We start from the raw sequence: 57340 nt of genomic DNA on the forward strand, positions 1-57340 counted from the left end.
GCGTGCCAGGAACTCGACGTAATCGGCGCTATGTACCCGTTTCACGGGCTCGAGGCCAAACTCGTCCGGTTCCAGAACCTCGCCGAGCCCCTGGGCCTTGACCCTTGCCAGGATGGTGTTGGCGCGGGATGGCTTTTCGTGGGGCTCGATGAGCAGGCCACCGTCCAGCTCGGTTTTGACCGAGCGGCGGCTATGGAGAGGAGAGAAAACAGTTTTCATGGGCCTCGCGTTCCACAGTGAATGATGCCCTGACTGTGGCACATGGGCGATGGCGGCTCAAATCAAGGTTTTTCAATCCGTTATTGGTGACTCCTGAGGTTGCTCGGCATCCTATGGCGTTTTTGCCTTCGCCACTGGCGCGAAATGGCGCCTTTGCTTTTTGGGCCAGGCTGGAGGCCTCCGGGAACCGAAGCTGCGGGTTTGCCGTGGAACAATGACAACAATAATCGTCGTTATCCGGAAACTAGCTGTCGGTAATGACGCTCAGGAGAACAAAAAATGCGTGGTTACCCGTTTCTGTTGTCGTTGCTGTTTCTCTTCACGTTGAGCGGTTGCATAGGTGGTGGTTCCGGCGGTTCGGACGACGCCACTGTTGAGCAGGAAAACCAGAACGACGATTCCGATCCTATTCTGGGGGATTGTGAGATCCCGTTGCCACCAGAGGTGCGTCAGTACACCTTGGACAGCCCGCTGCCCAACAGTTTTGATCGGGATCGCACAGATGATGCCACCGAGGCCGATGTAACCCGGTTCCATGTGGCGGTGATGCTGCCCGAGCGCTGTGCCGAGGATCGCTTCCCGGTGGTGATAGAGAGTCACGGTTACAGTGGCAGTCTGGATTCCGAGATTGACGAAGATGGCTCAGTGGCTTCCGACACGCCCCATTTCCCGGCCATTGATGAACTCTTCGCCACGCTGCCACGCCACGGCTATGTCGGGGTCTCGTTTGATGAGCGCGGCCACGGCAATTCGACGCCGCAAAACGGTGGCGGCTATGCCCGTATCATCGCTCCCCGGGCCGAGACCCAGGATGCCCGTTACTTGCTGGACTGGCTCTACGAACAGGCCCCGAGTCTGCATATCGAGCGGCAAGACGATACCGGAGTAGTCCGTGATATCAACGCGGGTCTGATCGGTTACAGCTACGGTGGCGGCTACCAGTTTGGCTTGTCGCAGCTGGATGACCGGATCGACACCATCGTACCGAACGGCACCTGGCACAGCCTGCTCTACAGTTTGCTGCCTGGCGATGCCGTGAAACGTTCGTTTACGGGCCTGCTCTGTCTACTGGCCGAAACCGGGAACACCGTTAACACACCAGCGGTGGCTCGGATGTGCGAGCTGATGGGCCCGGCCAGTCTTCAAGCCAACCTGATTCGGACCCGGGCTGATCTGATCGGCGCCATGGAAGCGGACGGTTACACCGAAGCTGAGGTGGTCGAACTGTTTGATCGTCATACCCGCCATCTGCAGCGCTCGGCCGAGCAAGGTCAGCCTTGGTGTCAGCCGGGAGAACTTGGTTGCTCGTCCAACGGTGACGCTTTTGTGCCGCGCTCGGTGCCCACCCTGTTACTGCAGGGCAACCGGGACGTGCTGTTCAACCTGACCGATGCCTACTGGAACTGGGCTTACTTTAAGCGGGCTGCGGGCGAGGGTGTGCCGGTGTCGATTCTGTCCACCGAAGGCGGACACATGAACCCGTTGGCCAATCAGATCGAGGGCAGTGCCAACTGTGGTGGTCTGATAGGCACCGACCTGATCCTGAGCTGGTTCGATTTTCACCTCAAGGGCGAGGAGTCCAATGCCTATCGGAGCATTCCATCGGTGTGTATTTCTGTGGCTGACACCCAGAACGCGGATAGCGCTGAACCGGCTGGACTGGTGCTCGAGGACTTTCCGGTCGGCTCGCAGCGGAACAAGGTCGGTGGCGTCGCGGCTCGAGTGGACTCGAGCGAGGTGAGCCGACCGGTAGCCGATTCACCCCCAACCTTTGTGCCTGTGCATACGGTGACTGGTGATAGCGAGATTCTGGCGGGCATACCGCGGATCGATGAGGTGACGGTGGCCAATACCGCACTGCCCGGTACCGTCACGCCGGTGGCTTATCTCGGTATCGGAATTCAGCGGGGCAGTGACCTGATCCTGGTGGACGATCAGGTCACGTCGCTGCTGGAAGGTACGCACAGGTCCAATCCCAATATAGGTGAATCGGGTGTGCTGCTGGCCGGTGTTGGTGAGCAGCTTCAGCCCGGCGATGAGGTTGGCCTGCTGGTCTATTCCAGCCATGTCCAATACACCGCGGTCAGCAATCCATTGGCAGTCGACGGCAACAACCGGTTCGATCTGACGATCAAGGGTCTGGAGTTGCCCATACTGGATCTGTCCCGGCACCCCACCGCGCGTCTGCAATAACGGCGTTCGGGGTTTGTTCCTCTGGCGAGCGATGGGCTATGGTTGATAGTCCATCACTTCCTGAAGAGGATCCAACCATGGCCAAATACCCGCGGGACGTCCTGTTCAACGACGGCCGCCACGGCTGAGCACCCCCCCCAGTGCTGTATCCGCTGTCCACGCTCACCCTTGGCCCGCTGCTGATTGGTCAGGGCCGGTATGTGCGTAGGGTAACGCCCCGGCTGCCAGAGCCTGAGGGGGAGCGGCGCGGGCTCAGTGGCACCGGGCCGGATCTTCGATTACTGATTCTGGGCGATTCCGCGGCCGCCGGTGTGGGTGTGGAGCACCAGGGCGAAGCATTGTCCGGGCGCCTGGCCTCAAGGCTGGGCCAGCAGTTCCGGCTGCACTGGACGCTGGAAGCTGAAACCGGACGTACTTCCGCTGATGTGCTGGCGGCGTTGGCTCAGGTGCCGGACGACAGCTTTGATATGGTATTGGTGTCGGTCGGGGTCAACGACGTTACCGGGCGCACCGGCGATCGCCAGTGGCTCAAACATCTGGGTGAGTTGTCGGCACAACTTGCCCAGCGATTCGGCGCACGTCACATCCTGTTCACCGCAATTCCCCCCATGCATTGGTTTCCCGCCTTGCCGCAGCCCCTGCGCTGGTATCTGGGGCTGCGGGCCCGGCAGTTGAATGCTTTGCTGGAGGCCTTCTGTGGCGATACCGCCGGTGCCCATTTCCTGTCCGTGACCTATCCGCTGGAGCCGGCGGCGATGGCTGCCGATGGCTTTCATCCGGGCCGGGACGCCTACGGAGTCTGGGCTGAGCATGCCGCCGGCGTTATTTGTGAACTGGCGCCCACAACGGCCCGGTAAGACCAGCTTCGCGCATTCCCCAGGCTGACCGCGTGGGTTATCTTGGTTCCATACCTGTCATCACAAGAACAAAATGGAATCGAGAGACCGGTCATGAGTGCACACCATTTCGATGTTCTGATCGTTGGCGCCGGGGTATCCGGCATTGGCATGGCCTGTCACCTCGGCCAACAATGTCCGGGCAAATCCTTTGCCATTCTGGAGCGGCGCCAGTCGCTGGGCGGCACCTGGGACCTGTTCCGTTACCCGGGTATCCGGTCTGATTCCGACATGTTCACCTTTGGCTACCGCTTCCGGCCCTGGGTTGGCGGCAAGGTGCTGGCCGATGGTGCATCGATCAAGAACTACCTGCGCGAGACCGCACAGGCATTCGATGTTGAACGTCACATCCGCTATGGCCAGGCGGTCAAAACCGCAGACTGGTCAAGCTCGAACAAGTGCTGGACTCTGACCGTCGACAACGAGGCGACGGGCGAAACGGACACCTACACCGCCGGGTTCCTGGTCGGCTGCACTGGTTATTACAACTATGACCACGGTTACCAGCCGGATTTTCCGGGCGAGAGCGACTTTCAGGGCCAGATCGTGCATCCGCAACAGTGGCCTGAGGAGCTGGACTACGCCGACAAGAACATTGTGGTGATCGGCAGTGGCGCCACTGCCATCACCCTGGTGCCCACACTGGCGGAACAGGCGGCTCACGTCACCATGCTGCAGCGTTCGCCAAGCTACCTGATGCCGCTGCCGTCGACCGACAAACTCGCCCTGCTCGTGCAACGATTACTGCCTGAAAAACTGGCCTACAAGCTGATACGTGCCCGCAACATAGCCATTTCCCGTTTTCTGTATCTGCGCTCGCGAAAGAGTCCCAAGTTGATGCGCCGGTTGTTCCTGCGCATCATCCGGCGTCGGCTCGGTGACAACGCCGACATGCGTCATTTCACGCCGGACTACAATCCATGGGATCAGCGCCTGTGTGTCGTCAAGGATGGCGATCTGTTCACCGCCCTGAAAGCGGGCAGGGCCTCCATGGCCACCGATCACATTGACCGGTTCACCGCCAATGGCATTCGCCTGAAGTCCGGAAAGACGCTGGCGGCCGATATCATCATTCCGGCGACCGGACTGGATATCCAGATGCTCGGAGGCATTCGGCCCCGTGTCGATGGTCAGGATGTGGTGTTAAAGGACAAGGTCATCTACAAAAACGTGATGGTGGAAGGCCTGCCCAACGCCGGCATGATTTTCGGGTACACCAATAGCTCCTGGACCCTGAAAGTGGATATTGCCGCTGAGTACCTGTGCCGGCTGATGAATCTGATGGACCAGCGCGGGTATCAGACGGTGTTGGCCCGGGATACCGAGGGTAGCCGGAGCGACACCACGGTGCTGGGTTCGCTCGACGCCGGCTACGTCAGACGGGCCGCGGACCGGTTGCCTCGCCAGGGTACCCATGGCCCCTGGAAGGCCTCCCAGAATTACCTCGAAGACGTGAAAATCCTGCGTTTCGATCCGATTGAGGACGGCTACCTGGAATTCGACGGGGTTCGTACCCCCGCCAGGACGGGAGGGGGCCGAGGTTTCTTGCGGCCCTTGCGCTCCGGCTTGTTCGGATCCTGATGCCAGCCCTTTGTTGATCGCCGTCATCCCGGATTCTGGTCTAGTATGGGAGCTGCACTCGACGGATAAGGATACTGGTTATGACTAAGTTAAGAATGCTCGCCGTGGCCCTGCTGACGCTCTGCCTCGCCGGTCTGGCGCAGGCTGCAGACGGACTCATTGTAGTCAAGAGCAACCACAGCGTGGCCGCGACCGCGGATAAACTGGAGTCGGTGCTGGGCGAGAAGGGGATGACGGTATTCAACCGCATCGATCATGCCGCGGGAGCCGAATCAGTAGGTGAGCAACTGCGTCCCACCGAACTGGTGATCTTCGGCAACCCGAAAGTTGGCACCCCGTTGATGCGCTGCAGCCAGAGTGTGGCGGTCGATCTGCCGCAGAAAGCATTGGTCTGGGAGGATGAAGGTGGACAGGTCTGGCTTGGCTACAATGACCCGGCCTACCTGAAGGCCCGTCATGGCCTGGATGATTGCGACAAGGTGCTGGATAAGGTCAGCAAAGCCTTGGCCAATTTCGCTCAGGCGGCGACTCGCTGACCCCGGTAGTCCGCTTGTCCCTATTATAAAAAAAACAGTTACCTAAAACATATACTAAAGGCGCTGCCGGTGTGTCAGGCTGCCTTTCTTATATCTGGGTAACGGTAACTGTTGTATGGCTTCTCGCGGCAAGAAAGCAAATCGCCCTCTCTGGCACCCGTCGTTTTGGGGCTCATGGTTTCTGGTGTTTGTGCTCTGGTTGCTGTCGTTTTTGCCGATGGCAGCCAAGCAGCGCTTTGGTAGCTGGCTGGGGCGGTTACTGGCCCGAAAACTGAAATCTCGGGCCAGGGTTGTCGATGCCAACCTGGCGGCCTGTATGCCGGGGCTGAGCGAAGATGCCCGAGCTGAGCTATTGGAAGACACCTTCGTGGCGTCGGCGCGTGGCTTTCTGGAAAGCACCCATGCCTGGTGGCGCAATATGGAACCTTACTGCGCGTCAGCGTCGGTGTCCGGCACCGAGCATCTGGAAGAAGCCAAGGCGCGCGGCCAGGGCGTGTTGCTGATCGGTGGCCACTACAGCATTTTCGACTTCGCCTTGCCCCTGATTGCCTGTCATCTGAACAAGCCCGGCTACATGTATCGTCCCAATAACAACCCGGTCATCGATCGGATGATAGAACGGGGTCGTCGCCGCCATTTCAATATCCGGCCGTTCACCAAGCGCAAGCTGAGGCCTATGCTTTCGTACCTGAAAGAGGGCGGTCAGATCTGGTTCGCCTGCGACCAGGATTTTGGCAAGAAATCCGAATTGTTTGCGCCGTTTTTCGGGGTCAACGCCGGTTGCATTACCTCGCCCAGCTACATCGCCCGGGAATCTGGCGCGGCGGTTATCTGCGTCAGCCACCTACGGATGCCTGACGGCCGTTATCGGGTAGTGTTTTCGCCCATCCAGCAAGGCTTTGGGGAAGATCCACAACAGGATGCCGAAACCTGGAATCGCTTTATCGAAAACACCATTCGTGAGCAGCCGGACCAATACCTGTGGCTGCACAAGCGTTTCAAAACCCGCCCAGAGGGCGCAGCCAGCATCTACTGAATCCGCCAGAACCAACATGTGTAAAGGGACCCGCCATGGCGCGGGCCCTGCTGCAAACACCTATGGCTAATTGTCCGGGGCTCTGTTACTGTGCCCGCATCCTGCCTCTAGGGATTCCGCAATTTCCGGCGTAACGCCGTCATGCGAACCATCCATACGACCTGTCAGAGGACGTCACCCCGTTAACGGCGCGTGACTGTAGTCGTCTTTTTCTCCATGCCTGTGCATGGTACCTGCCCGCATTCGCCGACAACGGTGTTCGTGGAGGCAGAACAATCAAGAGTTGATCCAATATGAGTTTTTCTTCACTCGGTCTGTCCGAGCAGCTGGTCCGTGCCACCTCCGATCAGGGCTACGATACCCCTTCCCCGATTCAGGCCCAGGCCATTCCAGCAGTACTGTCCGGCAAGGACGTGATGGCCGCCGCCCAGACCGGCACCGGCAAGACCGCCGGCTTCACCCTGCCATTGCTGCAGCGGTTGGCTGAAAAGCCTCGCACCGGCAAGGGCCCGCGCGCACTGATCCTGGCCCCGACCCGGGAGCTGGCGGCGCAGGTGCACGACAGCGTAAATCTTTACAGCAAGTACATTCCGACCAAGGCCGCAGTGGTTTTCGGTGGCGTGAAAATCAATCCCCAGATGATGAAGCTGCGTAAGGGTCTGGACGTTCTGGTGGCCACCCCTGGTCGCCTGATGGACCTGTACCAGCAGAACGCCGTGCGTTTCGACGAAGTCGAGATTCTGGTTCTGGACGAAGCCGACCGCATGCTCGACATGGGCTTCATCCGTGACATTCGCAAGATCCTGGCATTGCTGCCAGCCAAGCGTCAGAACCTGTTGTTCTCCGCGACTTTCTCAAACGAGATCCGCACCCTGGCCCAGGGCCTGCTGAACAACCCGGTACAGGTGGAAGTGGCGGCTCGCAACACCACCGCCGAGAAGGTCAAGCAGTCGGTATACCCGGTTGATCAGAGCCAGAAAACGGCGCTACTGAGCAAGCTGGTTCGGGACAACAGTTGGGAACAGGTGTTGGTCTTTACCCGCACCAAGCACGGCGCCAACCGCCTGACCCAGAAGCTGGAGCGTGACGGCATTACCGCCGCGGCGATCCATGGCAACAAATCCCAGGGTGCCCGTACCCGCGCTCTGAGTGAGTTCAAGCAGGGTGACATCCGGGTGCTGGTGGCAACCGATATCGCAGCCCGCGGCCTGGACATCAAACAGCTGCCGCAGGTGGTGAACTTCGAGCTGCCGAACGTGCCGGAAGATTACGTGCACCGGATTGGCCGTACCGGCCGTGCCGGCGAGAGCGGTCATGCGTTGTCGCTGGTCAGTGCCGACGAAGGCAAGTTGCTGGCGGGCATTGAGAAGCTGATCAAGAAGCAGCTGCCACGGAAGCAGGTGGATGGCTTCGAGCCGACCAACAACCTGCCGCTGAAGCCGAAGGCCAAGGCCGACCCGAGCAAGGCGCGTGGCCGTAATGGCAATGGTGGCGGTAACGGCAAACCAGGCGGCAAGCCACGCAGTTTCGGCGCCAAGCCGGGTGGTCGTAGTGGCGGCCGCAGCCAGAATGGCGGTGGCGGTCAGCGCAGCCGCGGAGCACGTCAGGACGCCTGATAGCTCTCTGGCAAGCTGATTTGCAGTCTGATCAATAAGCAGGCACCAGGACGGTGCCTGCGGTCAGGCGGAGTTTTTCTTGTGCCCTGGCCGTGAGGCTTCCGGTACAAACACATCCCTTACCGACAGTGGCTTACCGTCGGCATTCTGCACCTCCACCGGAGGAATCGGTTGGCCGGTCGCCCGGTCCCGAAGATCCAAAGGCACTTCGTCAGGTGCGGGGTTCCACTTATCCCCCCATTGGCGCAAGGCCACCACCACCGGGAACAAGTCCCGACCTTTCTCCGTCAGGCGGTACTCGAACCGCGATCCGTGCTCACCCACATCAACCTTGCTCAACACCTGGTTATCCACTAGCCGGGCCAGACGATCACAGAGAATGTTCTTGGCAATGCCAAGCTCCTGCTGAAAATCGACAAAGCGCCGGGTGCCGTACATGGCGTGCAGCACAATCAGCAGCGACCACCAGTCCCCCACCTCATTAAGGGCGCGGGCGACGGAGCAATTGGAATCATCAAAACGTTTTCTAGCCATGTAAGGGAGTGTACCGAATAGGGTTGCATGTTAAAACCAAATTGAATAGGGTTGCTTTACGAAACCAAATTAATGAGGTCGCGACCGATGTTGTCGAGGCCTCGTTCACGTACGCCAAAGTGCGAGGAGTGTTACCCGATGTCCATGAATCTTGGTCCTCTGTTTCAGCCGTTTGAGCTCCATAACCTGAAGCTGCGCAACCGTGTGGCGATGGCGCCCATGACCCGCAATTTCTCGCCGGGTAATGTCCCGAACGAGGACGTGGTCAGCTATTACCGTCGCCGTGCAGAAAACGGCGTGGGTCTGCTGATTACCGAAGGCACCACCGTTAATCACCCGGGTGCCAATGGCTATCCGAACGTGCCGGCGTTCCACGGCGATGCGGCCCTGCAAGGCTGGAAAGATGTCGTTGATGCCGTGCACGAGGCTGGCGGTGCGATCTTCCCACAGCTGTGGCACGTGGGTGCCGTGCGCAAGGAAGGCATCGAGCCGGATCCGTCGGTGCCGGGTTATAGCCCGTCCGGTCTGTTTGCCCCGGGCAAGCCCAACGGCAAGGCCATGACCAAAGAAGATATTGACGACGTCATTACCGCCTTTGCCGATGCCGCCCAGGATGCCAAGGCGCTGGGTTTTGACGGCGTTGAGATCCATGGTGCCCACGGCTACCTGCTGGACCAGTTCCTGTGGGAAGGCACCAACCAGCGTGACGACGAATACGGCGGCAGCATGGAAAACCGCCTGCGCTTTGTGGTCGAGATTGTTGAAGCGGTGCGTCACCGCGTTGGGCCGGAATACCCGATCATGCTGCGCTTCTCCCAGTGGAAGCAGCAGGATTATGAGGCCCGCCTGGTGAACAGCCCGGAAGAACTGGATGCCTTCCTGCAGCCGCTGGTAGAAGCCGGTGTGGATATCTTCCACGCTTCAACCCGCCGGTTCTGGGAACCCGAATTCGAGGGTTCTGACCTGAACCTGGCCGGCTGGACCCAGAAGCTGACTGGCAAGCCGACCATGTCTGTGGGCAGCGTTGGCCTGACCGAAGACTTCATCAGCGGCACCTTTGCCAGCAAGAAGGAAGCGGTAGAGCAGTCCGGTATCGACGAACTGGTTGAGCGCATGAACAACAACGAGTTCGAACTGATCGCCGTTGGTCGTGCCCTGCTGCAGGATCCGGAATGGCTGGTGAAAGTGCGGGAAGGTCGGATTGGTGAGGTCGAAGCTTTTGCCAAGAAGTCCCTGACCAAGCTGTACTAAGCGTTCAGGTCCGAAGAGCCTCGGTCGTCCGGGGCTTTTTTGTGTCGGATTGATGGAAACCTGTCCGATTCGTAATCGCGCTCGGTGATAGATCTTCTATGATGGGTGCGTACAAGTACTTCGGAGAAATATTTCGAAGCATTCAATAGAGGGGAGTTAAGGATGTTCAGTTCAGCAGTATTGAAGATCACTGCCCTGGTGGCGGTGCTTACCCTGGCCGGTTGTGCCACGGTAGGCCGGGATTTCGCGACCCACAATGTGGAAGACATCACCGTTGGTGAGACCACCCGGTCCGACATCCAGGCATTGTTTGGTGAGCCCTGGCGCACCGGCGTTGAAGATGGCAAGCGCACCTGGACTTACGGAAAATATCGTTGGTCGGCCTTTGGCGACGCAGAAACCACCGATCTGGTGGTGCGTTTCAACGCCGATGGCACCGTGTCTTCGTACGTGTATAACACCACCGAGTAATCCCGCGGTGAAAGGGTGCCTGGCCAGTCCAGGCACCCGGATTCCTGCCCGCTAGCCGCGCAAACTACTGACCAGCTTGTCGATACTGTCCTTGGCGTCGCCGAACAGCATGTTGGTGTTATCCTTGAAGAACAGCGGGTTTTCCACGCCTGAGTAACCGGTGGCCATGCCCCGTTTCAGCACCACCACCCGGTGCGCTTTCCACACCTCCAGTACCGGCATACCGGCAATCGGGCTGCCCGGGTCTTCCGCCGCCGCCGGGTTCACCGTGTCGTTGGCGCCGATCACCAGCACTACGTCGGTGTCCGGGAAATCGTCGTTGATCTCGTCCATTTCCAAGACGATGTCGTAGGGGACGTGGGCCTCGGCTAGCAGAACGTTCATGTGACCGGGCAGGCGACCGGCTACCGGATGAATGCCAAACCGCACATTCACGCCTCGCTCGCGTAGTAGTTTGGTCATGTCACTGACGCCACTCTGAGCCTGAGCCACCGCCATGCCATAGCCGGGCACGATGATTACTGAGTCGGCGTTGCGCAGCTCCTCACAGACCTCATCGATCGTTGTTTCATGCACCACCTGGTCCGGGTCGGCGGCGGCCGAGCTGCTGCTGGTCTGGCCAAAACCGCCGAGAATCACGCTGATGAACGAGCGGTTCATGGCCTTGCACATGATGTAGCTGAGGATGGCACCGCTGCTGCCGACCAGGGCCCCGGTCACAATCAGCAGGTCGTTACCGAGCATGAAGCCGATGGAGGCTGCGGCCCAGCCGGAGTAGCTGTTGAGCATGGACACCACGACCGGCATATCGGCGCCGCCAATGGCCATGATCAGGTGAATACCCAGTACCGAGGCGATCAGGGTCATCAGCACCAGGGCGATCAGCCCCAGGGCCAGGCTGTCGGTGCCCAGGAACCAGGCACCCAGAGCCACAGAGACGATCACGGCTACCAGGTTCATGGCGTGGCGGCCGGGCAGGGTCAGGGCCTTGCTGTCGATGCGGCCATCGAGCTTGCCGCAGGCCACCAGGGAGCCGGTGAAGGTAATGGCCCCGATGAAGACGCCGACGAACACCTCCACCAGTTTGATGGTGTGCTCGGTGCCTACGGTCACCTTGAGCGGTTCGATATAGCCGGCAAAGCCGACAAACACCGCCGCCAGGCCCACGAAGCTGTGCAGCAGCGCCACCAGCTGTGGCATCTGGGTCATTTCCACCTTGTTGGCGATGGCAATGCCAACGCTAGCGCCGAGCAGCACCGCGATCACGATGGTGATCAGACTGCCCTCACTGACACTGGCCATGGTAGCGATCAGTGCAATGATGATACCGGCGACCCCGTAGAGGTTGCCGCGCCGGGCCGATTCCTGATGGCTCAGGCCACCGAGGCTGAGGATAAACAACACGCTGGCGACCACGTAGGCCACGCTGACGAGTCCTGTGCCCATGGGTTGCGTCTCCTATTTGCGGAACATTTTGAGCATGCGATGGGTAACCCGGAAGCCACCACCCACGTTGATACTGGCAATCAGCACTGCGACGAACGCCATGATGCCCACGGCGATATTCTCAGCCTGGGCCAGGTGCAGGATGGCCCCGATCACAATGATGCCGCTGATCGCGTTAGTGACACTCATCAAGGGCGTGTGCAGTGAGGGCGTGACATTCCAGATCACCTGCCAGCCGATGAAACAGGCCAGCACGAACACCGTGAAGTGGCTTAGGAAACTTTCCGGGGCATGGGCGCCGACGCCGTATAGCGCTGCCACGGTCACCAGCAGCAGCGCACTCTTGCCAATCAGGCTGCGCCGTGCCGAGTCTTTGCGGGCTGCCTCCTTCTGTGCCGCCGAAGGCTCCTCGGTGCCGGGTGGCGGTTGCGGGCTGACGGGCGCCTGAGGCTGTGGCGGCGGCCAGGTAACATCGTTGCCGTGGACCACCGTAAGGCCACGGATGACGTCGTCGTCCATGTCCACCTGCGGCTTGCCGTCTTTTTCCGGGGTCAGTTCGGTCAGCAGGTGGAACAGGTTGGTGGCATACAGGTCACTGGCGACTTTGGCCATGCGGCTGGGCAGATCGGTGTAACCAATCAGGGTGACACCGTGTTTTTCCACAATCTGGCCCGGCTCGGTCAGCTCACAGTTGCCGCCGCGCTCGGAAGCCAGATCGACAATGACACTGCCCGGTTTCATGGATTTGACCATGTCGGCGGTAATCAACCGGGGCGCCGGCTTGCCGGGAATCAGGGCGGTGGTGATGATGATGTCCACCTCCTTGGCCTGTTCCGCGAACAGCGCCATCTCGGCCTTGATGAACTCGTCGCTCATCTGCTTGGCGTAACCGCCGGTGCCGCTGCCTTCTTCCTCGCCAAAGTCCAGCTGTAGAAACTCGGCGCCCATGCTTTCGATCTGTTCCTTCACCTCCAGCCGGGTATCGAAGGCCCGCACGATGGCACCCATGCTGTTAGCGGCACCTACGGCGGCGAGGCCGGCGACACCGGCACCAATCACCATGACCTTGGCGGGCGGCACCTTACCAGCAGCTGTCACCTGTCCGGTAAAGAACCGACCGAAATTGTTGGCCGCCTCGATGACTGCCCGATAGCCGGCAATGTTGGCCATGGCGCTGAGTGCGTCCATCTTCTGGGCCCGGCTGATCCGGGGCAGGCTGTCGATGGCGAAGGCGGTGATGTTTCGGGCTGCCAGTTTCTCCAGCAGCTCAGGATTCTGGGCCGGCCAGAGGTAGCTGACCAGAAAACTGCCTTCCCGCATCAGGTCCACCTCGTGAGCCCCCAGGGTTGGGTTCTCCATCGGTGCCCGTACTTTCAGGATGAAGCCAGATTCCTGCCACAGGGATTTGGTATCGACGGCAATGCTGGCGCCCACCGCCTCGTAGGCTTCATCCCGGTAGTGGGCCGCCTCACCGGCTCCCGCTTCCACGATGACCTCATAGCCCAGCTCGATCAGCTTGTGCGCCGAGGGCGGGGTGACCGCCACTCGCCGTTCGTCGGTAAATATCTCTTTGGGAATGCCCAGTTTCATAGCGCGTGCGTCCTCCGGTTGAACCGATGAAGCAAGTGTCTGATATACAGACTAGTTCAAGCTGGAGAACCTGCTTAATTAGACGAGGGCAGAGTACAGGGATTTATTGTTTATTATCGGCGAGGGTGTCCAGCTCGGCTCGGGTCAGGTGCTCGACCATGGCACCCCGGAACTGACGGTTGATGAACCGTTCCGTTTCCAGCTGGATACGCTCCCGCTGCGCCGGCTGGTCGATGTAATCCATGGCCCGAAACAAGATATAGCGAATGGTCATGGTGGAGATTTCGTGAATGGTGCGCGGTTCTACACCGCTTACCAGTTGCCGGTCGATGATGTCTTCGCCCATCTCCCGAGCGCTAGCATCCAATTGGTTTTCCAATGCTCGGCGCAACAGCGGTGACGGACCATGCAGCTCGCGCACTGCAACGGTTGTGGCCGCCGGGTTGGCAAGAAAGTAGTGGTACACAAACGTCACGGTATCGTGGGCGGCTTGCTCCGAGGTCTCAGCGGTGCGCCGTAACTCCCTTACTCCCGATTTCATGTCTTCGGCGATATAGCTGAGTACCTGTAACCCGAACTCATCCAGGTTCTGGAAATGCCGATAGAACGTATTCGGGTTCAGGCCTGCTTCCCGGGCCAGCTCCCGCAAGCCCAGTGACGTCAGGCTGCGGCTCTGGGTGATCAGTCGCAGGGCGGCTTGGATTAGCTTTAGTTTTCCACCGGTTAGTACGCTCATTTTGTCCTCGATTTAGGCGAAAGGGCAGGGTGGGCCGAGCTTCCGAAAACCGCTGCGAGTACGTCCATGTACGCTTGCTTTCCGCCATCCATGGCTCCAAGCATTTTCAGAAGCTCGGCCCACCCTGCCCACCAAGTCTGGCGGGGTAATTGGGAGATCGTTTCCGATTGCCCCTACTCTCAGGTTGGTTGAGAGGGACAAAATTCAGTCGTTCCAGGCCAATAGTGCCAAAACGGAGCCTGCAAAGTATACAACTGTCTACGCCTCTAGGTATACATGTGTCTACCCGTTGAATTTCGACGCTACCGACAATAAAAGCCACGGCCACGAAGGCCGCAAAGAGACGAGGTTGCCATGAGCCACAACACCAAGATTGCCATCATCGGTACCGGCTTTTCCGGTTTGGGTATGGGCATCAAACTCAAAGAAGCCGGCTACCACGATTTCGTGATTCTGGAGCAGAGCGACGACATTGGTGGCACCTGGCACGAGAACCATTACCCGGGCTGCGCCTGCGACGTGCAGTCGGCGCTGTATTCGTTTTCGTTCGAGCAGAACCCGAACTGGAGCCGGCGATTTGCCCAGCAGCCGGAAATTCAGGCCTACCTGAAACACTGCGCAGAAAAATACGGCCTGATGAAGCACATTCGTCTGAAAACCCATGTGACTGGCGCCCGATACGATGAGGCGCGGGCCAACTGGACGGTGGATACCTGTGACAGCTCCAAACTCTGGGCGTTCATGCAGGAGCGGGGGGTGAAACCGGGTGACGCGCTGGATCGAAGCGACGAGGCGTTGCCCGAGTTCCAAAGCTTCAGGGCGGACATCGTGGTGTCCGGCATGGGTGGTCTTAGCACACCGGCATATCCCGACATCAAGGGGCTCGAATCCTTCACCGGCAAAAGCTTTCACTCCCAGGATTGGGACCATGATTACGATCTCCGTGGCAAGCGGGTAGCCGTGGTTGGCACCGGTGCCTCCGCGATCCAGTTTGTACCGGAAGTGGCCAAGCGCGCGGCCCGCCTGGACCTTTACCAGCGCACGCCGCCGTGGATTATGCCCAAACCGGACCGGGCCATCAGGTGGTGGGAAAGCGCCTTGTTTCGCCGCCTACCTCAAACACTGAACGCCTACCGTCAGAGCATCTACTGGCTGTTGGAGGGCCGAGTGCTGGGGTTTGTGGGTAACCCGCAGATTTTGAAACTGGGCGAGCTTCAGGCCCGCCGGCACATCCGCAACCAGATTAGCGACCCGGCGCTGCGCAAGAAGGTGACACCAGAGTTTCATTTCGGCTGCAAACGAGTCCTGATTTCCAACAACTACTATCCGGCGCTGACTCGGGACAACGTGAATGTGGTGACCGACGGCATCCGCCGGGTGCAGGGCAACGTTATTGTGGATAACACCGGCCGCGAGCGGGAAGTGGATTGCCTCATTTACGGTACCGGCTTCAAGGCTCAGGACCCGATTCCGGCGGGGATGATCTTCGGGCGTGATGGTCAGGACTTGCTGGATGCCTGGCAAGAGGGCGCGGAAGCCTACAAAGGCAGTGTGATTGCTGGCTTTCCCAATTTCTTCATGCTGATGGGACCCAACACCGGACTTGGGCATAGCTCCATGGTGTATATGATCGAGAGCCAGATCCAGTACGTGTTGGATGCGATCCGTCAAATGGATCACAACGGCTGGAAGAGTGTAGAGGTTAAGGAGCAGGCCCAGAGCCGCTACAACGCCCGTATCCATTCCAAGCTGAGTGGCTCGGTGTGGCACACCGGCTGCCAGAGCTGGTACGTAAACGAAAATGGCAAGAACACCACGCTCTGGCCCGGATTTACCTGGCAGTTCCGACAGCAAACCCGCCGGTTCGATGCCCGGCGGTACCACTGTGAGGCCGTTACCGCGGCAGTCGGCGACGCCGCTGCCGCAACCTGAGCCCGGGCCGGGCGAGGGAGAGGTAAAAGTTCAGGCCGCGGGTTTAAGCTACGAGCGTTCCGCCGTCCACCGCCAGACATTGCCCGGTGATGTGGCGACCGGCCTCAGAGGCCATCAGCACCGCCGCACCCTTGAGGTCTTCCTCGCCGCCAAAGCGGTTCAGCGGAATGCGTTGCAGCATGCTATCGCCTTGGGCCTCGAGCAGGCCCTGGGACATCTTCGAAGGGAAGAAACCGGGGCACAGGGCGTTAACGTTGATGTTGTAGCGGCCCCATTCCGATGCCAGTGCCCGGGTGAAGTTCACCATGGCGCCCTTGCTGGTGTTGTAGGCGATGGTCTGCATGCCTTCCGGGTTGCCGGACAGGCCAGCGATGGAGGCAATGTTGATCACCTTGCCGGTCTTGCGCGGAATCATGCAGCGCTTGCCCACGGTCTGGGTCAGGAAGAAGCTGGCATTCACGTTCAGGTTCATTACTTTCATCCAGCCTTCGGCCGGGTAGTCTTCGGCGGGCGCGCCCCAGGTGGCGCCGGCGTTGTTGACCAGGATATCGATGTCACCCAGTTGTTCGACCACCTGATCGACCACCGCGGGGATGCCCTCGAGGTTACCCAGGTCGGCGGCGATGGTAACCACCTTCACGCCCAGGCCCTCCAGGTGCTCCTTGGCGGCATCCAGTTCGTGCTGCTTGCGGGCACTGATGGCCACGCTGGCGCCCAATTCACCCAGGGCTTCGGCCATCTGCAGGCCCAGGCCACGGGAGCCACCGGTAATAAAGGCGACCTTGCCGGTCAGGTCCAGTAACTGTTTCACACTCATTTTCAGTTCCTTTTCGTTATCCGTTAATCGATGCTGCCGAAATCAGGCGCTGGGGGCCAGCAGGCCGTCGCTGACCTGAGCCAGGTGGTGGTCGGCGTCGCCGAACAGCAAGTTGATCAGGGTCAGGCGCTTGAACAGGTGCGCGGCAAACATCTCGTCGGTGACACCCATGCCGCCGTGCAGCTGCACGCCTTCCTGGCCTACATAGCGAGCGGCCTGGCCGACCAGGGTTTTGGCCATGGACAGGGCTTCGCGGCGCTGCGTGCGCTGGTCCGAGTCGGCTTCGGTGGTGGCCAGGATGGCCATGGATCTGGCCTGTTCGGTCTGGATAAACATATCCGCCGTGCGGTGCTGCAGCACCTGGAATTTGCCGATGGCCACGCCAAACTGCTTGCGGGTCTTGATGTAGTCCAGGGTGGCGGCATTCATGGCTTCCATGGCGCCAACGGCTTCGGCGCACAGGGCGGCAATGCCCAGGTCCACGGCTTTTTCGATGGCCGGGAAGGCGTTATCGAGACGGCCAACCAGCTGGCTGGCATCCACCGCGACGTTGTTGAACTGAATCTCCGCCGTGCGGTGGCCGTCGTGGGTGGCAAAGTCGTTGATGGTTACGCCTTCGGCCGCGGTATCGACGAGAAACAGGGACAGACCCTGTTCATCGCTTCGGGCGCCACTGGTGCGAGCGGAGACAATCAGCTGCTGCGCCTGGCCACCATTGAGGACCGCGGTCTTGGCGCCGCTGATCCGGTATTGGTTGCCGTCCGCCTCGGCCTGGGTGTTGACCTGGCTCAGGTTATAGCGAGCACCGGGTTCGCTGTGGGCGAACGCCAGCAGCCGTTCACCGTTGGCAATGGCCGGTAGAATCTCGGCTTTCTGGGCCTCGCTGCCCTGATCGCGGATCAGGCCGCCGGCCAACACCACGGTGGCCAGATAGGGCTCGACTACCAGGCCGCGGCCGAAGTTTTCCATCACCACCATGGTGTCGACGGCGTTGCCGCCGAGCCCGTCGTAGGCCTCCGGGAAGGTAAAGCTAAGTAGGCCCATTTCGGCCAGCGCTGACCAGGTGGCGGGATCGCTCCCTTTGCCCGACGCGATGACTTCGCTGCGCTTTTCGAATCCGAGTTCGTTGGTCACAAAGCGGCGTAGAGAATCGTTCAGCATTTGCTGTTCTTCGGTCAGATCGAAATTCATAACGCCTCCTTTACAGGCCAAGCACGAGCTGGGCGATAATGTTGCGCTGGATCTCGTTGGAACCGCCGAAGATCGTGAGTTTGCGCATGTTGAAATAGTCGCCGGCGGCGGGTGTGGCATCCGGGGAACCGGCCCGTGGGCCTTGGTAACCCAACTCCAGGGCGTCCGGAATATGGGCAATGGCGTCCTGGCCGGTGGCTTCCATCAGCATCTCGAACAGTCGCTGACCGATCTCGGAGCCGCGGATTTTCAGGATCGAGGCCTGTGGTCCCGGGCCGCGCTTGTCGGTCAGCACCCGTAGCACGGTCAGTTCCAAAGCCCTAAGTTCCGCATCCAGCTGGGCTAGGCGATCACGGAAACGGGTGTTTTCGATCAGTGGCCGCTGGCCGTCCTGTTCTTCCCGGGCCACTTGCTTCAGGCGCTTCATCAGCGCTTTCCACTGGCCGACGTTGGCCAGACCGGTGCGCTCGTGCCCGAGCAGGAATTTGGCGTAGGTCCAGCCCTGATTTTCCTCGCCGATCAGGTTTTCGGCCGGCACTTTGACGTTGTCGAAATAGACTTCGTTAATCTCGTGCTCGCCATCGAGCATGATGATCGGGCGCACTTCGATGCCGGGGTTGTTCATGTCGATCAGCAGGAACGAGATGCCCTGTTGCGGCTTGCCTTCGGTGCTGGTGCGTACCAGGCAGAAGATCCAGTCGGCGTGCTGGCCCAGAGTGGTCCAGGTTTTCTGGCCGTTGACCACGTAGTGATCGCCTTCAAGCTTGGCGCTGGTGCGTAGCGAGGCCAGGTCTGAGCCGGAACCCGGCTCGGAATAGCCCTGGCACCACCAGTCTTCACCACTGAGAATGCCGGGCAGGAAGCGTTCTTTTTGCTCGTCGTTGCCGAAGGTCATGATCACCGGAGCGACCATACGCAGGCCAAAGTCGAGCTGGCGCGGGGCGCCGGCCAGAGCACACTCTTCTTCGAAGATCAGCTGTTCGATCGGGCTCCAGCCCGGGCCGCCGAATTCTTCTGGCCAGGTGGACGCACCCCAGCCTTTGTCGAACAGGATTTTCTGCCAGCGCTGGGTCATGGCCTTGTCGGGGCGCAGGCTTTTCTGGACCCGCTCGCGGATGTCGGCGGGCAGGTTGTCTTGCAGGAACTGGCGGACTTCGCTGCGGAAGGCCTCTTGTTCGAGGGTGTAATTCAGATCCATGTTGCACCTTTCGTCTGGTGTTCAACCTTTTGGGAGGCGTCGGACGATCACTGCCTTTCAAAACACGCTATAAACACGTCCGTGTGTGCTTGGGCTCCGCCATCCATGGCTCCGCACAGTTTTGAAAGGCAGTGACCGTCTGACGTTTCGACTGTTTTCGTGCCTGCCATTGCACACAACTTTGGGCGGCTGGCAGGTAGGGGTGTCCAAAACCGTGCGGAGCCATGGATGGCGGAGCTCGAGCGTCACATGGACGTGCCGAAGGAGCGAGTTTTGGACACCCCTACCTGACAGGCGCTCGCACCGAACGATTCAGGCTAACAATCAGGCCACCTCAAACAGACCAGCAGCACCCATACCAGTGCCCACGCACATGGTGACGACCACGTATTTCACACCGCGACGCTTGCCTTCGATCAGGGCGTGGCCAACCAGGCGCGAGCCGGTGGTGCCGTAAGGGTGGCCGACTGCAATGGCACCGCCGTTGACGTTCAGGCGATCCATCGGGATGCCGAGCTTGCGCTGGCAGTAGAGCACCTGCACCGCGAAGGCTTCGTTCAGTTCCCACAGACCGATGTCATCGACGGTCAGGCCGGCGCGCTTGAGCAGTTTGGGCACTGCGAACACCGGGCCGATGCCCATTTCGTCCGGCTCACAGCCGGCCACGGCGAAGCCGCGGAAGATGCCCAGTGGGGTGGCGCCGCGCTGTTCGGCCACTTTGCTGTCCATCAGTACGCAGGCAGAGGCGCCGTCGGAGAACTGGCTGGCATTGCCGGCGGTGACTACGCCGCCTTCCATGGCCGAGCGAATCTTGCTCACGCCTTCGAGGTTGGTGCCCGGGCGGATGCCTTCGTCCTGGCTGATAGTGACTTCCTGGCTGCTGAGCTGACCGGTGGCCTTGTCAGCCACGCCCATGGTGGTGGTGATGGGTACGATTTCGTCGTCGAACTTACCGTCTTCGCGGGCCTGGGTGGCCAGCTGCTGGCTGCGCACGCCGTACTCGTCCATGTCTTCTTTCTTGATGCCATAGCGCTTGGCCACAGTCTCAGCGGTGTCCAGCATGGACCAGTACAGCTCTGGTTTGTTCTTCGCCAGCCAGGGTTCCATGAAGTAGTTCTGGTTCACGTTGGCCTGTACGGTGGAGATGGACTCCACGCCGCCGGCGACCATGACCGGGACTTTATCCACAGCAATGTGGTGCGCGGCCATGGCGATGGCCTGCAGGCCAGATGAGCAGAAGCGGTTGATGGTGGCGCCGCCAACGGTAACCGGCAGGCCGGCACGGATGGCGCCCATGCGGGCCACGTCGTTGCCGGTGGACCCTTCGGGCAGGGCACAGCCCATCAGTACGTCTTCGATTTCGTTTGGGTCGACCTTGGAGCGCTCAACCGCGTGCTGGATAGCATGACCGGCCAGGGTTGCGCCGTGGGTCATGTTCAGGCCGCCGCGCCAGGATTTGGCCAGGGGCGTACGGGCGGTGGATACGATGACAACATCATTGGACATAACAATTCTCCTAAGCTCGGAGCGGCGGTCTTTCGATTTAGGGATGCGCCGCCCCGGATCAATTCGTGGACCGGTTACTTGGCGTCAAAACCCTTGCCTTCCTCGGCGCGCTTGGCCAGCAGGGCCGCCGGCTCCCAGAAGCCAGGCTGGGTGTGCCGGTCTTCGGTGAAGGCCTGCATGGCGCGAACCACGTTCGGCAGCCCGATTTCCTCGGCGTAATGCATGGGGCCACCGCGGAATACCGGGAAGCCGTAACCGGTCAGATAGACCATGTCGATGTCGGACGCGCGCTGGGCGATGCCTTCGTCCAGAATCTGGGCACCCTCGTTCACCAGGGCATAGACGCAGCGCTCAACGATTTCCTGGTTGCTGATCTTGCGTGGGGTAATGCCGAGCTCGGCGCGAACGTCGTCCACCACCTTGTCCACGTCCGGATCGTGCAGGGCGTTGCGGTTGCCCGGCTCATAACGGTAGAAGCCAGCACCGGTCTTCTGGCCGTAGCGGCCCATTTCACACAGGCGGTCGGCTACGACCATCTTCACCATGTCCGGGTTTTCGGCGTACTGGCGCTTGCGGATGGCCCAGCCGATGTCGCCGCCGGCCAGGTCGGCCATGCGCAGCGGGCCCATGGCAAAGCCGAATTTTTCGATGGCCTTGTCGATCTGTTGCACGCTGGCGCCTTCTTCCAGCATCAGCAGGGCTTCGCGCTGGTATTGGTTGATCATGCGGTTGCCGATAAAGCCGTCGCAGACGCCAGAAACCACCGCGGTCTTCTTGATCGCCTTGGCCAGTTTCATGGCGGTGGCCAGTACGTCCTTGGCGGTTTTTTCACCACGCACCACTTCCAGCAGCTTCATGATGTTGGCCGGGCTGAAGAAGTGCAGGCCAATGACGTCTTCCGGACGCTTGGTGAAGCTGGCGATCTTGTCGAGATCCAGGGTGGAGGTGTTGGAGGCCAGAATGGCACCTTGCTTACAGACCTCGTCCAGCTTCTCAAACACGGACTGTTTCACGCCCATTTCCTCGAACACCGCCTCGATCACCAGGTCCACGTTGCTCAGGTCGTCGTAGGTCAGCGACGGTGTCAGCAGTGCCATCTTCGCCTTGGCGTCGTCCTCGCTCATGCGGCCTTTCTTGACCCGACCTTCGTAGACTTTCTGGATCGCGGCTACGCCCCGATCCAGGCCTTCCTGCTTCATCTCCACCAGGGTGACCGGAATGCCGGCGTTCAGGAAGTTGATGCTGATGCCAGTGCCCATGGTGCCGCCACCGATGACACCCACGGATTTGATGTCACGGATCGGGGTGTCTGATGGCACGTCGGCGATCTTGCTGGTCAGGCGCTCGGAGAAAAACGCGTGACGCAGGGCACGGGATTCCGGCGTTTGCATCAGGTTCAGGAAGGCTTCGCGCTCAACTTGCATGCCCTTGTCGAAGGGCATTGTCACTGCGGCTTTCACCGCATCCACGCACTTCAGCGGGGCCGGGTAGTTCTTGGCCATGGCACCCACGGTGTTGCGGGTGAACATGAAGAAGCCTTCCGGGTTGGGATGCTTGGCTTTCAGGTCGCGTACTTTTTTCAGCGGCAGGTTTTCGCTCACCACCTTGGTGGCGTAAGCAACAGCGGCGTCGAACAGTTCGCTGTCGACGATTTCGTCAAACAGTGGGCTGCCCTTGAACTGCTTGGCCGGCACAACGCTGCCGGAGACGATCATATTCACGGCATGCTCGGCGCCGATCAGGCGCGGCAGACGTTGGGTGCCACCGGCGCCCGGCAGCAGGCCGAGTTTCACTTCCGGCAGGGCAATCTGGGCGTCCGGCTTGGCAATGCGGTAGTGGCAACCCAGCGCCAATTCCAGGCCACCGCCCATGCAGGCACCGCTGATGGCGGCGATCACCGGCTTGCGGCTGCTTTCCACATAGTTGATGACGGTGTTGAGGTTCGGCTCGGCCGTGGCCTTGTCGGAGCCAAACTCACTGATGTCGGCACCGCCGGAGAAGGCGCGGTCGGAGCCGATCAACACTACGGCTTTCACGGCGTCGTCGGATTCCGCCTTACGTATGCCATTCACAATGCCCTGGCGCAGTGCCAGGCCCAGGCCGTTTACCGGCGGATTATCGAGTCGGATGACGGCGACATTGCCGTGCACATCAAAATGGGCGGTACTCATGTGGCAGCTCCCTGGTACAGACATCGTTGTGATTAAAGGCGATCGAACGTAACTGACGGTGATCGGTGGTGTAGGAAGTGATGTCTTGAAAACTCCATACACTGGTGTATTGTTTTTCCGTACACTAATGTATGTTTTGACATTGGTCAACGGTTTCAGAGCTGACGCTTCCGTTGATGTAGAATGCTGATGCAGCCCCAATCCGACCAACAGAGCAGGACCCGATTCCGCAATGAGTGAAGCCAGTACCCCCAAACGCCGCAGCCAAGGCGCGTCGGAGAAAAAACAGCTGACCCGCGACAATTGGCTCGACGCCGCGGCTGGAGAAATCGCCGCCGGTGGTTTTGGTCAGCTGCGGGTACTGACTCTTGCCAAGAAGCTCGGGGTTACCCGGGGCAGCTTCTACTGGCATTTCCGTGACCATGAAGATCTGGTGGTCAGTTTTCTGGACCGTTGGCGCGACCGTCGGTTGCATGAGCTGCAATACTGGGAGCCCAAGGGCGGCGATGTCGAAACCGAGCTCCGGCAGATTCTGGAGCTGTTGCTTACCGATGCCTCTCGCAACATTCGTCGCCTGCAGGTAGAGCTGGCGGTACGGGACTTTGCCCGCCGCAACGAGTACGCCGCGGAGTTGGTAACCCAGGTGGATGCTGCGCGGATCAACCAGAACTGCACTTTGTTCCAACGTCTGAGCAGCGATCCCCAGCACGTTAAGGATCTGTCGCTGCTCATGTACGTGGCCACCATCGGCTCCCAGGTGGTACTGACCGGCAAGAAAGGGGATGAAGCGACCATTCAGCGCATTGAGGACCTGATGGCGCGGGTGGTGCTGGGGCAGCGTGATGAACCTTAACCGCTCGCTGCTGGCGGCACTGGTGCTTGCGACGGCCAGTGGCGTCGCCGTGGCGGAAGAGGCGTGCTCGGCGTCGGCCACCACTGATCTGGAGCGTCTGTATTGCGACGTGGTGGCCGAGGGCGGTGGACAGGGGCTGCCCTCCCAGGCTGACTTTAGGCGCAATGACCCGAAGGTGCAGGCCCTCTTGTTGCAGCGGCCGGCGAAACGGCTGGGCCTGTCGGTGCCGGCGGTGACCGCTGAGCCAGCCCAGTCAAAGCCTGCGCCTGCGTCACTGGCTTCGTCCAAGCCAGTAAAACCTGACTACGAGCAGGTGCCATCCGAAGCTCCACCCACGCGGTTCGGCCAATTGGCGGACTGTGCCCTAAAGGGCGAACGCATTGTCTGCCCGGACCGTCAGTTTAAGTTGGCGTTGAACCAGCCCAACCGTGCTCTGGCACCGAGTGTGCTGGAGGATGAGAACCGCCTGCGCCTGCGCCCGTTCGAGGGCGATCGGAGCGATGAACAACAGGTTCTGGCTTATCTTTCCAGCGCCTACGACCGCTATATCCCGAAAATGCTGGCCATTGGCCTCGGGGCCAACACCATGAGCTTTACCGCTTTTCACAACGCCTTCCACACCCTGGAGGATGGCGGCGTCGATTTTGCCGAGCGCATGGAGCGAACTTATCAGTTGCTGAAACAGGACAAGCTGAACCTGGCGGTGCAGGCTCGTTACCATGACCGGCTGCCGGAGAATCTGGCGTTGTGCGAGGTGATCAATCCCGAGATCATCGTGTGTGACAACGTGGCGACCAACTGGGTCTTTGTCAGTCGCACCCAATGAGGGTGGTCTAAACTCCTGGCAGTCTGGCAGTCTGGCGACAGGGCTGGATACGTTCACTTCCTTACGGCAAAAAACACTGAGAGTCTCTAGACTTAGCGTCCTTCATCAACCGTCGGAATGCTCGGAATGCTCGAAACCTTTTTCTCCACCTTCATCAGCAGCACGATTCGCTTTTTGTTCCTGCTGGCGCCGTTTTTCGTGGTCACCATGTTTCTTGCGCTTACCCGGGGCCTGCCGGCGGCGGAAAAGGTGTCGATCATCCGGCGCGCCTGCATTTCGGCGTTTGTGCTGGGCCTGGTGCTGTTCTTTGCCGGCCCGCTGTTGTTCAGCGCCGTGGGCATCACACTGAACTCGTTCCGGATCGGTGCCGGCAGCCTGCTGTTCCTGACGGCCATCAGCCTGGTCACCAGTGGTACCCGTAATCACGCCACCGGCCTCCCGGAAGAAGACCGCGACGATATCGCGGTGGTGCCGCTGGCCATTCCGGTAATGATCGGCCCGGCTACTATTGGTGCGATCCTGGTTTATGGTGCCGAACTCAAGACCGCGCCGGAAGTGATCGGCGGGCTGTTGGGGCTGGTGTCGAGTCTGTTTATCCTGGGCGTGCTGTTGCGCCTGTCCGGGTATCTGGAGAAGGGGCTTGGGAAAACCGGCCTGAATATCCTGTCCAAGATCAGCGGTCTGATCCTGTCGGCCATGGCGGCCGAGATTGTGTTGACCGGTATTGCTGGTTTCATGGCCTCCACTTAGGATAACCGGGCATCCTCTGTCTCAGGCCCGAGTGAGTCGTATGTCGTTTAACACCATTGAACACAACCGGACACGCCAGAACTTCGACGGCGTATCCTCCGTCTGGCTCTTCGGCTATGGGTCGTTGATCTACAAGGTGGATTTTCCGTTCCTGGAGAGGCGTCCCGCCAGCATCCGGGGCTGGGAGCGCCGGTTCTGGCAGGGTTCCCACGATCATCGGGGGACGCCGGAAGCGCCCGGGCGGGTGGTTACTCTGATCGAGAGCCCGGGTGCCCGCTGCAAGGGCATGGCTTACCGGGTATCACCCAAGGTGTTTGAGCATCTGGATGTGCGGGAAAAGAACGGCTATCTCCGGTTCGCCACCACCATGACCTTTGACGACGGCAGCCACGGTGAAGGCCTGGTGTACATTGCCACCGAAGACAATGATGCTTTTCTCGGACATGCCCCGGATGCCGACATCGCCCGGCAGATTGCCGGTGCTACCGGCCCCAGCGGCGCTAACTCCGAGTACCTGCTGCGCCTGGCCGACTCCCTGCGCAAACTGGGCGCGGATTGCCCGCATACCTTTGCCATCGAACAGCATCTCCGCTCTGCCACCGAGCATCATTCCCGATAAGCACCACACTCGAAAAACACGGCACCCGATAAGCCCCTGGCGCGGCATTGCCCGCGCCAGGGGTTGTCATGATTATTGGTTGCCCTCAGCTGCCCACTGAACCTTGCCACCGTTGAAGCCCCGCGGTGGCTCCCGGCGACGGTGCTGCAAGCCAATCAGGATCAGCGGCACCACGATCATCAGGCTACCGGCCAGGAACCACAGGTCCGGCACTTCGCCAAACCCGATCCAGCCAATGCCCACCGCCCAGATCAGGCCAGTGTATTCGGCGCTGGTGACCTGGTTGGCATCCACCTGGCGGTACGCCAGCAGTACTGTGATGTTGTAACCCAGTATGAACAGGGCTGAACCCAGGGCGCTAATCAGGATGCTTGGGTCCCAGCTGGCACCTTCCCACCAGGCCAGGGCGCCAGCGGCCGGCAGGATCAGCAGGTAGTTGAGAAACAGTTTGTGTACGGTGGACTGGGCTTTGGGCAGCTGGCGCACCATGACGGCGTTGATCGCCAGCGCAAAGGCGGAGGCCAGGGCGGCAATGACGGCCCAGTTAAAGTCCATCGGGCGCAGGATCACGATTATGCCAATGAAGCCACTGAATACCGCAGTCACGCTCAGTGGTGTCAGCCGTTCCCGGAACAGAATCACCGACAGCACCATCACCAGGATGGGCGCGGCGTAGAACACGGCGTTGGCAGTGGCCAGCGGCAGATTGCCCAGGGCAATCACCATGCACAGGATGCCGGCCAGGTGAATGTGAGCCCGAAACGCATGGATCTTGAAGCCGGCAAACAGGTGCTTGCGATTGAGCTGACCGGCCAGGGGTAGCAGCAATACCAGCGTGATCAGGCAGCGCAGGAAGGCAAACTGGAAGACCGGGGCGCCGGGTTCCAGTAACTTGATGAAGACATCGGAGATCAACGCCATGGCGTTGCCGATCACCAGCAAAAGAATGGCACTGTTGACGGTTTTGCCTGACATTTTGTTCCTCCCTTGTCTTCTGGTTGGTTGCTAAAGCCCGGAGAGGATAGGGCTCCCGAAAACCGCTGCGAGTACATCCATGTACGCTTGCTCTACGCCATCCATGGCTACGAGCATTTTCGGCAGCCCTATCCTCTCCGCGCTTCCTGAACTGGTGATGGGAGTCTATTTAAGTTTAAATATCCGATAAAATGATGTTTATTCACCACTCATTAGAAAATTAGATAATGAAGCTGCCACCGCTGAAATCATTGCCGGTCTTTGAGGCTGTCGCCCGACTCAATAGCTTTTCGCTGGCTGCCCATGAGCTGGCGGTCAGTCAGAGTGCGGTCAGTCACCAGATAAAACAGCTGGAGACCTATTTGGGAGAGAAGCTGTTCTGGCGCAGCGGCCGAACCCTGACGCTGACCGATGAGGGTCGGCAGTATCTGGAGAGCATCAGTTCGGCACTGCTGCAGATTGAGCGTGCCAGTGAACAGTTACTGGGGCATGAAGAGTCACGGTTGCGACTGTCGGTGTTCAGTTCCTTTGCGGTGCGCTGGTTGGCGCCGCGGCTGCCGGAGCTGCAGCGCACGCACCCGCAGGTGGAGCTGTCGTTGGAAATGAGCAGCGAGAACCCGGTATTGTCGGACCGGGTGGCGGACTGTTTTATCACCATCAAACCGGATTCGCCGGCTTTCAGTTATGAGCTGCTTTACAAGGAGCGGCTGTTCCCGGTGTGCAGTCAGGATTTCTGGCAGCGGATCCGTCGGGAATTGGTGCTGGATGATGTGTCGGGTGATGTGGATTCGGTGTCGTTAACGCCGCAGCAGGTGGCGTTGTTTCCATTGCTGTCTACCCACAGTATCTATGACAAGCAGGGGGGTGACTGGGAAGCCTGGTATCAAGAGGCGGGGCTGACGTTGCCCGCGTCCAGTCGTTTGCTGCATTCAAGTCATATGCTGCTGTCGCTGGAGGCGGCGCGATTTCACCAGGGCATTGCCCTCACCAACGATTACATGCTCAGTACGCGGAAGGATTCGGAAGATTTTGTCCGTCTTCCGTGCCACACGGTGATGACCGGCGATGAATTTTTCTTCGCCTGGAAGACCAGCCGGCGCAGCGAGCGCGGCATACAGTTGTTGCGGCGTTGGTTGGTAAGCGCGGCGATCAGTGGAGGTTTGCGCTCCGACTGATCGCGTATCGGTTAATCAGAGATACTGGTAGCGCAGTAACCGGTGCTTGATGCGTTCGAGGATGACCTGGTCTATCACGGCCGCCAACACAGCAATGACCAGTATGTTGGTCATCACCCCGGTCATGTCGGCAATCTCGCCGGAGTAGGCGAGGGATTTGCCCAGGCCGGCGCTGAACCCCACGATCATTTCTGCTGAGATCAGTGCGCGCCAGGCGTTACCGAAGGCCAACTGGGCGCCGGTGATCAGCTCCGGTGTCACCGCCGGGAAATATACCCGTTTGAGCATTTGAAGCCGGGACGCGCCCATGACCCGTGCCGCAGAGATGTGCACCTTCTCGACGCTCTCGGTAGCGTTCATCACGCTCAGGGCCGTCGGGAAGAAGGCGCCAATGGCCACTACCACGATGATGGGCAGGTTGCCGAAGCCCATCAGGATCAGGAACAGGGGCACCCAGGCAATCGAGGGGATCGATTGCAGGATGATGATGGCGGCTTTAAGAGTGCTGCGCACCGCATCCAGGGTGCCACCCACCAGTCCGACTACGGTCCCGAGCAGGATGGCCGAGCCGTAGCCAGCGCCAAGGCGGGTCATGCTATTGCCCAGCCCTTCCCAGAAGGTCGGGCTGTTGAACTCCTCCCACAGGCGCACGAATGCGGCGGGCACGTCCGGCATCAGGAAATCGGGCAGAAACCAGGCTGCCACCTGCCAGAAGAACAGGATGACAGCAATGGCAACGAGGTAGGCGCGCTTGCTGGCCACCCCGGTGGACTGGTTAGTGCTCATGGTTACAGCTCTCGCGCGTTCTGCCAGGACAGATCCAGCAGGGCGTCAACGTTAAACTCCTCGCCCGCTGGCAAGATACCCTGAGCCTGCATGATGCCGGCCAGCTCCTTCATCCGGGCAATGTCCGCCTCGGTCAGCTTGGCACTGAAATCGTTGGTCTGAATGGCCTGGGTGATCACCTCGGTGGCTGGCACCTTGCCCTGGTTGCGTGAAGCCACGAACTCGTCCTTGATGAAGTAGTTGGTGATCATCGGTGCGGCCTCGGCGGGCTGGTTTTCAAGCATGTCGATGGCCTCGCGTTGGGCATCCAATGCAGCCCAGAGCACGTCCTTACGTTTCTCCAGGGTTTCTGCCGAGGTAATCACCACCATGCACGGGAACGGCCAGACTTCGCCAATCTCGTAGATCTGCTTCACCGGCGCGACCAGCTGAGCGATGCGATCGTACGGCTCGAACAGGAACGCCGCGTCAACTCGACCACCGACCAGGGACTGAACGGCAACCGCCGGCGCCACGCCCATGATGTTCAGATCGTTTGGCTGCAGGCCGGCGTTGTCCAGCATGACACCCTTGAGCACGATATCGGCGGTGCTGCCCTGTTTCTGGGAGGCGAGGTTCTTGCCTTTCAGGTCGGCGACCGACTCAATGCCGGAATCCTCACGAACCAGCAAGGAGTGATAGCCGCGCTGGGCACCACCGACGATTTTCAAATCGGCACCGCGGGACGCCCAGGTAAAGGCGTTGGAGAAACCCAGTACACCAATATCGAGTTGGCCGCCTACAATGCCCTTGATCAGGTCGGTGCCTGAACTGAATTCGATCAGCTTAGCGTCCAGACCGTACTTCTCATAGAGCCCTGCCTCGTAGGCAAGCATGGCCTGGGCGTCGTCCATGACCCGGACATAGCCGACCCGGAATTCTTCGGCGGAATGGGCTGGGCTGGCAATGGCCAGGGCCAGGGCCAGAATGGCTGAAATGAACCAGCGGATCATACGGTTTCTCCTTTCTCTACACTGGGTGAAGTGGTTTCGGTGTCGATACCGAGCAAGTTCAGGACGTCGCGACGAATGTCGGCAAACGCGGATAGGTCATGGGTCTTCGGAATGTGGCCCAGGGTGATTTCTTTCAATACGGTGGCCGGGCGGTTGCTGAAGACCAGCACCCGGTCGGCCAGGTACAGCGCCTCGTCGACATCGTGAGTCACCAGCACCACGGTGGGCCGCTCCGCTTCAATCAGATCTTTGAGCACACTTTGCAGGGTCATCCGGGTCAGGGCATCGAGGGCACCGAAAGGTTCGTCCAGCAGCAACACCTGAGGCCGGGCGATAAACGCACGGGCGAGGGCGCAGCGCTGGCGCATGCCGCCAGACACCTGATGTGGGTAATACTCTTCAAACCCGGACAGCTTGACCCGCGCCAGCCACTTGCGGGCTTCCTCCTGGGCGGTCTGCTTGGGCTGATCCTGAAACTCCAGGGCCAGCGCAACGTTTTCAATCAGGGTCATCCACGGGTAAAGGGCATGCTCCTGAAACACCAGAGTCCGTTCCGGTGACGGCTTACTGACGGGTTTGCCATCGGCGGTCAGTGTGCCGGTGGAGGCACTCTGCAGGCCCGCTACCATATGCAGCAGCGTGGATTTGCCGCAGCCAGAGGGGCCAACCAGAGCGACGATTTCACCGGTCTCGATGAGTGTGTCAAATTGTTTAATAACGCTCAGATCACCGAAGGATTTGGTAACCTGTCTGAACTGGAGTTCCATATAACCTGCCGGAATATATTTATATTCTTAAATGGAATAACAAGTGGTCATTTTATAAGTACGTTGAGGACGAAAAAAGTGATTACTGCATCTTTGTCCCATGCTTCTGATTAAGTAGAGGTATTTATGAAGTTTTACGTCACCGCACTGTTACTGGCCGGTGCTTTGGGGGCCTCGTCGGCCTTGGCCGAGTCGTCCCATGGCGGTCAGCTGCCTCCGGGCTTGCAGAAAAAAGTTGAGCGTGGGCAGCCGTTGCCTCCGGGGTGGCAGAAAAAGCTGAATTACCGGGAAGGTGATTACTTTGATCGGGAGTTGTTGCGCTACGGACAAGTGCGGGATATTGGCAACAATCGACAGCGGATTGAAATTGAGGACCGGATTTACACGGTGATCAAGGAGACTCGCGAGATTATCGACGTCTTGGATCGATGACGAGCCATTGCTGACCGGGCCATCCACTGACGGGCCCGGTCGGGTTTGTCGTTTATTCCTTGGCAGGCCTTTCCACGACTTTGCGTTTGCCTTTGGCACAGCGGGACAGGGCTTTCAGACCGTCGCCGTCAAAGGCATCCACTCGAATAACGTCGTAGAGCGCGGTTAATGCTTTCTCTAACTGATCGCACTCATCCGCTTTCACCACGCCCTGGGCACAGGCCCAATCGACCAGTTCCTTGCGCTGATGTCCCATCAGCAGGGCAATGCCATCGATTTCGTCTTCGTTCCGATTGCGTACCGCGTCGTGCAACCGCGCACGCATGTCGGCGGTGTCGTGGGCCAACTTGTAGGCGTTCAGTACCCGGCCCAGTGGATCCTCGGGATCCATGGTCACGAAGGCACCCCGGCTGATGCGCTGACGCACCGGAGTATCCTTGACGATGCTTTCGGCAACCTGGGCGCCCAGACGATCATCGGGGCCGTTCAGGCCGGTCGCACCAAGGGGGAACACCAGTAATCGCAGGGGCCAGCGCAGCAGGCGCACCGGGAAGTTGATGATGGCATCGCGCATGGCGGCCTGAAGATCGCGCAGGCAGGTCTGCAGAGACCATTCCACCAGCGGCCGCTGGTCCTCGGGGTAGCCTTCTTCATGCCACTGTTTGATCACGGCGGTGGCGTAGTACAGGTGGGTCAGGCAGTCCGCCATCCGACCGGACAGCCGCTGCCGGGCCTTGAGGCCGCCGCCAACGCTGAGCAGAGTGACGTCGGTCATCAGGGAGAATGCGGCCGAGAACCGGGCCAGTTGCCGATAGCTCGACTGGATTTCGCCTTGCCGCGGCACCGATTCCAGCCAGCCGCGGGACAGTCCGAGCACCAGAGCCCGGAGGGCGTTGCGGGTGGTGTGGGCCAGGTGGCGGTAGAAGATGCCGTCGAACTTCCGGACCGCCTCGTCCTCGTTGTCCATGCCCGCCGCTTCGATTTCCTCAACGATGTAGGGATGGCAGCGAATCGCGCCCTGGCCAAAGATCATCAGGCTACGGGTGAGAATGTTCGCGCCCTCTACCGTGATACCGATGGGCACGGCCTGATAGGCCCGGGCCAGGAAGTTACGGGGCCCGGTGATCACGCCTCGGCCCGCCACCACGTCCATGGCGTGGTTGATGACTTCGCGCATCAGGTCGGTGTTGCGGTATTTCAGCACGGCCGAGGGCACCGAGGGTCGCACTCCGCGGTCGAGCATGCCGGCAGTCAACAGGCGGGCCGCGTCCATCATGTAGGTGTAGCCGGCGATGGGTTCGAGCGCCTCCTGTACACCCTCGAACTGGCTGATGGAACGGCCAAACTGCTCCCGGGTGTAGGCGTAGGAGCCGGTCGCCAGGCTGGCGACCTTGCCGGCGCCGGTGCCGAGGGCCGGCAGGGAGATGGAGCGGCCAATGGACAGGCACTCCAGCAGCATGGTCCAGCCCTTGCCCAGCATGTCCTGGCCACCGATCACCTGGTCCATGGGGATGAAGACTTCAGTGCCCCAGGTTGGCCCGTTCATGAACACGGTGTTCATCGGCAGGTGCCGGGCGCCGGCATTGACGCCCTCGGTGTCACGGGGCACCAGCACACAGGTCACGCCGATATCGTCACTGCCGCCGAGCAGCTTGTCCGGGTCATAGACCTTGATGGCCAGACCAATCAGGGTCGCTACCGGTGCCAGGGTAATGTAACGCTTGTTCCAGGTGACCTTCAGGCCCAGGACTTCTTCGCCGTTCCACTGGCCCTTGCAGACGATGCCTTTGTCGGGGATGGCGCCAGCGTCGGAGCCGGCGACCGGAGAGGTCAGGGCAAAGCAGGGAATTTCCTCGCCCTTGGCCAGTCGCGGCAGGTAATGCTGTTTCTGGTCATCCGTACCGTATTGCATGAGGAGTTCGCCCGGGCCCAACGAGTTGGGCACCATCACGGTGACGGCCGCCGAGACGCTGCGGGTCGAGATTTTCATGACGATCTCGGAGTGGGCCGTGTGGGAGAAGCCCAGGCCGCCATCCTCCTTGGGAATTATCAGGCCGAAAAAGCCCTTTTCCTGAATGAATTTCCACACCTTGTCGGGCAGGTCGTACTGCTCGTGAGTGATCTTCCAGTCGTCCAGCATGGCGCAGAGTTTCTCGACCGGGCCGTCGAGGAACGCCTGTTCTTCACTGGTGAGGTGAGCCGGTCGGGCTTCCAGAAGCTTCTTCCAATCCGGATTGCCGGAGAACAGCTCGCCATCCCAGTCCACCGAGCCGGATTTCAGCGCCTGTGCTTCGGTGTCGGACAGGCTGGGTAGGCGGCTGCGGACCCAGGCCAGAAGCGGACGACTCAGTTTATCGAGACGCAGGTCACCGGGCAGGATCAGAACGAGGGCCAATGCCAGCAACGCGCCCCCGACAATGATGCTCAGCGGATGCCAATGATCTTGAAACAAGCCGATGACGGTCGCGATCGACAGTACGGTCGCGGCAGTGGTGCCACCGATACCCAGATAAATCAGGACCAGCGCGCTGAGAAGCAGGAGCAGAACACTCATGGGTGGATCTCCCTATCATGAATAAATTCAACCGGATCAGTGCCTAACAATCGACCAATCTTGGGAGAGTTGCAAGCGGGTGACTCCGCGCCCTGTAAATATTCATGTCAGCAATGCTAAGAAATGTAAAACCTACACATTGTTTTGAGGTTTGATTGATCTGATTTCTCGGTTTTCGGGAATGAATAGCCTCTCTCAATAAAAACCTGCCCGGAGATCCTATGTTTGGCCCGCTCACTGTCGCAAAACGACTTGCCCTCGGTTTTGGTCTGATTCTGTTCCTGATGATCGCTGTCAGTCTGATCGGTAACCAGCGCGTAGGATTTATCGACCGGACCCTGACCTCCGTCGAGGATGGTGCCGCGGTGAAACAGCGCCACGCCATTAACTTCCGGGGTAGTGTGCACGATCGCGCCATCGCCATCCGGGATGCGGTGCTGGTGGACTCGGACCGGGCGCTGCAGCGCCATCTGGACGACATTGGTCAGCTCAAGGCCTTTTACCGTGACAATGCCCAGGCCATGGACCGGTTGTTCAGCGACGGTGAGCCGTCCAAGACCGAACGCCAGCTGCTGGTGGCCATCAAGGACATTGAGCGCCGCACACTGGCGCTGACTGACGATCTTCTGGAGCAACGGCAAGCCGGAAATATTGAGGGTGCCCAGCGGTTCCTGCTCGACCAGGTCGCGGGCGGCTACACCGAATGGCTGGCCCGGGTGAATGACTTTATCGATTATCAGGAAGACGTCATTGCCGAGGACGTCGAGGCGGTTCGGGCCACGGCAAGTAACTTCAATACGCTGAATTTGATGGTGACCGGCGCTTCGGTTCTGCTCGGCGCGTTTATCGCCTGGGTCATCATTCGACGTCTCCGGCGCACCTTGGGTGCAGAGCCGGAAGAGGTATCCGAGGCCATTCGCCAGCTGTCGGCCGGCGTACTCGATCAGAACATTCAGACCCGTTACCCGAACAGCGTCATGGGAGCGTTGCAAGACACGGTGAAGCAGTTGGCCGGGATCATTCGGGAAGTCCGTTCGGCGGCTGAGGAGTTGTCTACCGCATCCTCGGAGCTGGAATCTACCTCTGACAGCAACAGTCAACAGATCCGGATGCAGGCCAGTGAGGCCGAGCAGATGGCGACGGCGGTCAACCAGATGGCGGCCACGGTCAATGAGGTGTCCGGGTTTGCGGCCAACGCTGCTACGGCCACCCAGAAGGCTGATCAGGAGGTTGAAAGTGGTAACCGGGTGGTTCAGGAGACCGCAACGTCTATTGGTGACCTGGCGGAAACCCTGGAAAAAGCCGCTGAAAGCGTACACCGGGTGTCGTCCGACAGCGCTAATATCGAGAAGATCATTGAGGTAATCAACGCCATCGCCGAACAGACCAACCTGCTGGCGTTGAATGCGGCCATCGAGGCCGCCCGGGCAGGAACTCATGGTCGCGGCTTTGCCGTGGTGGCGGACGAAGTGCGTTCTCTAGCATCGCGTACTCAGGATTCGACCCGTGAAATCCAGGAGATGATCGGCACCCTGCAGGCGGGCGCAACCGCGGCCGCCAATGTCATGGAAAGCAGTCGCCAGTTGGCCGGCTCGACGGTAGAGAAAACCCGGGAGGCGGAAGAGTCCCTGGGCCGTATCCGACGCGAAGTCGGTGCAATCAACGACATGAACGCCCAGATTGCCAGTGCTTCCGAGGAGCAGAGTTCGGTGGCAGAAGAGGTTAACCGCAACATTAGCCGTATTCACGACGGCACGGTGCAAACCTCAGCCGGTTCGGAACAGGTCGCAGGCGCCAGCCGCGACCTGGCGGTGCTGGCTGGTCAGCTGCGGTCCCGGGTCAGCGTGTTCCGCATCAAGGCCTGAATCCGGGCCAGCCGCTCAGATATAGCCCTGGGCGAACACCAAGCCGAGCACGATGGGTATGACTACCAGGCTGCCCAGGTTACTCAGCAACACCAGGGACGCCACTTTGTGGGGTTCCTGGCGGTACTGCTCGGCCACCATGTAGTTCAACACGGCCGGTGGCAGGGCGGCGAACACCCAGAGTGAGGCGACTTGCAGCCCGGGCAGGTCCAGTAACTCGATCATCGGCCAGGCCAGGATCAGGCCGCTGGCAGGGCAGGCGATGGCGCCCAGCATGCCCAGCTTCCAATCACTGAAATCGACATCCAGCATGCGAACGCCCAGGGCGAACAGCATCAGCGGAATACACACACCACCGAGCATGTTCAGGGTCTCCAGCAGCCATTCCGGCAGCGGCACGCCACCGAGATTGACCGCGAGCCCGGCAATACTGGCAAACACGATGGGCAATTTCAGGCGCTGGACGATGGAGGTGTGCGGGTCGAGCATGTACAGCCCGACCGAGAAGTGCAGCAGCATTTCGACAATGAACAGCACCACCGCAGCAGGCAGGGCGGCGTCGCCGAAGGCCAGCACCAGCAAAGGAATGCCCATGTTGCCGGAGTTATTGAACATCATCGGCGGCAGGAAGGTCTTCAGGTTCAGTTTCAGTACCTTGGCCACCGGGTAGAGAATAATGCCGGAACCCAGCACCACCACGGTCGCGGCCAGGGCCAGCTGGGCGTACTCCTGCAGTGGCGCCTGCTGGTCCGCCAGCACGGCAAACACCAGCATGGGCACAAACAGCTCCATGTTGAGAATGTTCAGGCCCTGAATATCCGGTGTCCGGTAGCGGCCGTAGAGTGCGCCGCAGCCGGCGATAACGAACACCGGCAGCATGGTGGAAAGGATTTGAGCAATCATCAATGGCTCCGACTAGAAACAGATGTGCTGTCAGGTAAACGGTTAGGTTCGCAAGTATTGAGCGGTTTAGGCAAGCACTATTGGCGCGTGTTCGACCAATAGCCGACTTCTGTCCATATCGCCGACCGTATTCTCCGTGCACAGTCGTCCTCGGTTGCGGTGGCCGTGCCCTGGCTCCACAATACCGGCAAACATAGCCCATGTTTCCGTCAGTCAGGAGTGATTTGTGACCAGTCCATTCGACCAGCCTGTTGCCCGCGACCACACCTGTTCGGTGAAATTCGATGCCCGCAAGGCGGTGTTTGGACGCGAGGAGGTGATTCCAGTGTGGGTGGCGGACATGGATTTCGCCGCGCCGGAAGCCGTGACCCAGGCCCTGGTGGCTCGAGCCCAGCATCCGGTCTACGGCTATACCCTGTTCCCGGACAGCCTTTTTCAGTCCATGATCGATTGGTTCCAGAGCCGTCATGGTTGGGCCATTGAGCGCGACTGGATCCTGATGGCACCCGGAGTTGTGCCGTCGCTGCACGCGGCTTGTCTCGCCTATTCGGAGCCCGGCCAGGGGGTGATCATTCAGCCGCCGGTGTACCCGCCGTTTTTCAGCTCAATAAGGCAGTGCGATCGGACGGTTATTGAGAACCCGCTGATTCTGGAATCGGATTCGGATCAGGGCCCGGGCCGCTATCGGATGGATCTGGAACATCTGGAGCAGTGCGCGGCGCGAGCCGATGCCCGGATACTGATGTTGTGCTCGCCCCACAATCCGGTCGGCCGGGTCTGGACTGAGGACGAGCTGCGTGCGGTGCTGGCGATCGCACGCAAGCACAACCTGGTGGTGCTGTCCGATGAAATCCACTGTGACCTGACCTTCGAAGACGGCCCCCGGCATACTATGCTGGCGACCCTGGCCGAGCCGGACGACGCCGTGGTGACCACCGTCGCCCCGAGCAAGAGCTTCAACATGCCGGGCCTGGGCCTCTCGGCCGTGGTCATTCCCGATGCCGAACGCCGCAAGGCCCTGAAAACCGTGTTCCAGACCATGCACATGCCCCAGTGCAATCCGTTCAGCGTGGCCGGCTTTGAAGCCGGATATCGTGATGGCGGGCCCTGGCTGGATGAGCTTCTGGTCTATTTGCGTGGCAACCGGGATTACGTGGTTGAGGCGGTGAATCGCCGGCTGAGCGGTATTCAGGTCTCGGCCCCGGAGGCCACCTACCTGATGTGGCTGGACTGCCGCGCGCTGGGGTTGACCGACGCCGAATTGAAGCGGTTCTTCGTGCAGGAAGCGGGCGTGGGCATGAATCCGGGAATTACTTTCGGTGAGCCGGGATCCGGATTCATGCGGTTGAACATTGGCTGCTCCCGGTCGGTACTGAGCGAGGTACTGGGCCGGATAGAAAACGCCTTGGCAGCCAGGTCCTGAGCTAGTTATCCAGCTGCAGGGAGCAATGCTCCTCAACCGGGCGCCAATGGGGCGGCTCTTTCATGCCAGGCATATCACCGTTGGTGGGGCGAATCGCCTCCCACACCATGCCGCCATGGGTTGTCAGGCTGCCAACGATGTAGCTCTCGGCGAATCGCCATTGCTCCGGACGCTGGCACAGGTTGGGGTTGGTGTTCCCGGTGCCGGCAGTGCCCTTGGTCTTGGTGCGGGGTTTCTCCGCCGCCTGCTGTTTTTTGGTTTGGGCGCTGTCGCATTCGGGTGCGGTCTTCAGTTCCTTCCAGTCGAAACTGATTCCCGGCTCCTTGCCTTCGTTAATCTGGCGGGCCTGGTACCACTGGCCGTCGTGAAACACCGCGGCTCCTGCGGTGTAGTAACGGGTAGGCTGCCAGCCAGAGGCCTCAGGTTCGCAGGGTGCGGCCTGCGTCGCAGAGCCCCATCCCAGGGCCAGCAACAACATCGGTAGTAACATTCGTTGGCTTAACATGAAGATCTCCTTGTTCTAGCCCGGCTTGTGGGGGGCGGCAGTCCGCCCGGCCCGGGTCGCCAGCAGTAATCCCGCAAGAATAAGCAGTCCGCCGGCAACATGGAACAGGCCAAGCGATTCGTTGAGAAAAATACCCGCCAGGATGGACGCAAACACCGGGGTCAGGTACATGAAAATGGCCGCCCTCGGGGGGCCTACCGTGTGTACTCCATGATTCCAGAAGGCGTAGGCCAGGATGCCCGGGAACACGGCGAAGTAGAGCAGGGGCAGTGCAGTCTTGCCGGTCAGCTGGAAACCGCCGGAGAACACCAGCAAATCGGTCAGGTAGAAGGGCAGGATTACCAACGCCCCCAGCAGGATCTGGGTTGTCAGGAAGGTCAGCGGCGGCAGCGGTACTGCTTGGCGGCGCAGCAGCACCGAGAACAAGCCCCAGGAAAATACCGCGGCGACCATGATCAGGTCACCGGGCTGAGCCTGCAGTCCGGTCAGCACCGCAAGCTCTCCGCGGGCTACTACGGTCAGGATGCCGAATACCGCCAGAGCGATGCCGAGGGCTTGCAGCGGCCGGGTTCGATCGCCCAATAGCAGCCAGGACATCAGCGCGACAAAGATCGGGATGGTGGCGTTGATCAGGGCGATGTTGGTCGCGGTGGTACTGGTAGCAGCCAGGTACAGCAGAGAGTTAAAGGCACCGACACTAAAGGTGGCTAGCGCCAGCATGGAGCCCAGCCGCTGGCGGATGATCTGGCGGTGGCGCCAGATGCCGGGCAGTCCGAATGGCAGCAGGATGGCCAGCGCGATGACCCAGCGCCAGAACGCCATCGACAACGGCGGAATGCTTTCCACCGTGCCCCGGGCAACCACGGCGTTGCCGGCCCAGAACAGGGGCGTGAGAACCAGCCCGGCATAAGCCAGGCCGGGCGTTTTAAGCAGAGATTCGGCGCTTTCTGAAGACACTCACACACTCATACATCGGGTGGATTCGAGAAAAGTGCCTAGGATACTACTCTCCCGGAATCTCTGCCTCTGTACCAATGTGGTAGGCCGCAAAGCCGGCCATGACTACCTGATCTACCGCCATGCCGATGACCCGGCCATTGCTGCTGGACCGGATCGGATACTGGGCATTGGTGATCGGGTCGGCCACGTAGCCGAGGATTTCACCCTCGGAGACCCGGGCGCCGAGCTCCACATCGCTGAACAGGATGCCGCCGTGCTGGGCCCGGATCCAGTCGGAATCGTAATAAACCGGTTCCGGATCGCTCCAGACAAACATGCGGGAAATCATGCCCTGGCGCTCCATCAGGCTGGTGAGGCTGTTTACGCCGGCCTCAATCTGATGCTCCTGAATCCGGTGCGACTCACCGGCCTCCATGGTCACGGTGGTGATGCCTGCCTCAACCGCAGCGTTACGCAGCATGCCGGAGGAGCCGGAGCTGTGCACCACGGCCATGCGGTCAAAGCCCTGGGTCAGGGTCGCTACGTCGGGGTTGTTCATGTCCGCCCGCAGTTGCGGGAGGTTGGTGCGCTTGAGTGAGCCGGTGTGGATATCCACCAACAGGTTGCAGCGGCGGATGATGTTCTCGAACAGGGAATAGGCGATACGGTCCGCCAGGCTGCCGTCGGGGCTGCCCGGGAAATGACGATTCAGGTCACGACGGTCCGGCAGGTAACGACTGCCCTGCTGGAAACCCGGCAGGTTCACGATAGGAACGCCGACCACGCGCCCGGACAGCTTTTCAGGATCCAGGTCGTACATGGTGCGACGGATGATCTCGATGCCGTTGAGTTCGTCGCCGTGGATGGCGCCGGTCAGGCACAGGGTCGGTCCGGCATTGGCGCCGTTCACCACCAGTACCGGGGTCGGCTGGGACAGTCCAGCAATCTGGATGCCCGGTGACCAGGCCAGGCGAGTCGAGGTGCCCGGCAGGATTTCGTTACCCAGCAGGGTAAAGCTCTCGGCCGGCTTTGACACCGGCGTGAGGTCTTCGGTACCCGCGGTTACCGGTTCTTCGCCCAGACGGACTTCGCTGTCTTCGGTCGGCGTGCTCTCACTGACCTTGGGTTCGGCGGCCGGTTGTGTCGGCTGGGTGACGGCCGCAGAGTCGGTGTTCGGGGACGGTTTTGGCGGTGGTGCCACGTCCTTCAGGTCAATGTTGGGTGCGACCTTGTTCGGAGTCTGCGAGGCTGGCTTGGGGGTGCTGGCAACGTCCTTGGTTGGCTGCTTCTTGTCAGGGCGCGACTTGGCATCGGACTCTTTGACCCGTGGCTCCGATTGCTCGACATCCTCGACACTTTCGTCCTCGGCCAGGGCCGCGACCATGGTTTCCGGAGTCTTGTCGCCCTCGCTGCCGGCGGTTTCAGCGGCAACAGAAACCGGCAGGGCAAGTGCCAGCGCCCAGGGTAGAAGTCGAGTGGATGTCAGTACGGAGTGCCTGCGAAACAGCATAATTCCTCACGGGTCGTCAAAATGCGCTCAAGCATAGAGCGCTCTTAGCGGCCATGAAACAGCTGTGACAAAGGTTTAATGCCACCTTCATGAAGTGCCGGTGTTTACGGGTTAATCCAACCTGAATTGGTGGATTTTTAAACAGATATCTCAGTTATACCCGGCCGCCACGACGAACGATGTGGAAGTATTGCGAAGTTTGGTTGTGATTTTGTTACAGAGGAACTTGGAACAGGCAGCCGGAGCAGGGCTCCGGCTGCCGATGGCAAGGCCAGATCAGGCCTTGAGAGCGGCCTGGATGTCCTCAGGCCGAATCGGGATGGTCCGCATACGGACACCTACGGCGGCAAAGATGGCGTTACCGATAGCGGGTCCGACCACCGTGGTTGCCGGCTCGCCAAGACCCACCGCAGTTTCGGTGCTCTTGATGAATTCGGCCTGGATCTCAGGCACGTCGCGCATCCGCATGGGCGTGTAGGTGTTCAGGTTGGTGTCGCGCACCTCGCCCTGCTCGATCTGCGTGCCCTCGTGCAACGCCATGCTGGCGCCCCAGAGCGCCGCACCCTCAACCTGGGCCAAGGCCCCGTCTGGATGAACGATGGTGCCGGCGTCGGTTACCAGGGTCAGTTTCTGCAGGGTTACCTTGCCGCTGTCCCGGTTAACGTGCACCCGGGCGACACAGGCGGTCCAGGTTGGCATGTTGCGTTCCTGGCCGTAGGTGGTGGCCACTCCGAGCCCGGTGTCGGCAGGCATGTCCTTGCCCCAGTCCGAGATCTCCCGAACCCGCTTCAGCACAGTGGCCTGACGGTTGGCGCCACCCACGGAGTTGGGTGCGGACCCGGCGTTCTTGCCCTCGGCCTTAAGCCGGCTGAGCCGGAACTCGATGGCATCCTCGCCGGTTTTTTGGGCGGCCTCGTCGATGAAGCTTTCCAATGCCCAGTTCACCCAGCCGGAGCCGACTGACCGCAACCAGCCGGGGCGGAAGGTGTCGCTGGCCAGTTCGTTGGAAATGGCGCGCAGACGATGGGCGCCCAGGGAGTACCAGTGTGCGGCCCCGTGGATGGAAAAGGGGTCGAACTTCTCGCCATTTTCGCCCTTGGGCATGAAGAACGGCGCCATCGCCTTGGTTGGCCAGCCGGCGGTGGCGTGATGTTCCATGCCCAGCACCTGGCCATCACCGTCAAACGCCATGCGCAGTTTCTGCACCGACGGCGACCGGATGGAGTCAAACCGGGAGTCGTCCTCGCGGGTGAGCATCAGCTTCACCGGCTTGCCCAGCTGTTTCGCGGCCAGGGCCGCGGGCACGCAGTAATCGCCGTTGAGCCGTCGACCAAAGCCGCCACCCAGCAGGTAGGTACGCATGACGATGTTGTCTTCTTTCTCACCCAGGGCCTTGGCCAGGGTGGGTAGAATCAGTGACTGCCATTGATTGCCGGTGTGGATCTCCCAGAGGCCATCTTTCTGGTAGGCCAGGGCGTTCACCGGCTCCAGCTGGAAGTGCAGCACACTGTGGGTGACGTATTCCTGCTCCAGCACGGAATCGGCGGAGCTGAAGGCGTTATCGATGCCGTCCTCGTTGACTACCAGGGCACCGGTGCTGGCGTCGGCGATCAGGCGCCGGCCTTCGTCCAGGATCTTCTGCTCGGTCACGTCGGCGGTCTTGCCCGCGGCCCAGTCCACCTTGATCACCTTGGCGGCGGCGTTGGCGGCGTGTACCGAGTCGGCGATCACCACGGCCCAGCCCGGTACCGTGCCCGAGGCGTCATCAAGAACCAGAGTCTGTTGATAACCGGGGATCGACTTGGCTTCGCTGTCGTCCACGGACTTGACGCTGGAGCCGTAACGGGTGGGGGGCACCAGCGCGCGACCGTACACCATGCCTTCAACCGTGGCATCCAGTCCATAAAGCGCGCTGCCGTCGGTTTTGTCCGGAATATCCAGGGCCTTGCTTTCCTCGCCAATCAAACGTCGCTCCTGGGGCGGTTTAATCGGCATGGCCTTCAGCTCTTCTTCGCTGAAGCTGCGATCAATGTTGCCATCGCGAACAATGTCGGCATAACTGATGGCCCGGTCCCCGGCGATTACCTGACTGCCCCGAGCCTGGCATTGCCCGGCCGGCACGCCCAGCAGTTTGGCACCCTCTTCAATCAGCGCGGTCCGGCCGGCTGCACCGGCGCGGCTGAGTTTGTCGAAGTTTTCCCACACCGACCAGCTGCCGCCGGTGACCATCAGGCCCCATTTCGGATCGCTGTCGACATAGTGCAGCTCGACGTCGTTCCAGTCGGCTTCCAGTTCATCGGCAACAATGCGCGCCAGTGCCGTACCCACGTGCTGGCCCATTTCCGCTTCCACGATGTTCACGATCACCCGGCCATCTGGGTGCACCTGGAACCAGATGGTGGGCTCGAAGGCCCCCTCGGAAATGCTTTTGGCGGCGCTGGCGACGGGAATGCCCGAGCTGGCAAAGGCCATGGTCAGACCGGCCCCGGCGGCACCGATCAGGAAGCCTCGGCGACTGAGTCTGGGCGTGTCCGATGCCTGTTCGGCGGCGGAATTGGCGAGGTATTTGGCGAACTTACGCATTGCTCATCTCCTCTTGGCCGGGCTCATAGAACTGGGGTGAACCGGCGCTGCTGCTCTCGCTCGACCCGGCGGCCAGGTGAATCGCTTTGCGAATCCGGACATAGGCCATGCAGCGGCACAGGTTGCCGCTCATGATCTGATTGATCTGCTCATCGGTGGGGTTGGGGAAATCCTGCAGCAGGGTGGCTGCCTGCATGATCTGCCCGGACTGGCAATAACCGCACTGAGGTGCCTGGGCATCTACCCAGGCCTGTTGCAGCGGGTGCTCGCCGTCCTGACCCAGGCCCTCAATGGTGGTGATCTGCTGGCCGGACACGCTGCCCACCGTGGTGATGCAGGAGCGGGTCGCGCGTCCATTGAGATGCACGGTACAGGCGCCACACATGCCAATGCCGCAGCCGAATTTGGTCCCGGTCAGGCCGGCGTGATCACGAATGGCCCAGAGCAACGGGGTATCTTCGGGCACGTCGAGGCTCATGGCCTCGCCGTTGAGTTGGAACTGGATAGTCATTGGCTATCTCCTTGAATCATGTGTTGGCCCTCAGAGTTGACGAGCGTCCTGTAGGTGTTGCTCCAGATTTTCCCATGGCGGCTGGCCTGAGCTTTGTCTCAGGTACCTGGTCAGCGCGATCAGGTCGGCGTCACTCAGGCCGCTACTAAAGCCGGGCATGGCAAGCCCGCGCAGGCCGGTCGGCTCATCGATACCGTGCAGGGTGATGCGCAGCAGATTCACCGGATCGGGTGCCGTTACCGCACTGTTCAGACTCAACTCCGGGCGAGCCGCCTTGAGTGAGGACGGCGCATTGTAATGGCATGAGGCGCAGGCCGAGGAAAAGATTTCCTCGCCGGTGCGGTTGTTCGGATCGGCCGCATCGTGGGCCTGGCTGACATGATTGGCAGCCACCTCCGCTGCCTTGGCATTATCCACGGCACCGGTGAGGTCCTGGAAATACACCGCCAGCGCCCGGATGTCGTCATCCGGCGCCTCAATCAGGCCCTTGTGTACCACGCTTGCCATCGACCCGGCGGCGATACCGTGCCATTTGGAACCGCCCGCACGGAGGTACTGAAACAGTTCGTCCTCGGTCCAGGGCACCGGAGTGGCGAGGGTGGTGTTGAGTGCTGGTGCATACCAGTTATCCACAACCGCACCGTTGTAAGTTTTATCTGCGATTTCCGCGCCGAAGGCATTCCGGGGCGAGTGGCAGGCAGTGCAGTGGCCCAGGCCTTCGGCAATATAAGCACCGCGGTTCCAGGCATCCCCCTTGCTGTCGTCGGGCTGAAAACGCTCACCATCGAAGAATAGGGTCTTCCAGCCTGCCTGCAGCATGCGCAGATTGAACGGGAAATCGAGCTGGTTGTCCGGGCCCTGGTGGTCCAACGCCTGGCGGCTCATCACGTAGGCATACAGCGCGGACAGGTCTTCGTCGGTGACCTTGGTGAAGTGGGTGTACGGAAAGGCCGGATACAGGTGCGAGCCATCCCGGGACACCCCTTCGCGCATGGCCCGTACGAAGGCCTCTTCAGACCAGGTGCCAATGCCCTGTTCCGGGTGCGGGCTGATGTTGGTGGAGTACAGGGTGCCGAAGGGGGTGGGGAAATCCACACCGCCGGCCAGAGGTTTTGACGGATCGCTGGTATGGCAAGAAGCGCAGTTGCCGAGTCCCGCCAGTACCTTGCCCCTGGCGATCTGATCCTGGCTGAAGGAGTCAGCGCTGGGTTGGTCTATTTCATCAATGGCGGGCTTCCAGATAATCAGGAAGGCAACGAAGACGGCGATAACAATGAGGCCTGACAAGATTTTTTTTATCACGAGCGTGTTCCATTTGTGCGATGAATTTCCTTCCGTGTAACGCTAGTCGGCTTTGATCAAACCGGCAAACTGCGGACCTTCAGATGGCACGCCAGTGCTGATCAGCCTGCTGGTGAGCCCGGCCGTCAGACTGCAGCTTTTGCAGGTGGGCCAGGGCGGATCTGGCCGCAAGCCCGTGCAGGGCTTCGGGAACATCGTCATAGGCTTGGGCAGTCAGCGCCTTCAGAGAGCGAGCCTCCCGGTCAGAGAGTGCTCGGAACACTTTATGCTCCCGCGCCAGACGATGAGTGATCAGGTAGTCAATAACCGCTTCCGGGTGCGCCATTAAAAAGCCATGAGCCGGAGCGATCATACGAACGGATTCGCCAAGCAGATCGTAAAGGGATTCAAGATAAGCTTTCATGTCGCCATCGGGTGGATTAATCACCACGGTGGAACCCTGCATGATGTGGTCACCGGAAAACAGCATATCCGGGCCCGCCAGCAGAAAACACAGGTGGTTGGAGGCGTGCCCGGGCGTCTTCAGGCACTTCAGGATGCCTGCTTCGGTCACGATGAGATCGCCGTGTTCCGGTTCGTCATCCGGGACAAAGGTCTGATCCTGGGCGGCGCCCTCGGGAGCCGAGAGGCCCAGCACGCGGCAACCGGTCTTCGCCTTCAGCGCCTTGGTGGCGGGTGAATGGTCCTGATGGGTGTGAGTGACAACCACCTGATCGATAATCCCACCGGTGAGTTCCAGAATGCGCTCGATGTGCGTGTCGTTATTCGGCCCCGGGTCCAGTACCGTGAAACGTTCATGGCCGAGTAGGTAGGTGTTGGTGCCGGGCCCGGTCATCATGCCGGGGTTGGGCGCAGTCAGTCGCACCACTCCGGCAGCGATCTCAACCGGCTCCCCGGGAATGATCTCCGCTCTGGTAATGCCTTCGCCCTCCGGATCAAGTTCTGCCGCTTCATCGTATGCCGGTGCCCCAGGCTCTAGCGTCACCGGCCGGCCCTTTTTTTGCGCCGGCCACGGGTCGGTTGGAAAGGCCTCCGGCGGATTGGCATCGGCATAGCGCATCAGCGCCTCGGTGGAGTCGAACTCGCTCAGCACCCGTAAGGTGCGAATGGTTGGCAGCCCCAGCATCCGCTCGCCACTGCGATGGTCCTCCAGTGCCTGGGCTGGATTGATCCACAAATGATCAATGGTCTCAATGCCATCATGACTGGCCAACTGGCCTGCCGGTGCGGTGGTCACAAAAAACCGGGTATCAAACCGCCGCGGTGGCCCCGGCGGCGTGGTCCAGTGACTAAGGTAAGCCAGCCGGTCCAGCGGAATCGTCAGTTCGTGGCGACGGCACAGATCGGCCAGGCTCAGCTCGCCCTTGAACACCGCCTCACGGTCGCCGTGCACGGCGTGATCACCACCAATGGCTTGCCCGTCCCTGTCCACTGCTACCAGAATGCCAGCTTCCTCAAAACATTCCCGCACCGCAGCCAGCATATAGTCGGCGCCGCCCTCGTCCAGACTCATGGTCTGGCTGATGCTGGCATCGTCCGGCCCTTGCGCATGTTTGCGCGCCTTTGTCTCATGCTGGTCCACGGCGCCACCGGGAAACACGAAATAGCCCGGAAGAAACACCGCGTCCCAGGTGCGCTGGAGCAGCAACACTTCCACACCGTTGTCGGTGTCGCGGGTGAGAACCAGAGTGGCGGCAGGGCGAATATCCATAGTGTTTCCGTGACGTGATGAATGAGTGCGCTCGAAGGTCTGGGGTGGTGGATGGAATGTCCTGTCCAAAACTGTGCGGAGCCATGGATGGCGGAGCTCAAGCGCCACATGGATGTGCTTGAGCGGGTTTTGGGCAGGACATTTCAGCCGCCACTTCTCCAATGCGTGAGCGCGGAAGATTAAGAACCAAGATAGCCGAATTCACTGTTGGATGAATAGGCCTCGGCAACCGGGTATCATGCCGGATCTCCAATAAACCCAGCCAGACAGGTACACCCCGTGGCCCGCATCAAACTCGCTTTCCCGGACGACGTCTTCTGCTTCGAGACCAACATGCCGGTTCGCATCACCGACATCAATGGCGCCAATCACCTGGGCAATGACGCGCTGATCTCCATGCTGTCCGAGGCGAGGGCCCAGTTCCTGGTGAGCTACAGTGTTGAGGAAGCCGACCAGAACGGCATGGGCATTATTGTCACCGACCTGGCCACCATGTATCAGTCGGAATCCTTCTTCCCGGAGATGCTGCGGTTCGAGGTGGGCCTGATGGACTTCAACAAATACGGCGGGGATTTCGTGTTTCGGGTGACCAAAGCCGAAAGCGGCCAGCCGGTGGCGCTGGCCAAGTACGGATTCGTCTTCTTCAACTACCAGCGCAAAGCGGTAGAGCCGATGCCCGAGAGCTTTCGCTCACGCTTCAGCTGATGCCGGTGCAGCTCGCAGCTTGTTCATGCCGGCCCGGTAGAACGCATAGGCCATGGCGCCGGCAAACAGATTACCCACCAGGGCGCCACTCATCAGGCCGAAGATGCCGTTGAGCTGACTGCCCAGCCACAGCAGCGGCAGGAAGCACAGGAACAGGCGAAGTGTGGAGACCAGCAGGGCACGCATGGCAAGCCCGAGCGCGTTGCACACCGACACCATCAGCATGCACACCCCAAGCCCGCTGTAACTCAGCGGCACCCGCACCAGATACCCGGCCAGAACCTCCTGCACGTCGGCGTCACTGGTGAACACATCCGACACCAGCCCGGATGCGGCCAGCCAGATCAGCCCGATGGCCAGCTGCCAGACCACCACAAACCGCACCCCGATTCTGACCAGTTTGCGAATCTGCTCGATGTCGCCGGCGCCCAGCAGGCGGCCAATCATTGGCGGCATCGACATGGTCAGTGCCAGCACCACCACGATCGAGAAAAACTCCAGGCGCGTGCCCAGGCCCCAGGCGGCGACTGCGGCCGAACCAAAGCCGGCCACCAGCGCCGTGGCCAGCATGGCGGAAGCCGCGGGCATCAGCTGACTGACCATGGCCGGTGCCATGATGTTATTGAGTTGCTTCAGGGCCTGGCCGAGCGCGAGCTGGCCCAGATCAAACCGGGCCCAGTGTCGCTTCAGCAGCTTTGGATAAATCACCAGGCAGCCGATGCCGAACGACGTCACCGTTGCCCAGGCGGCACCGGGCAGGCCCCAGCCGAACACGAAGATGTACAGCGGATCCAGCGCGATGTTGAGCAGGCTGGTGGCGACCATCATATAGCCCGGCAGCTTGGTATCGCCGTGGGAGCGGCACACACTGTAGCCGAAATAGAGCACCGCACCGGTCCAGGCGGCAATCAGCCAGGGCAGCCAGTAGCTGCGGATCATCGGCAGTAGCGATTCTTCGGCGCCGAGCCAGGTCATGATCTGGCTTTGCAGTAGCCACAGCCCGATACACAGCACGAACACCAGACTGCTGCCGACGGTGATCACCAGACCACCCAGCCGATACGCACGGAGCTCGTCACCGGCACCCAGGGTGCGGGAAATGATCGCGGTGGTGGCAATGCCGAGACCCACCTGCAGGCCAATGATGAGCTGCTGCATGGGCAGAGTGAAGCCCAGTGCCGCCAGGGGATCGCGGCCCAGTTGGCCGATGAAGGCACTGTCGGCGAGTTGGAACGTCATCAGCGAGAGCACGCCAAACAGCATGGGCCAGGTCATGACGAAGAGCTGGCGGGGCAGGCTGGCGGACTCGGATGGTTTATTCACAGGTTGAAGTCAGGGTCTAGGTTGGAATGGGTGGGGGAGTCTAACAGGTCTGGGTATTGGTGCCTGCTGATGGCCGGCGGGGATTTCCGAAACGCGCTGTGAATACGTCCGTGTACGCTCGGCTCCGCCATCCTTGGCTCCGCACGGTTTCGACAATCCCCGCCGGCCATCAGCCCGAACGGTTTCTATGGCATCAAAGCGCCTTTAGAGCGGCCTCGTAGTCCGGCTCGTCTTTGATTTCGTCGACCAGCTGGCTGTGGATAACCTTGTCCTGCTCGTCCAAAACTACGACCGCGCGGGCACACAGACCGGCCAGCGGGCCATCCTGGATGGCGACGCCGTAGTCCTGCTGGAAGCTGTAGTTACGGAAAGTGGACAGGGTGATGACGTCTTTCAGGCCTTCGGCGCCGCAGAAGCGAGCGGCCGCGAACGGCAGGTCTGCCGAGACCACCAGGACAACAGTGTTGTCGAGGCTGCTGGCTTTTTCATTGAACTTCCGAGTGGACGCCGCGCACACACCGGTGTCGATGCTGGGAATGATGTTCAGAATTTTGCGCTTGCCAGCCCAGTTATCCAGCTTCACCTCTTCCAGACCGCTGTTGGTCAGAGTGAAGGGTTGCGCGTTGTCACCGACTTTCGGGAAGCTGCCGCTCAGTTCGATGGGGTTGCCGTCGAGATTAACTTTGCTCATGGGGGTTCCTTGTTAACGGGTGTATGAGAATCGACTGATCCAACTTACTCTTTCTAGTTCAGTTTGGACTATCTTGCACCCGATAAGAAACCGTTTACTGGGCTGAGGCGCTCTGAGGTTCGAAGCCAGGCGCCGGATGCCGTTGCACCAGTAGCAGGTAACTGGCGAGGGCGGCACAGGCGCAGGTGGCAATGATCACTGCCATGACCACCGAGGTGCCATCGTGCAGATGGCCTACCAGTATGCCCGCCACGGCGGCCACCGCCATCTGTCCGAATCCGAACAGTGCTGATGCTGAGCCCGCCATGCGCGGAAAGTTCGCCATGGCCCCGGCCATGGTCTGGGGCAACACCATACCGGTGCCGACCATGAACAGGGTTTGCGGCAGGATCACTGCCCAAACGTTGTACACGCCACTGAGTGCCAGGGCGGCCATCAGGCTGCCGCCGGCGACCGCAATCACCAATCCCCGCACCAGAATCTGGTCTGGCAGCAGCTTGCTGCCCAGGCGGATGGCGGTCAGGTTGCCGGTGACATAACCGGCCACCATGCAGGCGAAGAACAGGCCAAAGTGTTCCGGCGCCACGCCCAGGAAGTCGATCAGCACGAACGAGGAGCCGGACAGGAACGCGAACAGGCCGGAGAAAATCAGCGCGTTGGTCAGGGTGTAGCCGAGGAAGCTGATGTCGGTGCCAATGCTGCGATAGTTGCGCAGCAGGCTGCACAACCGCAACGGCTGGCGGTATTCCGGGCGCATGGATTCGGGTATACCGAAAGCCACCACCACAGCCATAACCAGAGCGTAGGCGCCCAGCACCAAGAAAATGGTCGACCAACCCAGGCTGGCGACCATTACACCGCCGATGGTGGGGGCGATGGCCGGTGCCAGGGCCATGATGCTGGCCAGAATGGCGAGGATTTTGGCGGCTTCGCGCGGTGTGTAGATATCTCGAATGGCGGCCCGGCCCAGTACCGGACCTGCGGAGCCACCCAGGGCTTGCAGTACGCGGCACAGAATCAGGGTTTCGATGTTGGTGGCCAGGGCACAGCCAACGCTGGCGATGGCGAACAGAATGAAGCCGCCAATCATGATCGGCTTGCGACCAAAGCGATCGGCGAGTGGCCCACAGATCAGCTGGGCGATGGCAAAGCCTGCCATGTACAGGCTTAGGGTCAGCTGAACCTGATCAGTGCCGGAGCCAAAATCGCGCCCGATCTGCGGCAGTGCCGGCAGATACATATCGGTCGCGAGCGGGCCGAGGGCTACGGCGGCCGCCAGCAAAATGGTTGTCCAGACACTGGTTAACGTGAGCATGCAAATCCTAAAGTTAGAGAAGGTGGGGGTGGGTAGAGCGTTCCGAAACTGTGCGGAGCCATGGATGGCGGAGCTCAAGCGTCACATGGACGTGCTTGAGCGGGTTTCGGAACGCTCTACCCAGCCCCGCCGACGGACTGAGGATTAGGAGTCTAGGGGTGCGGAACTGAAAAGATAACGGCCGACCGCTTCATACGATATATGAACAATATCGATTGATTACGGGTTGAGGCCGTTCATGGTGGCGGCGACGCTGTTCACCTGATTGCGTAACCAGCGGTGGGCCGGGTCGTTCTGGTTGCGGCGATGCCATAGCATCAACAGCGTAAAGGGTTTGAAATCAAACGGTAGCGGCGTCCAGGCGAAATCCCGAAGTAAGTGTTTGCTCATCAGCTCCGGTGCCGTGGCCAACATATCGGTGCCGCGCAGGAACTCGGGCAGGCCGGAAAAATTGGAAACCGTCACCAGGGTACGGCGGGTCAGGCCGCGGGCAGAGAGTGAGGTTTCCAGACCGGGCCTTTCGCCGGTGGCAAACAACAGGGCAATGTGGTCGGCCTTTAGATACTCGGGCAGATCCTTGGGGGCATCCCGCTGGGCCGGGTCGTAGAACACCACCATGCGATCGGCCATCAGGCCTCGTTGCATGATATCGGTGGCTTCTGGGGCGTGCGGGGAGATGATCAGGTCGCACACGTCTTTGCGCAGCATGTCGGCCGTAGGGATGCCGGAGGGAATCACTTGCAGCCGGATGCCCGGGGCCTCCCGGCGCAGGACGGCGACCAGCGGTGGCAGCAGCAGGTCGCGCTGGTAGTCATTGGCCGCAATGGTAAAGGTGAACTCAGCAGTGGCCGGAGTAAATGGCGGACCGGAGGAGAGCGAATGCAGGTCGTCCAGAATCTGGCGAATGTGCGGCCCGGCCTGCAAGGCGTAGCGAGTGGGGGCAATACCGCGTCCGGATTTGACGAACAGCGGGTCGCCCAGGGCGTGGCGCAGGCGATCCAGGGTGTGGCTGACCGCGGACTGGCTGACGCCCAGTTTTATGGCGGCACGGGAAACGCTGCCTTCGTCCAGGACGGTGACGAAGGTGTTTAGGGCTCGGATGTCGAGATTGAATGTATCAACGGGGTTCATGAATGCGAGTTTACCCCAGTCACTCACCGGTCGAAACGCTTAGGGCGATGTCTGGCCCTGAATAAAGGTTGCCATGGCCGCCACCATTTGGTCGTACCAGGGGTTATAGGTCAGTCGGCTGGTGGGGACTGAACGGGCATGGTCGTGCCAGGCACTAAACCAGAGTTGGCTTTCCGGTAACTGCCTGCAATCGTCCAGCGAGAGTCCGTTGGGTTCCAGGCAGCGCTGAAGCACTGCGCCGCGCCCGTAGAGTTCGTTGTTCGGCGCCACCGCCAATGCCTGGTGCGAAAACTCCAGGATGTTGGCTTCCGGCAGGTAGCTGTTCAGAAAAGACAAACGTTCATCTTGCCAATCGTGGGCCCAGGATTGTCGGGTATCCCGGAATATCAGCATGCGGCTGGCCGGGTGCACGAAGTCCATCCGGAACCGCTCGGTGAGGTAGTTCAGGTTGATTACTGAGTCCGCCTCGGTCGCGACCAGGAACAACGGCAAGTTTGCCGATGCCGGCTGTTCGATCGCTTGCTGGGTTTTTCGGAGTACGTCGCCAATCTGCACAGCGGCGTTGAGGGTTACTGACTCGTATTTGACCGGGTTCAGTTCCGGCTCCTCTTCAACAAAATCTGCGAAGACATCGGCAATGCCCGCCAGCCATAAATAGTTCCGCAAACCATTCAGTTGCCAGGCCGGCGCGAGTGCCACCAGGCCCTGAGGAGCCGGCTTTTGTCCGGACAGGGCGTACTCGGTGGCCAGTGCACCGCCGAGTGAAAAGCCGCCGATAAAGGCATGATCAACAGTTTGGGCCAGGGCTTCGAAGTGGGTACTGACTTGCTGGCGCCAAGTGTCTGCTTCAGCGTTAATCATATCGCCGGGGCGGGTTCCATGTCCTTGAAGCAGAATGGTTCTGACTTCAACGCATTGAGTCGCCAGAGACTGGGCGAGGTCCCTGAATACGAACGGAGAATCGCTCAGGCCATGAACCAGAAGCATGCCCGTTGTCGGCTGGCCGGCGCAGTGGTGGGCGACTGGGGTCCGAAAGGGCAGGTTCCACGCGATCTGTTGTTCCCGTGAGAAGCCGTCCACCGCGATCAGGTTACGTTCGAGATAACCCTGAACGGTTGCCCGGTACTGATCGAAATCCCCGTAGGGCTCTGCGCCGAGCGTCTCTGGGCCAGGTTCGTAGAGGGCTGAGTTGGGCGCACAGGCTGATACCGTGAGCAGTAGCATCAGGGCCGCAATACAGGTGATTAAGCGACGTCGGTGTTGTCGGGTGGCAGAGGTTGAGCGCTGGCGCATGGAGTCGGTATATCTGTTAGGGTTGAGTGATCGTTCAAGTCGTAGTGAAGAATGATACGGCGGAGTGGGCGCAACTGGATGAAGAGAAGGTTGAGATGATGATGCGATTGGCATTTGATGTGTACGGCACCTTGGTCGATCCAATGGGAATGTCTGATCTGCTGCAGCAGGATGCTGGCGATGATGCGGGCGCGGTTGCTGCGTTGTGGCGGGAGAAGCAGTTGGAGTTCTCTTTTCGCAAGGGCCTGATGCGGGTTTATGAGGACTTTGGGGTGTGCACACGGCAGGCGCTGAGGTTTGCCATGGCCACTTACAAGCTGCCGTTGTCGTCGGAGCGCGAGGACGAGTTGATGACGGCCTACCTGTCACTACCAGCGTTCGACGATTCCCTGCCGGCCTTGAAAGCGTTGAAAGGCCAGTACCCGTTGTTTGCCTTTTCCAACGGCAGTTATCCGGCGCTGGAAAAGGTGTTGGGCCACAACCATCTGCTGGAACAATTCGAGGGTTTGGTGTCGGTGGATGACTTGAAGAGTTTCAAGCCAGATCCGGCGGTGTATGCCTATGCCCGTCGCAAGACCGGGGCCTGGGATGAGCCGCTGTGTCTGGTGTCCAGCAATGCCTGGGATGTGATTGGGGCCCGGGCGGCTGGGTTGCTGGCGGTTTGGGTTAGGCGGGATTCGGAGAAGGTGTTTGAGGATTGGGGGATTGAACCCTCTGCAGTCATCGGTTCTCTCAGTGAGCTGCCGGAAACCCTGGCTAACCTCTAGCTCCGAGTTCGCGATTGCTGAACCCTCCCTTCCAAAACCCGCTCGAGCACGTCCATGTGCCGCTTGAGCTTCGCCATCCATGGCTTCGCACAGTTTTGGAAGGGAGGCTCCAGCAATCGCCTCGTTCCTGGCGATTGCCGTCCAATTGAATCGGTTTCTAGTTCGATCGTTCCGCCAACCACTCCGCCAATTCCAGCCAGCTGGCCTTTGGCGCTTTGCTGCCCGCCAGAATGCCCATGTGGCCACCGGGCACGACGCGGAAGGTGACGTCGACTGAGCGGATGTGCTGCTGGATCTTGGCCACCGCGTCGGGCATCGCCAGGGTGTCGGTTTCCCCGGCGATGGCGAAGACGCTGGCGGTGACGTTTTCCAGTCGGGCCACATCTTGGCCAATCTGTATTTTTCCCCGTGATGGCTGGTTGGTGATTAACAGGCGCACCACCGCGTCCTGCACGATTCCCCCCGGATAGGCCACCATGCGGTCCAGGAAGGCCGAGGTGGTGGCGTGGTCGGCGACGAATTCCCGGTCGCCGAGTTTTGCCAGTAATTCCCAGTAACCCTTGAAACTGCCGATGGGGTTGGTCAGCTTGAAGCCAATGGTGTTAGCCCAGCCAGGGCTGTGAAACCAGTCTGGCTTGAGGTCGTGAAGTTTGAAGCCGGTGCGGCGCCTGACAACATCGGCCGCGCCTGAGAGACCTTGATACATTAACCCCAAAAGCCCGGAGGCATGGCTGTCGATAGGCGAGCCCACGATGATGGCGTTGCGAACGTGCTGGTCCTGGCTCAGGGCGGAGTAAAACAGAGTGAACATACCGCCAAGGCTCCAGCCGTGCAGGGACAGTTCCTGTTCTCCGCTGTGTTGTCGGACCCGGTTCAGGTATGCAGGGAGCAGTTCGGCCACGTAGGTGTGCAGGTTGTAATGGCTGTGGGCCCGAGTCGGCATGCCCCAGTCGATCAGGTACACCTCAAAGCCTTTGGCCCGCAGGAAGCGCACAAGGCTGCGCTGGGGGAACAGGTCGTAGATCAGCATGTTCACCGCCAGCGGCGGGATGATGACGATGGGCGTGCGGTAGCGTTGCCGCTCCACGGGGATTACGGTGTCGTCCAGTTCGATGAAATCTTCAGCCAGCGGAGGGTAGTAACGCAGGCTGACCAGGCCGTCGCTGTGCAAGGTTTCGAACGGGGTTTGTCCGGCTTGCACCAAGCTGGCGGCCCGAAATACCCGATCGAAGGCGTTGCCGGCATAGAGGGCGGTTTGCCGGGTCAGTCCCGCAGCTTTTGCGGTGGCGGCTTTGAGCAGGTTTGGCATGGGTGTTTCCATCACATGTGGTATCGGTATTAAAGTGATCCGTAGTCTGCGCTCACGATAAGGCACCAGGCCAGCCGCGGCTATGGCAGATCCGTCCAACCGCGCGGGCAAGGTGGTCACTTTCGGCCACTGCCCAAGTGGGTCTCTGGTTGCTATCATTGCCAGCCATTCAGACAACAATCACCACAGGAATCGCATGCTCAGCTTCCTACCCGCTCCCGTTATCGGCGTTATCAATTCCATCCTGCTCGGCATTAACACCTTGTTCTGGTGCATCCTGCTCTATATTCCGGCCGTGTTGAAGCTGGTGGTTCCGCACAAGGGCTTCCGGGTGTTGTGCACCAAGTTGATTATTGCCATTGCTGAGGCCTGGGTCGCCTGCAATGGCGCCTGGATGAAGCTGACCCACGCCACCCGCTGGGATGTCAAAGGTGCCGCAGAGCTGGAGCGGGAAAGCTGGTACCTGGTGCTCAGTAATCATCAGAGCTGGGTGGATATTTTGGCGATGCAGCGGGTGTTCAATCGCCGGGCGCCGTTCCTGAAGTTTTTTCTGAAGCAGCAGTTGATCTGGGTGCCGGTGATTGGCCTGGCCTGGTGGGGGCTGGATTTCCCGTTCATGAAGCGCTACACCCGGGAATACTTGATCAAGCATCCTGAGAAACGCGGTGAGGATCTGAAGGCGACCCGCATTGCCTGTGAGAAGTTCCAGCATACGCCGGTCAGCGTGATGAACTTTGTCGAGGGCACTCGCTTTACCCAGGCCAAGCACGACAAGCAGAAATCATCTTATCAGCACCTGCTGGTGCCGAAGGCCGGTGGTGTGGCGTTCGTGCTGGATGCCATGGGGGATTCGATTGAGACCCTGGTGGATGTGACCATCGCCTATCCGGATGGCGCGCCCACGTTCTGGGATTTCATCTGTGGACGGGTGAAGGACATCCGGATGGAGATCCACACGGTCGCTATTCCCAGTCACCTCAAGGGCCGGGATTATTCAGCGGACGCGGAGCATCGAAGAAACGTCAAGGATTGGCTGGCGGAACAGTGGCAACAGAAAGATGCGCGGCTGGCTGAAATGCTCAGCCGCGGTGAGTAACGAGTCTAACGGCCTAGTTTTGCCAAGGTTTGCAGGGCGAGTTCCTGTCCGATTTCATTCAGAGTGAAGGTCTGCTCGATCCGCTGAAAGCCTTTGCTTGTGGCCTTCCATTGGCGTGTCTGGTCTTGTTCAGGCGGCACTCCATTGGAACTCAGCATCGCGCGAATGTTGCCGTTTTGAACGTCGATGACCTCCACTTCGAAGCTGTCGCGGGCCAACTTGCGGATCACCAGTAACATGTCGGCGTGCTCACCCAATGCGCGCATTTCCAGTCGGCGCTGGTCAGGTGACAGTCGCGAAAAGTCCCCATTTTCCAGCGTATTGTCGGTAATGCGCATGATGGCATCACGGGCTACTACACTGACACCAGCCTCAGTCAACTGGCTTACCAGTCCGCTTTGAAGTTGAAACGCGGGCTCTGCCGGTCCCGATCGTCGATTCGGGCGATACTCGGCCTGAGCCGCCATTTGTCCATGCCCCTGAAGATCTACGTTGCCGTCGGGCACCTCTCCGTTCAGTGAGCCGCGCGTTGAAACCACGCCACGGGCGTTGCTGCTCCAGTCACTGACTTGGTCATCGAAGGCTCTGTTCCAGAATACAGCGACTCTGGGTGTCTCGTTGCCATAGGCAGCACGGAAGCGTTTGATGATGACCTCGGCGCTTTCACTGCGCTGCGGTGCAGAACGATCGTTTGTCAGGTCGTTGTCGGTCAGTGATTTCTGGGCGGGCGCCATCATCGGGGCCGCCTCATGGCTTTGGCTGGCGGTCAGGCTGTAGCCAGACGCCAGCAGGGGCATGCAGAGCATCCA

Annotated in this window: 50 protein-coding genes (2 of these 50 only partly in view); 20 read left to right on the forward strand and 30 right to left on the reverse strand. The window is 60.3% G+C overall.

Features of this window, described 5'->3' with window-relative positions:
- Positions 1-219, reverse strand: the beginning of a protein-coding gene (locus FGO67_RS03285) for a histone deacetylase family protein (RefSeq protein ID WP_203299287.1). It extends 816 nt beyond the left edge of the window; only the first 219 of its 1035 coding nucleotides appear in the window; it begins with the start codon at positions 217-219; the stop codon falls past the left edge of the window.
- A gap of 279 nt (positions 220-498) precedes the next feature.
- Between FGO67_RS03285 and FGO67_RS03290 the strand changes: the two genes are divergently transcribed.
- From FGO67_RS03290 to FGO67_RS03315, 6 genes are all read left to right on the forward strand, one after another.
- On the forward strand, positions 499-2412 hold the full coding sequence (locus FGO67_RS03290) for a CocE/NonD family hydrolase (RefSeq protein WP_203299288.1): 1914 nt from the start codon (positions 499-501) through the stop codon (positions 2410-2412).
- 140 nt (positions 2413-2552) lie between these two features.
- A complete protein-coding gene (locus tag FGO67_RS03295) occupies positions 2553-3269 on the forward strand; it encodes an SGNH/GDSL hydrolase family protein (RefSeq protein WP_203299289.1) in 717 nt (238 codons plus the stop codon).
- Between the two features lie 93 nt (positions 3270-3362).
- On the forward strand, positions 3363-4889 hold the full coding sequence (locus FGO67_RS03300; RefSeq protein ID WP_203299290.1) for a flavin-containing monooxygenase: 1527 nt from the start codon (positions 3363-3365) through the stop codon (positions 4887-4889).
- A gap of 80 nt (positions 4890-4969) precedes the next feature.
- Entirely contained in the window at positions 4970-5425 is a 456-nt protein-coding gene (locus FGO67_RS03305; RefSeq protein WP_203299291.1) for a DUF302 domain-containing protein, read from the forward strand.
- A 115-nt stretch (positions 5426-5540) separates the two neighbouring features.
- Positions 5541-6461 (forward strand): lysophospholipid acyltransferase family protein, encoded by a 921-nt coding sequence (locus tag FGO67_RS03310; RefSeq protein WP_203299292.1) that lies wholly within the window; start codon positions 5541-5543, stop codon positions 6459-6461.
- Positions 6462-6754: 293 nt separating this feature from the next.
- On the forward strand, positions 6755-8077 hold the full coding sequence (locus FGO67_RS03315) for a DEAD/DEAH box helicase (protein WP_203299293.1): 1323 nt from the start codon (positions 6755-6757) through the stop codon (positions 8075-8077).
- A gap of 63 nt (positions 8078-8140) precedes the next feature.
- On the opposite strand, the gene FGO67_RS03320 is transcribed toward FGO67_RS03315, so the two are convergent.
- Positions 8141-8611 (reverse strand): winged helix-turn-helix transcriptional regulator, encoded by a 471-nt coding sequence (locus tag FGO67_RS03320; protein WP_203299294.1) that lies wholly within the window; start codon positions 8609-8611, stop codon positions 8141-8143.
- A 138-nt stretch (positions 8612-8749) separates the two neighbouring features.
- Here FGO67_RS03320 and FGO67_RS03325 point away from each other — a divergent pair, with 138 nt between their 5' ends.
- The gene (locus FGO67_RS03325) at positions 8750-9862 is read left to right on the forward strand and encodes an NADH:flavin oxidoreductase (protein WP_203299295.1); all 1113 of its coding nucleotides are present in this window, start codon (positions 8750-8752) and stop codon (positions 9860-9862) included.
- Between the two features lie 162 nt (positions 9863-10024).
- Positions 10025-10333, forward strand: coding sequence for an outer membrane protein assembly factor BamE domain-containing protein (bamE, locus tag FGO67_RS03330; RefSeq protein ID WP_203299296.1), 309 nt, complete (start codon positions 10025-10027; stop codon positions 10331-10333).
- Between the two features lie 51 nt (positions 10334-10384).
- On the opposite strand, the gene pntB is transcribed toward bamE, so the two are convergent.
- The 3 genes from pntB to FGO67_RS03345 all read right to left on the reverse strand — a co-directional run bounded on the left by pntB (position 10385) and on the right by FGO67_RS03345 (position 14105).
- Positions 10385-11779: a Re/Si-specific NAD(P)(+) transhydrogenase subunit beta gene (gene pntB / locus FGO67_RS03335; protein WP_203299297.1), complete on the reverse strand. Its 1395-nt coding sequence runs from the start codon at positions 11777-11779 to the stop codon at positions 10385-10387.
- A 12-nt stretch (positions 11780-11791) separates the two neighbouring features.
- Positions 11792-13369 (reverse strand): Re/Si-specific NAD(P)(+) transhydrogenase subunit alpha, encoded by a 1578-nt coding sequence (locus FGO67_RS03340; RefSeq protein ID WP_203299298.1) that lies wholly within the window; start codon positions 13367-13369, stop codon positions 11792-11794.
- Between the two features lie 103 nt (positions 13370-13472).
- The gene (locus tag FGO67_RS03345; protein WP_203299299.1) at positions 13473-14105 is read right to left on the reverse strand and encodes a TetR family transcriptional regulator; all 633 of its coding nucleotides are present in this window, start codon (positions 14103-14105) and stop codon (positions 13473-13475) included.
- Between the two features lie 354 nt (positions 14106-14459).
- Between FGO67_RS03345 and FGO67_RS03350 the strand changes: the two genes are divergently transcribed.
- On the forward strand, positions 14460-16037 hold the full coding sequence (locus tag FGO67_RS03350) for a flavin-containing monooxygenase (RefSeq protein WP_203299300.1): 1578 nt from the start codon (positions 14460-14462) through the stop codon (positions 16035-16037).
- Between the two features lie 43 nt (positions 16038-16080).
- Here FGO67_RS03350 and FGO67_RS03355 read toward each other — a convergent pair whose 3' ends face one another.
- The 5 genes from FGO67_RS03355 to FGO67_RS03375 form a co-directional block, all read right to left on the reverse strand.
- Positions 16081-16854, reverse strand: coding sequence for an SDR family oxidoreductase (locus tag FGO67_RS03355; RefSeq protein WP_203299301.1), 774 nt, complete (start codon positions 16852-16854; stop codon positions 16081-16083).
- Positions 16855-16896: 42 nt separating this feature from the next.
- Complete coding sequence (locus FGO67_RS03360; RefSeq protein WP_203299302.1) at positions 16897-18045, reverse strand: acyl-CoA dehydrogenase family protein; 1149 nt, start codon at positions 18043-18045, stop codon at positions 16897-16899.
- A 10-nt stretch (positions 18046-18055) separates the two neighbouring features.
- Positions 18056-19243: an acyl-CoA dehydrogenase family protein gene (locus tag FGO67_RS03365; RefSeq protein ID WP_203299303.1), complete on the reverse strand. Its 1188-nt coding sequence runs from the start codon at positions 19241-19243 to the stop codon at positions 18056-18058.
- 324 nt (positions 19244-19567) lie between these two features.
- The gene (locus tag FGO67_RS03370; protein WP_203299304.1) at positions 19568-20749 is read right to left on the reverse strand and encodes an acetyl-CoA C-acyltransferase; all 1182 of its coding nucleotides are present in this window, start codon (positions 20747-20749) and stop codon (positions 19568-19570) included.
- A 74-nt stretch (positions 20750-20823) separates the two neighbouring features.
- Positions 20824-22920: a 3-hydroxyacyl-CoA dehydrogenase NAD-binding domain-containing protein gene (locus tag FGO67_RS03375; protein WP_203299305.1), complete on the reverse strand. Its 2097-nt coding sequence runs from the start codon at positions 22918-22920 to the stop codon at positions 20824-20826.
- A gap of 232 nt (positions 22921-23152) precedes the next feature.
- Here FGO67_RS03375 and FGO67_RS03380 point away from each other — a divergent pair, with 232 nt between their 5' ends.
- From FGO67_RS03380 to FGO67_RS03395, 4 genes are all read left to right on the forward strand, one after another.
- Positions 23153-23773, forward strand: a complete 621-nt coding sequence (locus FGO67_RS03380; protein ID WP_203299306.1) for a TetR/AcrR family transcriptional regulator — start codon at positions 23153-23155, stop codon at positions 23771-23773.
- Positions 23763-24599 (forward strand): hypothetical protein, encoded by an 837-nt coding sequence (locus FGO67_RS03385; RefSeq protein ID WP_238942149.1) that lies wholly within the window; start codon positions 23763-23765, stop codon positions 24597-24599. Before FGO67_RS03380 ends, FGO67_RS03385 begins: the two co-directional genes overlap by 11 nt.
- Before the next feature lie 126 nt (positions 24600-24725).
- A complete protein-coding gene (locus FGO67_RS03390; RefSeq protein WP_203299307.1) occupies positions 24726-25349 on the forward strand; it encodes a MarC family protein in 624 nt (207 codons plus the stop codon).
- A gap of 40 nt (positions 25350-25389) precedes the next feature.
- Positions 25390-25968 carry a gamma-glutamylcyclotransferase gene (locus tag FGO67_RS03395; protein WP_203299308.1) on the forward strand — a complete coding sequence of 193 codons (579 nt, stop codon included), beginning with the start codon at positions 25390-25392 and terminating at the stop codon, positions 25966-25968.
- Between the two features lie 72 nt (positions 25969-26040).
- Here FGO67_RS03395 and FGO67_RS03400 read toward each other — a convergent pair whose 3' ends face one another.
- Positions 26041-26943 carry a DMT family transporter gene (locus FGO67_RS03400; protein ID WP_203299309.1) on the reverse strand — a complete coding sequence of 301 codons (903 nt, stop codon included), beginning with the start codon at positions 26941-26943 and terminating at the stop codon, positions 26041-26043.
- Between the two features lie 227 nt (positions 26944-27170).
- On the opposite strand from FGO67_RS03400, the gene FGO67_RS03405 reads away from it, so the two are divergent.
- A complete protein-coding gene (locus FGO67_RS03405; RefSeq protein WP_203299310.1) occupies positions 27171-28118 on the forward strand; it encodes a LysR family transcriptional regulator in 948 nt (315 codons plus the stop codon).
- Positions 28119-28133: 15 nt separating this feature from the next.
- On the opposite strand, the gene FGO67_RS03410 is transcribed toward FGO67_RS03405, so the two are convergent.
- Genes FGO67_RS03410 through FGO67_RS03420 form a run of 3 tightly spaced genes read right to left on the reverse strand, consistent with a single transcriptional unit; the run spans position 28134 to position 30663 of the window.
- Positions 28134-28904, reverse strand: coding sequence for an ABC transporter permease (locus tag FGO67_RS03410; RefSeq protein WP_203299311.1), 771 nt, complete (start codon positions 28902-28904; stop codon positions 28134-28136).
- Positions 28905-28906: 2 nt separating this feature from the next.
- Positions 28907-29896, reverse strand: a complete 990-nt coding sequence (locus FGO67_RS03415; protein WP_203299312.1) for an ABC transporter substrate-binding protein — start codon at positions 29894-29896, stop codon at positions 28907-28909.
- The gene (locus FGO67_RS03420) at positions 29893-30663 is read right to left on the reverse strand and encodes an ABC transporter ATP-binding protein (protein WP_203299313.1); all 771 of its coding nucleotides are present in this window, start codon (positions 30661-30663) and stop codon (positions 29893-29895) included. The genes FGO67_RS03415 and FGO67_RS03420 overlap by 4 nt, the downstream gene beginning before the upstream one ends.
- Positions 30664-30789: 126 nt before the next feature.
- On the opposite strand from FGO67_RS03420, the gene FGO67_RS03425 reads away from it, so the two are divergent.
- Positions 30790-31095 carry a hypothetical protein gene (locus FGO67_RS03425; protein WP_203299314.1) on the forward strand — a complete coding sequence of 102 codons (306 nt, stop codon included), beginning with the start codon at positions 30790-30792 and terminating at the stop codon, positions 31093-31095.
- A 52-nt stretch (positions 31096-31147) separates the two neighbouring features.
- Here the strand turns inward: FGO67_RS03425 and FGO67_RS03430 are convergent, their stop codons facing one another.
- Positions 31148-33649 carry an acyl-CoA dehydrogenase gene (locus FGO67_RS03430; protein WP_203299315.1) on the reverse strand — a complete coding sequence of 834 codons (2502 nt, stop codon included), beginning with the start codon at positions 33647-33649 and terminating at the stop codon, positions 31148-31150.
- Between the two features lie 221 nt (positions 33650-33870).
- Here FGO67_RS03430 and FGO67_RS03435 point away from each other — a divergent pair, with 221 nt between their 5' ends.
- Positions 33871-35514 (forward strand): methyl-accepting chemotaxis protein, encoded by a 1644-nt coding sequence (locus FGO67_RS03435; RefSeq protein ID WP_203299316.1) that lies wholly within the window; start codon positions 33871-33873, stop codon positions 35512-35514.
- Positions 35515-35529: 15 nt separating this feature from the next.
- Here FGO67_RS03435 and FGO67_RS03440 read toward each other — a convergent pair whose 3' ends face one another.
- A complete protein-coding gene (locus FGO67_RS03440; protein WP_138438325.1) occupies positions 35530-36417 on the reverse strand; it encodes an AEC family transporter in 888 nt (295 codons plus the stop codon).
- 226 nt (positions 36418-36643) lie between these two features.
- On the opposite strand from FGO67_RS03440, the gene FGO67_RS03445 reads away from it, so the two are divergent.
- Complete coding sequence (locus FGO67_RS03445) at positions 36644-37840, forward strand: MalY/PatB family protein (protein WP_203299317.1); 1197 nt, start codon at positions 36644-36646, stop codon at positions 37838-37840.
- A gap of 1 nt (position 37841) precedes the next feature.
- Here FGO67_RS03445 and FGO67_RS03450 read toward each other — a convergent pair whose 3' ends face one another.
- The 7 genes from FGO67_RS03450 to FGO67_RS03480 all read right to left on the reverse strand — a co-directional run bounded on the left by FGO67_RS03450 (position 37842) and on the right by FGO67_RS03480 (position 46901).
- Positions 37842-38345 (reverse strand): carbohydrate-binding protein, encoded by a 504-nt coding sequence (locus FGO67_RS03450; RefSeq protein WP_203299318.1) that lies wholly within the window; start codon positions 38343-38345, stop codon positions 37842-37844.
- 15 nt (positions 38346-38360) lie between these two features.
- Entirely contained in the window at positions 38361-39302 is a 942-nt protein-coding gene (locus FGO67_RS03455) for an EamA family transporter (protein WP_203299319.1), read from the reverse strand.
- Between the two features lie 46 nt (positions 39303-39348).
- Positions 39349-40794: a M14 family metallopeptidase gene (locus FGO67_RS03460; RefSeq protein WP_203299320.1), complete on the reverse strand. Its 1446-nt coding sequence runs from the start codon at positions 40792-40794 to the stop codon at positions 39349-39351.
- Positions 40795-41070: 276 nt separating this feature from the next.
- Positions 41071-43377, reverse strand: a complete 2307-nt coding sequence (locus FGO67_RS03465; protein ID WP_203299321.1) for a xanthine dehydrogenase family protein molybdopterin-binding subunit — start codon at positions 43375-43377, stop codon at positions 41071-41073.
- On the reverse strand, positions 43370-43888 hold the full coding sequence (locus tag FGO67_RS03470; RefSeq protein ID WP_203299322.1) for a (2Fe-2S)-binding protein: 519 nt from the start codon (positions 43886-43888) through the stop codon (positions 43370-43372). The genes FGO67_RS03465 and FGO67_RS03470 overlap by 8 nt, the downstream gene beginning before the upstream one ends.
- A 30-nt stretch (positions 43889-43918) precedes the next feature.
- The gene (locus FGO67_RS03475; protein ID WP_203299323.1) at positions 43919-45190 is read right to left on the reverse strand and encodes a c-type cytochrome; all 1272 of its coding nucleotides are present in this window, start codon (positions 45188-45190) and stop codon (positions 43919-43921) included.
- 79 nt (positions 45191-45269) lie between these two features.
- The gene (locus tag FGO67_RS03480; protein WP_203299324.1) at positions 45270-46901 is read right to left on the reverse strand and encodes an MBL fold metallo-hydrolase; all 1632 of its coding nucleotides are present in this window, start codon (positions 46899-46901) and stop codon (positions 45270-45272) included.
- Between the two features lie 279 nt (positions 46902-47180).
- On the opposite strand from FGO67_RS03480, the gene FGO67_RS03485 reads away from it, so the two are divergent.
- The gene (locus FGO67_RS03485; RefSeq protein ID WP_203299325.1) at positions 47181-47606 is read left to right on the forward strand and encodes a thioesterase family protein; all 426 of its coding nucleotides are present in this window, start codon (positions 47181-47183) and stop codon (positions 47604-47606) included.
- On the opposite strand, the gene FGO67_RS03490 is transcribed toward FGO67_RS03485, so the two are convergent.
- The 5 genes from FGO67_RS03490 to FGO67_RS03510 all read right to left on the reverse strand — a co-directional run bounded on the left by FGO67_RS03490 (position 47592) and on the right by FGO67_RS03510 (position 53359).
- Positions 47592-48881 (reverse strand): MATE family efflux transporter, encoded by a 1290-nt coding sequence (locus tag FGO67_RS03490; protein ID WP_203299948.1) that lies wholly within the window; start codon positions 48879-48881, stop codon positions 47592-47594. The genes FGO67_RS03485 and FGO67_RS03490 overlap by 15 nt on opposite strands.
- A gap of 241 nt (positions 48882-49122) precedes the next feature.
- Positions 49123-49620: a thiol peroxidase gene (gene tpx / locus FGO67_RS03495; protein WP_203299326.1), complete on the reverse strand. Its 498-nt coding sequence runs from the start codon at positions 49618-49620 to the stop codon at positions 49123-49125.
- A 94-nt stretch (positions 49621-49714) separates the two neighbouring features.
- A complete protein-coding gene (locus FGO67_RS03500) occupies positions 49715-50935 on the reverse strand; it encodes a Bcr/CflA family multidrug efflux MFS transporter (protein ID WP_203299327.1) in 1221 nt (406 codons plus the stop codon).
- Between the two features lie 219 nt (positions 50936-51154).
- Positions 51155-52066, reverse strand: a complete 912-nt coding sequence (locus tag FGO67_RS03505) for a LysR family transcriptional regulator (protein ID WP_203299328.1) — start codon at positions 52064-52066, stop codon at positions 51155-51157.
- Between the two features lie 39 nt (positions 52067-52105).
- Positions 52106-53359, reverse strand: coding sequence for an alpha/beta fold hydrolase (locus FGO67_RS03510; RefSeq protein ID WP_203299329.1), 1254 nt, complete (start codon positions 53357-53359; stop codon positions 52106-52108).
- A gap of 26 nt (positions 53360-53385) precedes the next feature.
- Here FGO67_RS03510 and FGO67_RS03515 point away from each other — a divergent pair, with 26 nt between their 5' ends.
- A complete protein-coding gene (locus FGO67_RS03515; RefSeq protein WP_338039529.1) occupies positions 53386-54126 on the forward strand; it encodes a haloacid dehalogenase type II in 741 nt (246 codons plus the stop codon).
- Between the two features lie 157 nt (positions 54127-54283).
- On the opposite strand, the gene FGO67_RS03520 is transcribed toward FGO67_RS03515, so the two are convergent.
- The gene (locus FGO67_RS03520; RefSeq protein ID WP_203299330.1) at positions 54284-55435 is read right to left on the reverse strand and encodes an alpha/beta fold hydrolase; all 1152 of its coding nucleotides are present in this window, start codon (positions 55433-55435) and stop codon (positions 54284-54286) included.
- Positions 55436-55631: 196 nt separating this feature from the next.
- Between FGO67_RS03520 and FGO67_RS03525 the strand changes: the two genes are divergently transcribed.
- The gene (locus tag FGO67_RS03525) at positions 55632-56531 is read left to right on the forward strand and encodes an acyltransferase (RefSeq protein WP_203299950.1); all 900 of its coding nucleotides are present in this window, start codon (positions 55632-55634) and stop codon (positions 56529-56531) included.
- 5 nt (positions 56532-56536) lie between these two features.
- Here FGO67_RS03525 and FGO67_RS03530 read toward each other — a convergent pair whose 3' ends face one another.
- Positions 56537-57340, reverse strand: partial view of a hypothetical protein gene (locus FGO67_RS03530; RefSeq protein ID WP_203299331.1) — the 3' portion only. Its footprint extends 15 nt past the window's final position; only the last 804 of its 819 coding nucleotides appear in the window; its start codon lies beyond the right edge, outside the window; its stop codon occupies positions 56537-56539.

Source organism: Marinobacter sediminum, from assembly GCF_016820575.1.
GTDB lineage: Bacteria > Pseudomonadota > Gammaproteobacteria > Pseudomonadales > Oleiphilaceae > Marinobacter > Marinobacter sediminum.

Excerpts from the sequence above, each read along its gene's own strand:
- FGO67_RS03450 (WP_203299318.1), bottom strand. The coding sequence starts at position 38,345 with ATGTTAAGCCAACGAATGTTACTACCGATGTTGTTGCTGGCCCTGGGA.
- FGO67_RS03425 (WP_203299314.1), top strand. The coding sequence starts at position 30,790 with ATGAAGTTTTACGTCACCGCACTGTTACTGGCCGGTGCTTTGGGGGCC.
- FGO67_RS03320 (WP_203299294.1), bottom strand. The coding sequence starts at position 8,611 with ATGGCTAGAAAACGTTTTGATGATTCCAATTGCTCCGTCGCCCGCGCC.
- FGO67_RS03360 (WP_203299302.1), bottom strand. The coding sequence starts at position 18,045 with ATGAATTTCGATCTGACCGAAGAACAGCAAATGCTGAACGATTCTCTA.
- FGO67_RS03460 (WP_203299320.1), bottom strand. The coding sequence starts at position 40,794 with ATGCTGTTTCGCAGGCACTCCGTACTGACATCCACTCGACTTCTACCC.
- FGO67_RS03430 (WP_203299315.1), bottom strand. The coding sequence starts at position 33,649 with ATGAGTGTTCTGCTCCTGCTTCTCAGCGCGCTGGTCCTGATTTATCTG.
- FGO67_RS03385 (WP_238942149.1), top strand. The coding sequence starts at position 23,763 with ATGAACCTTAACCGCTCGCTGCTGGCGGCACTGGTGCTTGCGACGGCC.
- FGO67_RS03440 (WP_138438325.1), bottom strand. The coding sequence starts at position 36,417 with ATGATTGCTCAAATCCTTTCCACCATGCTGCCGGTGTTCGTTATCGCC.
- FGO67_RS03315 (WP_203299293.1), top strand. The coding sequence starts at position 6,755 with ATGAGTTTTTCTTCACTCGGTCTGTCCGAGCAGCTGGTCCGTGCCACC.
- FGO67_RS03405 (WP_203299310.1), top strand. The coding sequence starts at position 27,171 with ATGAAGCTGCCACCGCTGAAATCATTGCCGGTCTTTGAGGCTGTCGCC.
- FGO67_RS03345 (WP_203299299.1), bottom strand. The coding sequence starts at position 14,105 with ATGAGCGTACTAACCGGTGGAAAACTAAAGCTAATCCAAGCCGCCCTG.
- FGO67_RS03490 (WP_203299948.1), bottom strand. The coding sequence starts at position 48,881 with ATGACCTGGCCCATGCTGTTTGGCGTGCTCTCGCTGATGACGTTCCAA.
- FGO67_RS03400 (WP_203299309.1), bottom strand. The coding sequence starts at position 26,943 with ATGTCAGGCAAAACCGTCAACAGTGCCATTCTTTTGCTGGTGATCGGC.
- pntB (WP_203299297.1), bottom strand. The coding sequence starts at position 11,779 with ATGGGCACAGGACTCGTCAGCGTGGCCTACGTGGTCGCCAGCGTGTTG.
- FGO67_RS03310 (WP_203299292.1), top strand. The coding sequence starts at position 5,541 with ATGGCTTCTCGCGGCAAGAAAGCAAATCGCCCTCTCTGGCACCCGTCG.
- FGO67_RS03510 (WP_203299329.1), bottom strand. The coding sequence starts at position 53,359 with ATGCGCCAGCGCTCAACCTCTGCCACCCGACAACACCGACGTCGCTTA.
- FGO67_RS03300 (WP_203299290.1), top strand. The coding sequence starts at position 3,363 with ATGAGTGCACACCATTTCGATGTTCTGATCGTTGGCGCCGGGGTATCC.
- FGO67_RS03370 (WP_203299304.1), bottom strand. The coding sequence starts at position 20,749 with ATGTCCAATGATGTTGTCATCGTATCCACCGCCCGTACGCCCCTGGCC.
- FGO67_RS03420 (WP_203299313.1), bottom strand. The coding sequence starts at position 30,663 with ATGGAACTCCAGTTCAGACAGGTTACCAAATCCTTCGGTGATCTGAGC.
- FGO67_RS03520 (WP_203299330.1), bottom strand. The coding sequence starts at position 55,435 with ATGCCAAACCTGCTCAAAGCCGCCACCGCAAAAGCTGCGGGACTGACC.
- FGO67_RS03340 (WP_203299298.1), bottom strand. The coding sequence starts at position 13,369 with ATGAAACTGGGCATTCCCAAAGAGATATTTACCGACGAACGGCGAGTG.
- FGO67_RS03390 (WP_203299307.1), top strand. The coding sequence starts at position 24,726 with ATGCTCGAAACCTTTTTCTCCACCTTCATCAGCAGCACGATTCGCTTT.
- FGO67_RS03305 (WP_203299291.1), top strand. The coding sequence starts at position 4,970 with ATGACTAAGTTAAGAATGCTCGCCGTGGCCCTGCTGACGCTCTGCCTC.
- FGO67_RS03410 (WP_203299311.1), bottom strand. The coding sequence starts at position 28,904 with ATGAGCACTAACCAGTCCACCGGGGTGGCCAGCAAGCGCGCCTACCTC.
- FGO67_RS03355 (WP_203299301.1), bottom strand. The coding sequence starts at position 16,854 with ATGAGTGTGAAACAGTTACTGGACCTGACCGGCAAGGTCGCCTTTATT.
- FGO67_RS03325 (WP_203299295.1), top strand. The coding sequence starts at position 8,750 with ATGTCCATGAATCTTGGTCCTCTGTTTCAGCCGTTTGAGCTCCATAAC.
- FGO67_RS03435 (WP_203299316.1), top strand. The coding sequence starts at position 33,871 with ATGTTTGGCCCGCTCACTGTCGCAAAACGACTTGCCCTCGGTTTTGGT.
- FGO67_RS03415 (WP_203299312.1), bottom strand. The coding sequence starts at position 29,896 with ATGATCCGCTGGTTCATTTCAGCCATTCTGGCCCTGGCCCTGGCCATT.
- FGO67_RS03470 (WP_203299322.1), bottom strand. The coding sequence starts at position 43,888 with ATGACTATCCAGTTCCAACTCAACGGCGAGGCCATGAGCCTCGACGTG.
- FGO67_RS03505 (WP_203299328.1), bottom strand. The coding sequence starts at position 52,066 with ATGAACCCCGTTGATACATTCAATCTCGACATCCGAGCCCTAAACACC.
- FGO67_RS03375 (WP_203299305.1), bottom strand. The coding sequence starts at position 22,920 with ATGAGTACCGCCCATTTTGATGTGCACGGCAATGTCGCCGTCATCCGA.
- FGO67_RS03380 (WP_203299306.1), top strand. The coding sequence starts at position 23,153 with ATGAGTGAAGCCAGTACCCCCAAACGCCGCAGCCAAGGCGCGTCGGAG.
- FGO67_RS03465 (WP_203299321.1), bottom strand. The coding sequence starts at position 43,377 with ATGCGTAAGTTCGCCAAATACCTCGCCAATTCCGCCGCCGAACAGGCA.
- FGO67_RS03350 (WP_203299300.1), top strand. The coding sequence starts at position 14,460 with ATGAGCCACAACACCAAGATTGCCATCATCGGTACCGGCTTTTCCGGT.
- FGO67_RS03480 (WP_203299324.1), bottom strand. The coding sequence starts at position 46,901 with ATGGATATTCGCCCTGCCGCCACTCTGGTTCTCACCCGCGACACCGAC.
- bamE (WP_203299296.1), top strand. The coding sequence starts at position 10,025 with ATGTTCAGTTCAGCAGTATTGAAGATCACTGCCCTGGTGGCGGTGCTT.
- FGO67_RS03395 (WP_203299308.1), top strand. The coding sequence starts at position 25,390 with ATGTCGTTTAACACCATTGAACACAACCGGACACGCCAGAACTTCGAC.
- FGO67_RS03525 (WP_203299950.1), top strand. The coding sequence starts at position 55,632 with ATGCTCAGCTTCCTACCCGCTCCCGTTATCGGCGTTATCAATTCCATC.
- FGO67_RS03500 (WP_203299327.1), bottom strand. The coding sequence starts at position 50,935 with ATGCTCACGTTAACCAGTGTCTGGACAACCATTTTGCTGGCGGCCGCC.
- FGO67_RS03290 (WP_203299288.1), top strand. The coding sequence starts at position 499 with ATGCGTGGTTACCCGTTTCTGTTGTCGTTGCTGTTTCTCTTCACGTTG.
- FGO67_RS03365 (WP_203299303.1), bottom strand. The coding sequence starts at position 19,243 with ATGGATCTGAATTACACCCTCGAACAAGAGGCCTTCCGCAGCGAAGTC.
- tpx (WP_203299326.1), bottom strand. The coding sequence starts at position 49,620 with ATGAGCAAAGTTAATCTCGACGGCAACCCCATCGAACTGAGCGGCAGC.